Source organism: Psychrosphaera sp. B3R10, from assembly GCF_018861025.1.
GTDB lineage: Bacteria > Pseudomonadota > Gammaproteobacteria > Enterobacterales > Alteromonadaceae > Psychrosphaera > Psychrosphaera algicola.
Genome location: NZ_JAHKQH010000014.1, coordinates 1 through 57,671, shown reverse-complemented (window position 1 = coordinate 57,671; position 57,671 = coordinate 1). Strand labels below are relative to the sequence as shown.

The 57,671-nt window shown below is 39.4% G+C and carries 49 protein-coding genes and 2 tRNA genes (1 of these 51 running past the window's edge); 18 read left to right on the top strand and 33 right to left on the bottom strand.

The window, feature by feature from the left end; translation table 11 throughout:
- The 11 genes from lpxA to pyrH form a co-directional block, all read right to left on the bottom strand.
- Positions 1–673, bottom strand: partial view of an acyl-ACP--UDP-N-acetylglucosamine O-acyltransferase gene (gene lpxA, locus KO525_RS05150; RefSeq protein WP_215962724.1) — the 5' portion only. 89 nt of this gene lie to the left of the window's left edge; the window shows 673 of its 762 coding nt (coding positions 1–673); the start codon lies at positions 671–673; its stop codon lies off the left edge, out of view.
- Between the two features lie 220 nt (positions 674–893).
- Positions 894–1,358: a 3-hydroxyacyl-ACP dehydratase FabZ gene (fabZ, locus tag KO525_RS05145; RefSeq protein ID WP_215962723.1), complete on the bottom strand. Its 465-nt coding sequence runs from the start codon at positions 1,356–1,358 to the stop codon at positions 894–896.
- A 24-nt stretch (positions 1,359–1,382) separates the two neighbouring features.
- Positions 1,383–2,435, bottom strand: coding sequence for a UDP-3-O-(3-hydroxymyristoyl)glucosamine N-acyltransferase (lpxD, locus tag KO525_RS05140; protein WP_215962722.1), 1,053 nt, complete (start codon positions 2,433–2,435; stop codon positions 1,383–1,385).
- Between the two features lie 66 nt (positions 2,436–2,501).
- Positions 2,502–3,005, bottom strand: a complete 504-nt coding sequence (locus KO525_RS05135; protein WP_215962721.1) for an OmpH family outer membrane protein — start codon at positions 3,003–3,005, stop codon at positions 2,502–2,504.
- 33 nt (positions 3,006–3,038) lie between these two features.
- Positions 3,039–5,510, bottom strand: coding sequence for an outer membrane protein assembly factor BamA (bamA, locus tag KO525_RS05130; RefSeq protein ID WP_215962720.1), 2,472 nt, complete (start codon positions 5,508–5,510; stop codon positions 3,039–3,041).
- A 49-nt stretch (positions 5,511–5,559) separates the two neighbouring features.
- Positions 5,560–6,903 carry a sigma E protease regulator RseP gene (gene rseP, locus KO525_RS05125; RefSeq protein ID WP_215962719.1) on the bottom strand — a complete coding sequence of 448 codons (1,344 nt, stop codon included), beginning with the start codon at positions 6,901–6,903 and terminating at the stop codon, positions 5,560–5,562.
- Complete coding sequence (gene ispC / locus KO525_RS05120; RefSeq protein WP_215962718.1) at positions 6,900–8,078, bottom strand: 1-deoxy-D-xylulose-5-phosphate reductoisomerase; 1,179 nt, start codon at positions 8,076–8,078, stop codon at positions 6,900–6,902. The genes rseP and ispC overlap by 4 nt, the downstream gene beginning before the upstream one ends.
- Positions 8,079–8,087: 9 nt before the next feature.
- Entirely contained in the window at positions 8,088–8,957 is an 870-nt protein-coding gene (locus KO525_RS05115; RefSeq protein WP_215962717.1) for a phosphatidate cytidylyltransferase, read from the bottom strand.
- A 35-nt stretch (positions 8,958–8,992) separates the two neighbouring features.
- A complete protein-coding gene (gene uppS / locus KO525_RS05110) occupies positions 8,993–9,754 on the bottom strand; it encodes a polyprenyl diphosphate synthase (protein WP_215962716.1) in 762 nt (253 codons plus the stop codon).
- Between the two features lie 77 nt (positions 9,755–9,831).
- Entirely contained in the window at positions 9,832–10,389 is a 558-nt protein-coding gene (gene frr, locus KO525_RS05105) for a ribosome recycling factor (RefSeq protein ID WP_215962715.1), read from the bottom strand.
- 20 nt (positions 10,390–10,409) lie between these two features.
- Positions 10,410–11,141 carry a UMP kinase gene (gene pyrH / locus KO525_RS05100; protein WP_215962714.1) on the bottom strand — a complete coding sequence of 244 codons (732 nt, stop codon included), beginning with the start codon at positions 11,139–11,141 and terminating at the stop codon, positions 10,410–10,412.
- 195 nt (positions 11,142–11,336) lie between these two features.
- Here pyrH and KO525_RS05095 point away from each other — a divergent pair, with 195 nt between their 5' ends.
- The 6 genes from KO525_RS05095 (at position 11,337) to KO525_RS05070 (ending at position 16,488) form a co-directional block, all read left to right on the top strand.
- Positions 11,337–11,840: a DUF3015 family protein gene (locus KO525_RS05095; RefSeq protein ID WP_215962713.1), complete on the top strand. Its 504-nt coding sequence runs from the start codon at positions 11,337–11,339 to the stop codon at positions 11,838–11,840.
- A 49-nt stretch (positions 11,841–11,889) separates the two neighbouring features.
- Positions 11,890–13,788 carry a DUF4105 domain-containing protein gene (locus KO525_RS05090; RefSeq protein ID WP_215962712.1) on the top strand — a complete coding sequence of 633 codons (1,899 nt, stop codon included), beginning with the start codon at positions 11,890–11,892 and terminating at the stop codon, positions 13,786–13,788.
- A gap of 147 nt (positions 13,789–13,935) precedes the next feature.
- On the top strand, positions 13,936–14,874 hold the full coding sequence (locus tag KO525_RS05085; protein WP_215962711.1) for a CsgG/HfaB family protein: 939 nt from the start codon (positions 13,936–13,938) through the stop codon (positions 14,872–14,874).
- A 128-nt stretch (positions 14,875–15,002) separates the two neighbouring features.
- Positions 15,003–15,317 (top strand): hypothetical protein, encoded by a 315-nt coding sequence (locus tag KO525_RS05080; protein ID WP_215962710.1) that lies wholly within the window; start codon positions 15,003–15,005, stop codon positions 15,315–15,317.
- Positions 15,314–15,661, top strand: a complete 348-nt coding sequence (locus KO525_RS05075; protein ID WP_215962709.1) for a DUF4810 domain-containing protein — start codon at positions 15,314–15,316, stop codon at positions 15,659–15,661. The genes KO525_RS05080 and KO525_RS05075 overlap by 4 nt, the downstream gene beginning before the upstream one ends.
- A complete protein-coding gene (locus tag KO525_RS05070; protein WP_215962708.1) occupies positions 15,661–16,488 on the top strand; it encodes a GNA1162 family protein in 828 nt (275 codons plus the stop codon). The genes KO525_RS05075 and KO525_RS05070 overlap by 1 nt, the downstream gene beginning before the upstream one ends.
- A 62-nt stretch (positions 16,489–16,550) precedes the next feature.
- On the opposite strand, the gene tsf is transcribed toward KO525_RS05070, so the two are convergent.
- The gene (tsf, locus tag KO525_RS05065; protein ID WP_215962707.1) at positions 16,551–17,402 is read right to left on the bottom strand and encodes a translation elongation factor Ts; all 852 of its coding nucleotides are present in this window, start codon (positions 17,400–17,402) and stop codon (positions 16,551–16,553) included.
- A 129-nt stretch (positions 17,403–17,531) separates the two neighbouring features.
- Complete coding sequence (gene rpsB / locus KO525_RS05060; RefSeq protein ID WP_215962706.1) at positions 17,532–18,254, bottom strand: 30S ribosomal protein S2; 723 nt, start codon at positions 18,252–18,254, stop codon at positions 17,532–17,534.
- Between the two features lie 287 nt (positions 18,255–18,541).
- Between rpsB and map (KO525_RS05055) the strand changes: the two genes are divergently transcribed.
- From map (KO525_RS05055) to dapD, 3 genes are all read left to right on the top strand, one after another.
- A complete protein-coding gene (gene map / locus KO525_RS05055) occupies positions 18,542–19,333 on the top strand; it encodes a type I methionyl aminopeptidase (protein ID WP_215962705.1) in 792 nt (263 codons plus the stop codon).
- Positions 19,334–19,407: 74 nt separating this feature from the next.
- The gene (gene glnD, locus KO525_RS05050) at positions 19,408–22,014 is read left to right on the top strand and encodes a [protein-PII] uridylyltransferase (RefSeq protein WP_371744375.1); all 2,607 of its coding nucleotides are present in this window, start codon (positions 19,408–19,410) and stop codon (positions 22,012–22,014) included.
- Positions 22,015–22,045: 31 nt separating this feature from the next.
- Positions 22,046–22,891 (top strand): 2,3,4,5-tetrahydropyridine-2,6-dicarboxylate N-succinyltransferase, encoded by an 846-nt coding sequence (gene dapD / locus KO525_RS05045; RefSeq protein ID WP_252736882.1) that lies wholly within the window; start codon positions 22,046–22,048, stop codon positions 22,889–22,891.
- A 211-nt stretch (positions 22,892–23,102) separates the two neighbouring features.
- On the opposite strand, the gene KO525_RS05040 is transcribed toward dapD, so the two are convergent.
- The 3 genes from KO525_RS05040 to KO525_RS05030 all read right to left on the bottom strand — a co-directional run bounded on the left by KO525_RS05040 (position 23,103) and on the right by KO525_RS05030 (position 28,714).
- Positions 23,103–24,488: an alkaline phosphatase gene (locus KO525_RS05040; RefSeq protein WP_215962704.1), complete on the bottom strand. Its 1,386-nt coding sequence runs from the start codon at positions 24,486–24,488 to the stop codon at positions 23,103–23,105.
- Between the two features lie 113 nt (positions 24,489–24,601).
- Positions 24,602–27,775, bottom strand: coding sequence for a TonB-dependent receptor (locus KO525_RS05035; protein ID WP_215962703.1), 3,174 nt, complete (start codon positions 27,773–27,775; stop codon positions 24,602–24,604).
- A 42-nt stretch (positions 27,776–27,817) separates the two neighbouring features.
- Entirely contained in the window at positions 27,818–28,714 is an 897-nt protein-coding gene (locus KO525_RS05030; protein ID WP_303521389.1) for a S1/P1 nuclease, read from the bottom strand.
- 255 nt (positions 28,715–28,969) lie between these two features.
- On the opposite strand from KO525_RS05030, the gene KO525_RS05025 reads away from it, so the two are divergent.
- Entirely contained in the window at positions 28,970–29,863 is an 894-nt protein-coding gene (locus tag KO525_RS05025; protein ID WP_215962702.1) for a PhnD/SsuA/transferrin family substrate-binding protein, read from the top strand.
- A gap of 1 nt (position 29,864) precedes the next feature.
- Positions 29,865–30,833, top strand: coding sequence for a hypothetical protein (locus tag KO525_RS05020; protein WP_215962701.1), 969 nt, complete (start codon positions 29,865–29,867; stop codon positions 30,831–30,833).
- A 1,248-nt stretch (positions 30,834–32,081) separates the two neighbouring features.
- Here the strand turns inward: KO525_RS05020 and map (KO525_RS05015) are convergent.
- Together map (KO525_RS05015) and KO525_RS05010 are read right to left on the bottom strand one after the other, a co-directional pair.
- Complete coding sequence (gene map / locus KO525_RS05015) at positions 32,082–32,858, bottom strand: type I methionyl aminopeptidase (protein ID WP_215962700.1); 777 nt, start codon at positions 32,856–32,858, stop codon at positions 32,082–32,084.
- A complete protein-coding gene (locus KO525_RS05010) occupies positions 32,851–33,057 on the bottom strand; it encodes a ParD-like family protein (RefSeq protein WP_215962699.1) in 207 nt (68 codons plus the stop codon). The genes map (KO525_RS05015) and KO525_RS05010 overlap by 8 nt, the downstream gene beginning before the upstream one ends.
- A 404-nt stretch (positions 33,058–33,461) precedes the next feature.
- Between KO525_RS05010 and KO525_RS05005 the strand changes: the two genes are divergently transcribed.
- The 6 genes from KO525_RS05005 to KO525_RS04980 all read left to right on the top strand — a co-directional run bounded on the left by KO525_RS05005 (position 33,462) and on the right by KO525_RS04980 (position 40,675).
- A complete protein-coding gene (locus KO525_RS05005; protein ID WP_215962698.1) occupies positions 33,462–34,325 on the top strand; it encodes a GyrI-like domain-containing protein in 864 nt (287 codons plus the stop codon).
- A gap of 53 nt (positions 34,326–34,378) precedes the next feature.
- The gene (locus tag KO525_RS05000; protein WP_215962697.1) at positions 34,379–35,752 is read left to right on the top strand and encodes an MATE family efflux transporter; all 1,374 of its coding nucleotides are present in this window, start codon (positions 34,379–34,381) and stop codon (positions 35,750–35,752) included.
- Positions 35,753–37,440: 1,688 nt separating this feature from the next.
- The gene (locus tag KO525_RS04995) at positions 37,441–38,313 is read left to right on the top strand and encodes a LysR family transcriptional regulator (protein ID WP_215962732.1); all 873 of its coding nucleotides are present in this window, start codon (positions 37,441–37,443) and stop codon (positions 38,311–38,313) included.
- A 299-nt stretch (positions 38,314–38,612) separates the two neighbouring features.
- Complete coding sequence (locus tag KO525_RS04990; protein ID WP_215962696.1) at positions 38,613–39,530, top strand: sensor domain-containing diguanylate cyclase; 918 nt, start codon at positions 38,613–38,615, stop codon at positions 39,528–39,530.
- 12 nt (positions 39,531–39,542) lie between these two features.
- Complete coding sequence (locus tag KO525_RS04985; RefSeq protein WP_215962695.1) at positions 39,543–39,758, top strand: DUF3820 family protein; 216 nt, start codon at positions 39,543–39,545, stop codon at positions 39,756–39,758.
- A gap of 314 nt (positions 39,759–40,072) precedes the next feature.
- On the top strand, positions 40,073–40,675 hold the full coding sequence (locus KO525_RS04980) for a PEP-CTERM sorting domain-containing protein (RefSeq protein ID WP_215962694.1): 603 nt from the start codon (positions 40,073–40,075) through the stop codon (positions 40,673–40,675).
- Between the two features lie 231 nt (positions 40,676–40,906).
- Here the strand turns inward: KO525_RS04980 and KO525_RS04975 are convergent, their stop codons facing one another.
- From KO525_RS04975 to pnp, 4 genes are all read right to left on the bottom strand, one after another.
- Positions 40,907–41,137, bottom strand: coding sequence for a hypothetical protein (locus KO525_RS04975; RefSeq protein WP_215962693.1), 231 nt, complete (start codon positions 41,135–41,137; stop codon positions 40,907–40,909).
- A 151-nt stretch (positions 41,138–41,288) separates the two neighbouring features.
- Positions 41,289–42,983 (bottom strand): tetratricopeptide repeat protein, encoded by a 1,695-nt coding sequence (locus tag KO525_RS04970; protein ID WP_215962692.1) that lies wholly within the window; start codon positions 42,981–42,983, stop codon positions 41,289–41,291.
- Between the two features lie 17 nt (positions 42,984–43,000).
- Complete coding sequence (gene nlpI, locus KO525_RS04965; protein ID WP_215962691.1) at positions 43,001–43,921, bottom strand: lipoprotein NlpI; 921 nt, start codon at positions 43,919–43,921, stop codon at positions 43,001–43,003.
- Positions 43,922–44,058: 137 nt separating this feature from the next.
- The gene (gene pnp, locus KO525_RS04960) at positions 44,059–46,164 is read right to left on the bottom strand and encodes a polyribonucleotide nucleotidyltransferase (protein ID WP_215962690.1); all 2,106 of its coding nucleotides are present in this window, start codon (positions 46,162–46,164) and stop codon (positions 44,059–44,061) included.
- A 277-nt stretch (positions 46,165–46,441) separates the two neighbouring features.
- On the opposite strand from pnp, the gene KO525_RS04955 reads away from it, so the two are divergent.
- Positions 46,442–47,020: a DUF3365 domain-containing protein gene (locus KO525_RS04955; RefSeq protein WP_215962689.1), complete on the top strand. Its 579-nt coding sequence runs from the start codon at positions 46,442–46,444 to the stop codon at positions 47,018–47,020.
- 65 nt (positions 47,021–47,085) lie between these two features.
- Here the strand turns inward: KO525_RS04955 and KO525_RS04950 are convergent, their stop codons facing one another.
- From KO525_RS04950 to KO525_RS04900, 11 genes are all read right to left on the bottom strand, one after another.
- The gene (locus tag KO525_RS04950; protein ID WP_215962688.1) at positions 47,086–48,090 is read right to left on the bottom strand and encodes a phospholipase A; all 1,005 of its coding nucleotides are present in this window, start codon (positions 48,088–48,090) and stop codon (positions 47,086–47,088) included.
- A 190-nt stretch (positions 48,091–48,280) separates the two neighbouring features.
- Positions 48,281–48,550, bottom strand: coding sequence for a 30S ribosomal protein S15 (gene rpsO, locus KO525_RS04945; RefSeq protein WP_215962687.1), 270 nt, complete (start codon positions 48,548–48,550; stop codon positions 48,281–48,283).
- 150 nt (positions 48,551–48,700) lie between these two features.
- Positions 48,701–49,675, bottom strand: coding sequence for a DUF6635 family protein (locus tag KO525_RS04940; protein WP_215962686.1), 975 nt, complete (start codon positions 49,673–49,675; stop codon positions 48,701–48,703).
- Positions 49,676–49,775: 100 nt separating this feature from the next.
- Positions 49,776–50,699 carry an alpha/beta hydrolase gene (locus tag KO525_RS04935; protein ID WP_215962685.1) on the bottom strand — a complete coding sequence of 308 codons (924 nt, stop codon included), beginning with the start codon at positions 50,697–50,699 and terminating at the stop codon, positions 49,776–49,778.
- Positions 50,700–50,983: 284 nt separating this feature from the next.
- The gene (gene truB / locus KO525_RS04930; protein WP_215962684.1) at positions 50,984–51,919 is read right to left on the bottom strand and encodes a tRNA pseudouridine(55) synthase TruB; all 936 of its coding nucleotides are present in this window, start codon (positions 51,917–51,919) and stop codon (positions 50,984–50,986) included.
- Positions 51,920–52,336 (bottom strand): 30S ribosome-binding factor RbfA, encoded by a 417-nt coding sequence (gene rbfA / locus KO525_RS04925; RefSeq protein ID WP_215962683.1) that lies wholly within the window; start codon positions 52,334–52,336, stop codon positions 51,920–51,922. It abuts the gene before it with no gap.
- A gap of 85 nt (positions 52,337–52,421) precedes the next feature.
- Positions 52,422–55,046 carry a translation initiation factor IF-2 gene (infB, locus tag KO525_RS04920; RefSeq protein WP_215962682.1) on the bottom strand — a complete coding sequence of 875 codons (2,625 nt, stop codon included), beginning with the start codon at positions 55,044–55,046 and terminating at the stop codon, positions 52,422–52,424.
- A 24-nt stretch (positions 55,047–55,070) separates the two neighbouring features.
- The gene (gene nusA / locus KO525_RS04915) at positions 55,071–56,567 is read right to left on the bottom strand and encodes a transcription termination factor NusA (RefSeq protein ID WP_215962681.1); all 1,497 of its coding nucleotides are present in this window, start codon (positions 56,565–56,567) and stop codon (positions 55,071–55,073) included.
- Between the two features lie 22 nt (positions 56,568–56,589).
- Complete coding sequence (rimP, locus tag KO525_RS04910; RefSeq protein WP_215962680.1) at positions 56,590–57,048, bottom strand: ribosome maturation factor RimP; 459 nt, start codon at positions 57,046–57,048, stop codon at positions 56,590–56,592.
- 265 nt (positions 57,049–57,313) lie between these two features.
- A tRNA-Met gene (locus tag KO525_RS04905) sits at positions 57,314–57,390 on the bottom strand.
- A 76-nt stretch (positions 57,391–57,466) separates the two neighbouring features.
- A tRNA-OTHER gene (locus tag KO525_RS04900) sits at positions 57,467–57,567 on the bottom strand.
- Positions 57,568–57,671 lie beyond the last annotated feature (104 nt).

The window sequence follows — 57,671 nt, the reverse complement described above, 5'->3', positions numbered from 1 at the left end:
CAGCAATAGAATTGCCTTTTCGGTAAACTTCCTTATAAGCACGTTTTATCGACGATATTTGTTCCGCGGTGAAACCACGACGTTTTAACCCTTCAGAATTAATGCCTTTCGGTTCAGCGGTATTGCCCGACGCCAACACATAAGGTGGCACGTCTTTTACTACGATTGAATCTAGTCCAATAAAACTATGGGCACCTATATGCACAAATTGATGAACACCAACCATGCCACCTAAAATGGCCCAATCTCCGACATGCACATGACCTGCAACACTTGCATTATTAGCGAAGATGACATTCGAGCCGATAACACAGTCATGGGCGACGTGTGTATAAGCCATAAACAAATTATTACTGCCAATTTTCGTTAAACTTTGATCTTGAATAGTGCCACGGTGAATCGTCACATTTTCACGAATAATATTGTTGTCGCCGATTTCTAAATAGGTCTTTTCTCCCGCAAATTTTTTATCTTGGCAATCTTCTCCAACCGACGAAAATTGAAAGATCACATTGTTCTGACCAATCTTGCTTGGCCCTTTGATCACTACATGTGAGTGGATGACAGTTCCGTCACCAATTTCAACATTGTCTCCAATGTAAGTCCAAGGACCTACTGAAACATTGTTACCGAGCTTAGCTGTCGGCGAAATAATTGCAGTTTCATGTATCAAAATAAATTCTCTTTCTCAGCTTATACATAGTTTAATAGTGCAAACTAGACAAAATTCAAGCCCTTGTGACCGTGCTAGTCGTATAAGTCCATTTCTTATATGTAAAATTTAACAGGTATTCGAGCAGGTGAAAACGTTCTGAGTGGTAAATGTTGCTTATTTAGGCATAAATACAAAAAAAGCCGGATATACCGACTTTCTACGTAAGATTTTGGTCATTCTATAATACGCGACGAGCACACATTATTTCTGCGCATGCCACCATTTTACCGTCAACATGAGCTTCACCTGTGAATTTCCAAATACCACGACGTTCTTTAACAAACGTTACGTGGAAGTGAATTTGATCACCCGGTACAACTGGATTTTTAAAACGAGCGTTATCTATTGCTGCAAACAAATACAATTCGTCAGGGTCAACAGCGCCTTTTTCAGCTTCGATAGTTTTAAAACCAAGTAGGCCAGTTGCTTGTGCCATAGCTTCTAAAATAAGAACTCCAGGGAACACAGGACGACCAGGAAAATGGCCAGTGAAAATTGGCTCGTTGATCGTTACATTTTTTATCGCGTGTAGCGTTTCACCAACTTTGTAATCAATAACTCGATCTATCAGCAACATAGGATATCTATGTGGTAAATACGACATGATTTTTTCGATTTCAAATGAGTTTAATTGCTCAGACAAAGTGTGTCTCCTTTCAATACAAAATTATTTATCCTGGTCACTCGATTTCTCAAGCTTTTTAACCCGGTCAAATAGCTCCGTTAGTTTTCTATAACGTGCCGTATTATTACGCCACTCTTTATTTGTTGTTGCTGGCATTCCAGACGAATACACGCCAGGTTCATTTATGTCCTTCATTATGAAGGCCCTGCCAGTAATAAATGTTCTATCACATATTGTTAAGTGGCCACTAATAGCGCAAACCCCACCAATGGTGACATTTTTACCAATTTTAGTACTGCCCGCTATCATAGTGCCGGCAGCAATAGCCGTAAAATCACCAATCTCAACGTTATGTCCAATCTGTATTTGATTATCAATAATGACATGACAACCAATTATTGTATCTTCTATTGCACCGCGATCGATGGTTGTAGATGCGCCAATTTCGGTATGATCACCGATGACAACACGACCGACCTGAGGAATTTTCAACCAGTGTTGATTACCTTCAACATTTAGTGGTGCATAGCCAAACCCATCCGCACCGAGCACGGTTCCTGCGTGTACAGTGCAATCTGAGCCTATCTTCACCGTATGGTAAACCGTAACATTTGGCATCAGTTGAGTTCGACAGCCGAGCATTGTACCCTGCCCGACATAACAACCTGCTCCGATCACTACATCATCGCCTAAAACAACGTGTGCTGCGATCACGGCATTTGCACCGATCTTAACATTTAGGCCAAACTTAGCGGTTGGGTCGACGGTTGCCGTTTGATGAATTCCGTCGCTTTGCAGTGGCGTAGAATCTAAAACTTGTGCGGTTATCGCAAAACCTGCATAGGGGTTATCCATCACAATGCGGTTACCAGCAAAATCATCTCGCTGTGCTTTGGATAATATCACTGCACCCGCTTGCGTTTCCGCTAAATATTTTTTGTATTTGGCATTGGCAAGAAATGAAATTTGCAGTTTTGTCGCATTCTGTAACGTTGCGATACTAGTAACTGCATAGTTTGAGTCACCGATCACTTCTGTTTCTAAGCCAGTTTGATTGGTTATCTCGGCCGCTAATTGCTTTAACGTAATTGCCATTTTAAATCCTCCCAATAAAAAACCCACATAGAGTGGGCTTTTTCAATTATAACGCGTAAACCTAAATTAGTTTAATTTGCTGATCCGCGCTGTAACTTTGTCTGAAATGTCTTTTTCAGGAGTCACGAATACAATTGATTGTGCTTGCAACACGATATCGATTTTCTCTTCTGCTGCAACAGCATCAACGGCTTCTTTAACAAGCGCTAAGATCTTGTTGCGCTCTTCAGTTTGACGTTGTTTAAGTTGTTGGTCTAGCGGCTGTGCACGACTTTGAAACTCTTTTTGCATTCCTTCGATTTTAACTTTAAGTGCTTCTTGCTCTTCTTGACTCATTGTCATTGATTCGCGTTGAAACTTTTCAATACTAAATTTTATGTCACTTTGTAATTTAGTCAGTTCTTCTCTCGGGCCAGCAAATTCTTCATTTAGGGTTTGCATCATTGCTTGAGTCTGAGGCAATTGAGCGACAATTTTTTGTACGTCAATTACAGCAATTGATTCTGCAAAAACCGATACTGAAAATAAAATACCAGCTGTTGCACCTAAAATCTTTTTCACTAAAGTCATTGTTTTACTCCAAAATTATTATAAATCTTTCAATTAGAATGTTGTACCGACATTGAAGCTAAATACTTCATGCTCGTCTTCTTCGTATTCTTTTAACGGCTTAGACCAGGTAAATACCATAGGTCCCATAGGTGAAAGCCACTGAATTGACACACCGGTAGACGCACGATAGCGACCAGGGTCTGAATAATCAACTAACTTTGCACGTTCAGTTGCCGATAAATCGTCATAGTAACCAAGATCAAACTCGGTATCCCATACATTACCAACATCAACAAATATTGATGTACGAACCGAATTTACGTATTCATCAGATAAAAATGGTGTTGGTGTAATTAGCTCAATTCCACCAAATACAGATGCGTTACCACCAGTTGCACGGTACGTTGTCGACAAGACATCTTTTTCCGAACCTGCAATTACACTTGTTGTGCCACCAAGTTGATTTGGTATTCCACCAGAAATTGTTTGAGGGCTTCTAACAATTCCTTTTGGTCCAATCGTATTACTTTCAAAACCACGTAAGTCGTTTGAACGTTGTTGCATATTTTCCCAAAATGGCAATGTCTGTTGATTACCATCAAGCGTTCCGTAACCATTACCGTAGTTCATTTCTAATCGAGTTAAGAACGTCCACTTATGATCACGTGACAATGGGAAATAGAATTTCGAGTCAAAGTTAAACTTAAAGTACTCTACGTCAGAACCCGGAACCGTCACCTTAAAGCCGTAATATTGACTTGAACCATTACTTGGGAATACGCCGCGGTTTAGTGTGCTACGACTCCAGCCAATTGACGCTTCGACCGATTCAAATTTGAACTTGGCATCTGGGTTGTCAGGGTCAATGAACGAGCTCGCAAATCGACGGATCTGATCGTATGGCTGCAACGCTGATATCTCAATATCTTTATACGCCATACCGACACTAACACGGTTATTTTCCATAACCGGCCAACTTAATGTTGGACCGACGGTGATTGTTTTACGCGAATACGTTACTAGATTAACTTTTGACGCATCATAATTACTGTAGGAGATTTGGCCACCAAGACTTACGCCATCATCCGTAAAGTAATTATCGGTATAGTTTAGAGCAATTGTTTGCTGCGCTTTCCAAGTGTTAAGTGAAATACCAACCGAGTTACCTGTACCTAAAAAGTTTTCTTGCTGTACCGACGCATTAAATGCAAGCCCAGTATAATCACCATAAGAAACACCTGCTTGGAATGAACCTGACGGTTGTTCTTTAATGGTAAATTGAACGTTTACCGCATCGTCACGGCCTGGGATTTCTTTGACTTCGAACTCAACCGTTTCAATGTATTTTAAACGTTGAATAAGGTTTTTAGATAATTCCAATAACTCATTAGATAATGTTGCACCTTCAAACTGGCGTATCTCACGGCGCAATACTTCATCTGACGTATTAAAGTTACCTATGAACGAAACACGTTGAACATAAACACGTTTACCTGGGTCAACCGAGATAGTTAAAGCAACTTCGTTTTTCTCTTCATCAAGCTGAGGAATCGTCTTAACCTGTGCATTTGCATAACCAAAGCGAGCGAGGTATTTAGTGATCATTTCTTCAGTGTAAGTAACTACTTCACCGTTATAATGTTCATTGATTCTAATTGGTACGAGTCTCTTAAGAAACTCTTCTTGTCCCAACAAGTCGCCGATAAATTCAAAACCAGTCACCGTAAACGGTTCACCTTCAGTCACGTTAAGTGTGATGTAAACCGATTCTTTATCTGGTGCGACTGAAACTTGAGTCGATTCAATATTAAACTTTAAATAACCAAATTCTAAATAGTAGTCACGTATTGTTTCAATATCGCCCTGTAGTGCTTGCTTTTGATAACGGTCATTATCTAAAAACTGCCACCAAGCCAGGTTTTGCTTTGATTCAATCTTAAGTAACAATTCTTCGTCTTCAAAAACTTCATTACCAACAATGTTAATTTGACGAATTTCAGCTGCGTCGCCTTCTTCGAACTCAAACTTTAGCTTTACGCGATTTCGAGGTAAGTAAGTGACACTCGCATTTACCGTAGCATTGTATTTACCAACACTATGATAGAAGTCGGTAAGTGCCGACTCAATGTTCGTTAAGATAGTTTTATCGAGGGATTCGCCAACTCGTATATTAGAGTCGTCTAAACTGCCTTGTAACTGCTCGTCTTTAATATCACTGTTACCATCAAATTCAATAACGCTGATGGTAGGTCTTTCCGTCACCTTATAAATTATTGTGTTGCCATCACGGTACACTTCAATATTTGCAAAATGGCCAGACGCGTATAAGCGTTTAATCGATTGCGCTACATAAAACTCAGTTATTTCGTCACCTGCGGAAAACGGCACATGCGTCAGTGCGGCACCAAGTGCGACACGTTGCAAACCATTAACTTGAATGTCTTCAATAACAAATCGTTGTTCGTCTGCAATAGAAAAGCAACTAAGAGAAATTAAGAGAATACTAACTACGATATGTTTCATTATTATTTTTGTTCCAATACAACTACTACAGGCAAGATATAATCAGCCACTACAATCTGCCGAAATCATTCATAATGGCGATACCCATTATCATTAATAATGCAAAAGCACCGATCCTAAAACCGATTTCTTGCACCCTTTCAGAGACAGGTTTACCTCTAATTAGTTCAATTAAAAAATACATTAAGTGCCCGCCATCCAATATTGGCAGTGGTAATAGATTGACTACACCAAGATTGACACTTATCAAAGCTAAAAAACTGACAAAGTAAACAATTCCGCTCTGAGCACTGATACCAGCGCCCTGTGCGATTGAAATAGGACCACTTAGGTTATCTAATCCAATAACGCCTGTTATTAACTTGCCGATTGTCTGGAAACTCATGGTGATTAATTCATAAGTTTTAACAACTGCTTTTTGTACGGCGGGCAAAATACCATATTGATGATTAAATACATAGTCTTTTGGCCAATTCTCAAACTTAGGTGCGATGCCAAGGTAGCCATTGCTGAAACCCTCTGCGGTCGGTTTGTTAGTTGGCCGGATAGTCAAGGTTATACGTTCTTCACCTCGTTGCACTAAAAGCACTAATTCCTTTTCTGCGGATTCACTTATGATCCCGGTGGCCTGTTTCCAAGTGGTTAATGGAACATTATCCAAAACCAACATAGTATCGCCAACTTTAAGCCCGCCTAAGTCGGCCGCAGATTCAGCAACAACATGACCTAACTCAAGCGTTGGTTCTGGCCGAAATGGCTCGATACCAAGCCCACTGAGCAACTGCCCGTCCGAAACGGTCCAGCCTATCGTATTTAGTGTTGCTGTTGTTTCAAAGTTGCCACGACTTACTGTGAGGTTCACTCTGTCGTTACCGATATGATTGATTAATGCATAGCTCGCCGCTTCCCAATCTCCAACTGACTGATCTTCAACTTTGATGATTAAATCATTGGCATATAAACCCGCATGTTGCGCGGGTGAGTCCGCGATAACGTTACCTATGACAGGTTTTACCGCCGGTACCCCCATTAAAAACATGACAAATAACGCAAATATCGCGAATATAAAATTCATCATTGGGCCTGCAGCAACGATTGCAATTCTTTGTTTGACGGATTTTTGATCAAAGCTAAATGGTTTGTCTGCCTCTGCAACGTCGTCAACACGACCGTCTAACATTCTTACATAGCCACCTAATGGGATTAGACCGATAACATATTCAGTACCGGTTTTCCCGTGCCAACTGTAAATTGGTTTACCAAAACCCACCGCAAAACGAATAACTTTTACCTTGTTTTTTCTGGCAACCCAAAAGTGGCCATATTCATGTACAAATACTAAAATACCTAGGGCGACTACAAAGCTCAGTAGGTTCCAAATAAAATCAATCATAACAATGGCTCCAACACTGCTGTGGCAGCATATTTTCGACTCATTGTATCTAGCGCTAATATATCGTCTAAACTCGCTACAGACTCACCAGCAAGCTTATTTAGTACACCTTCATTTATTGTTGCGATTTGATTAAATCCTATTTGACGAGATAAAAACGCGGCGACAGAAACTTCATTGGCAGCATTCAGTATCGTTGTTGCTGCTTGTCCACATTTAGATGCTTCTAATGCTAATGCTAAATTTGGAAAACGGTTTAAGTCAGGCGCTTGGAACGAAAAATCTGCAAGTTGGGTAAAGTCGAGTGGTGTTACCCCGGAGTCAATTCGATTTGGAAAAGCCAACGTATGAGCAATCGGTGTGCGCATATCAGGTTGTCCCATTTGCGCAATTACCGAGCCGTCATTGTAACTCACCATCGAATGAATAATAGATTGAGGATGGATAATGACATCAATTTGTTCAAAACTAGCATTAAACAGCAAACGTGCCTCGATAAACTCAAGACCTTTGTTCATCATTGTGGCGGAGTCCACAGAGATTTTAGCGCCCATATCCCAATTAGGATGGGCCACTGCCATTTCTGGGGTAATCGCTTCAAATTCATTTAGTGGTTTAGTTAAAAAAGGTCCACCAGACCCCGTCAATAAAATTTTGTGAACACCCGAGTCTGTTAACTTCCCGCCTTTTTGAACTGCGGCAGGTAACGCTTGAAAAATGGCATTATGTTCACTGTCGACCGGCAATAAAGTTGCGCCACTTTTACGAACTTCATCTAAGAATAATTCGCCGCTCATGACTAAGGCTTCTTTATTTGCCAACAATATTCGTTTGCCCGACTTAGCGGCGGCCATTGTAGGCTCTAAACCTGCGCCACCAACAATAGCGGCCATAACAGTATCAACGTCAGTACAAGCTGCAATTTCTACTAAGGCTTCTTTACCACTGAGCACTTTTACCGAGCTTGGTACTAATGCTTTAAGCGCGCAAGCCGCGGCTTCTTCTACCATTACTGCAATTTGAGGTTTGTGTTCTAAACAAATCTTAGCCATTGCTTTAACATTGGTATTGCCGCTAACAGCATATAGGTTAAATTTATCTGGATGACGACATATAACATCGAGTGTCGAAAGCCCTATTGAGCCGGTTGCTCCAAGGATTGTTAGATTCTGCATTGTCGCCAATTAATTAAGATAAAAATGACTGAAAAATACCAAAAACACAGGCATTGCAGCGGTTAACGAATCGATACGGTCCAATAATCCACCGTGACCGGGAAGAATATTGCCACTGTCTTTCATGCCAGCGTCACGCTTCAACATGCTTTCACTCAAGTCGCCAAATGCAGAAATGACACCAATGGCTACGCAGGATAAGATCAGTACAAACCAGCTATCCATCGAAGTTTCTGAATTCCACAATACGTAAACGGTTAGTAAAACAACAGCAGCCATTCCACCCAAAAAGCCTTCAATCGTTTTTCCAGGACTTACCCGTGGCATAAGTTTGTGACTGCCAAAACGACGTCCCGCAAAATAAGCGCCTATATCTGCGGCCCATACAATACCAAAAACAAATAAAGCGAGCCAAGCGCCTTTATCGACATCTAACTCATAATGCCATTGACGTATGGTTAATAATGCAAGCCAAGCCGGTATAACGGTTAAATAACCAAATACGGCCTTAACAATAGGTTGATGTTGCCAAACGCGATTCCCACGTGGGTAAATCAAAACTAATACTGAGCTGACAAACCACCAGCAACAGGCGCATAACATAAGTAAGTAGTTTTGTTCGGTCAGTTGACCTGTAATGGTCCACAGGTCTTGCTCTAGGTAACCTAAATAGAGTGCCAGTCCAAGAGCGACTGATCCGCCAGCATAAAGCAATTGATTAACAGCGGATTTTATCTCGGCTAATTTACTCCATTCGTAGGCTGCATAACCAAATACCCCTAAAGATAACCAAGTAAACCAGTCTGAAGGCAGATTAAATAACGCTAACAGTAATAACGCACCCAGTATCAAGGCTGTAATAATTCGTTGTTTTAACAAACTTAAATCCTATTTTTATTATAATTTTAAGTGCACTAGCGTTTAACTTGCTCGCCGGTCAACCCAAATCGTCGTTCTGTTCCGGCAAAAGCTTCAACAGCTTGAGCAAATGCTAATGCGTTAAATGCTGGCCAATAAAGTGGTGTAAAATGCAATTCTGCGTAGGCTACTTGCCATAGTAAAAAGTTACTGATCCGAGTCTCTCCCCCCGTTCTGATCAATAAATCTAAATCAGGTTGTTCAGCAAATTGCGTATGTGAGTCAAATAATGCTTCATCAATGTCAGCACTTTCCAACTCGCCACGTTTAACTTTATCCGCAAGTGACTTTGCTGCTTCAACAATGTCCCAACGGCCGCCGTAATTCGCAGCAACATTTAAGGTTAACCCTGTATTGTTACCCGTTAGTTCGTGAGCCGAGGCCACTTTCTTTTGAATTCCTGCACTAAATGCCGTGATATCGCCTACTATTTTTAACTTCACGTTATTTTTGTGTAAATTCTTTATTTCTTTTGTGAGTACCAACATAAATAGGTCCATTAACCCAGAAACTTCTTCCTCTGGTCGTTTCCAGTTCTCACTTGAAAACGCAAATAATGTAAGTGACTTGATCCCAACCTGACGCGCAAACTTCACCGCAGCACGAACCGAGTCAACACCTTTCTTATGGCCGTATACTCTTGGCATTCCTTTTTGTTGCGCCCATCGACCATTGCCGTCCATTATAATCCCAACATGCTGTGGAATTGAATCGGCGTAATGCTCTAATACGTCAGCGACAACGTCTACTTTTGCCATTATTTTCACCTAAAAATAATAAAACGCCGAGTGGTAAAACTACACGGCGTTTATAACTAATCACCACCAATGAGCGATTAAATTTCCATCAATTCTTTTTCTTTTTTGTCAAACATCGCATCGATAATTTTCATCTTAGCGTCTGTTAACTTTTGAATTTCGTCTTCAGCTTGGCGAGCTTCGTCTTCAGATATTTCTTTATCTTTTAACAACGATTTAAAATCACCATTTGCATCACGGCGAATATTTCGCACTGCTATTCGACCACTTTCAACTTCGCCTTTTACCACTTTAACTAAGTCACGACGACGCTCTTCGGTTAATGCTGGTAATGGAATACGGATAACCGTACCTGCTGACATTGGATTTAAACCAAGGTCTGACATCATAATTGCTTTTTCAACAGCTTGTGTCAGTGACTTATCAAATACAGTCAATGCTAACGTACGTGAATCTTCAATCGAAACGTTGGCTAATTGGTTAAGTGGGGTATCCGCACCGTAATAAGACACTTGAATGCCATCTAAAAGGCTCGGATGAGCTCGTCCAGTACGAATTTTATTTAATTGAGTTTGAAGAGCATCGATGCTCTTGTCCATACGCACAGCTGCGTCTTTTTGAATTTCATTTAACACGTTAAAATTCCTTTAAAAATTTATAAACTTTCAATCTTGTTATTAGATACGATTGTACCTTCTTGCTCACCTGTCACAACACGTTTTAAAGCGCCAGGCTTATTCATATTAAATACACAGATAGGCATATTATGGTCACGGGCCAACGTAAATGCAGCTAGATCCATAACTTTTAATTCTTTTTCAATAACTTCTTGATAATCCAATGCAGGGTACAATACCGCATCTGGGTTTTTCATTGGGTCGTCAGAGTATACACCATCAACTTTAGTTGCTTTTAACACAACGTCGGCTTCTATTTCAATTCCGCGTAAACATGCGGCTGAGTCGGTTGTAAAAAATGGATTGCCAGTACCTGCAGAGAATATAACAACGCGACCGCTTTTTAATAAGCTAATGCCCTCAGCCCAAGAATAATCGTCACAAACACCTTTAAGTGGAATCGCCGACATTAAACGTGCGTTTACATGTGCTCTATGCAAGGCATCACGCATTGCTAAACCATTCATCACAGTAGCAAGCATCCCCATGTGATCACCGACAACGCGATTCATTCCAGCTTCTGCAAGTGGTGCACCACGGAAAATATTACCTCCGCCTAAAACCACACCAACTTGGACATCCTTTTCTACTAACTCTTTTATTTCCTGCGCCATACGGTCCAAGACTTTAGGGTCAATTCCAAACCCTTCTTCGCCCATAAGGGCCTCACCGCTTAATTTTAAAAGAATGCGTCGATAAACTGGCTTCATGTTTTGAAGGCTCCCGTAGATTGAAATTATGAGGTGCAAATTGCCGCGTATTCTAGGGGATTTTTACGGTTATAGCAAAGCAAAAGTGATTGTTAGAAACAAAGTTTTAGTCACAAAAATGGCGAAAAATATATTTGCCGTCAAAAAAAATAATGCTAATGTGAATTTGAATATTTATATAAAGGAAGACTATCAATGAAGTTAAAACAATACGTGCTTGCTATTTCTACAACCGTGGCTTTGTCTTTTTCTGCTTCTACACTAGCTGATGATACTGTTGATCAGGCTGCCAAAGCAGTAAAAAATGCATGGACAGACTGTGGGATCGGAGCCTTAATTTTTAAAGACATGCCTGTAGCGGCCGCTGTTTCTAACATTATTTGGGATTTAGGTACGACTGCCCTTATCTCTATGGCTGCGTCACCAGAGCAATGTAAAGGCATTAATGTTGCGTCTGCTGTATTCATTAATGAGTCGATTGAGCAAATCGAAACAGACATCAGTAAAGGTGAAGGCCGTCATGCAACAGCCATGTTGTCACTTATGGGTTGCGATGTTGCAAACCATGCTAAAGTAACCGCGGCTATTCGCAACGATATTGCGACTGATGAATCATTTGCTGAATTAGCGTCTACAGCTAAAGCTCAAGCAATGTATTTAAAAACAAGTCAACATGTAGCAGCGTGTACTGTTAGCTAATTTTTTCTTTTATGCGAGATAAAGCCTGCCTGTGCAGGCTTTTTAATTTATGAGATTTATTCTATTTTTATTCTTTTTTCTTTGTATTCAAGCTTTTGCTTCCCCTATCCCCAAATCAAATACGGAAATAAGTGCTAGGCCAAGCGAGGAAATACAATCGCTTGCTAATGATCCGTTTTGGATCGGTTTACTACGATACAAAAATAACGATGGCCTATTTCAAAGTGAAGTGACTTCTGATTCCTATTTTTTGAGTGACAATGGGAAAACTGACAGCAGTGCTGAATTACTCGCTAACATTAAACTGCTATTTTCCACTCCTACAGACAACAATCATCCCAGTTGTCGCTTTCCGGCTCGCTTTAGTTGGCTCTCCAAGCAACTTAATTTAAACACTTCTCAATATAACTTAAACCACTGTGAAGACTTTAATCAATGGGCTAAATTGCCTAGTCTTAAATCCGCAAGCCTAGTATATGCTTCTGGGTACTTGGGCAACCCGGCATCTTTTTTTGGGCACTTATTACTAAAATTCAACTATCAATCAAACTCAACGGGCAGTAACTTATTACTTGACCACAGTGTTAATTTTGGTGCTGCAATCCCCCCTGAAGACGGTGCACTGACGTACGTATTTAAAGGTTTTTTCGGTGGTTATTTTGCCGCATTTAAAGAAGATAGCTTTTTCCGTCATCATAAAATGTATGCCGAACAAGAATCCAGAGACCTCTGGGACTATCAGTTGGCGCTTTCTAATACTCAACTTCAAATGTTGATCATGCACGTATGGGAACTTCGTAGACAAAAATTTGATTATTACTATTTGAACGACAATTGCGCGTCTCGTATTGCAGAATTAATTAGCATAATTACCGATAGAAAATTAATCGATGACGAGTTTTATTGGGCCCAACCAATAAATGTTTTTAAAGCGATTGCAACACCAAGTAACAACTTAATTGCTTCAATCGATAAACATCAATCCAAATTCTCTAGTTTTCTGTCGAACTATCAACACCTAACTGCCACTGAAAAGGAAGTGGTTGTTAAATTAAATAGCCAATGGCGTACCAACTCACTTTTAAATAACACAGACAATAGTCATAACGCTTACACAAGTTTGAGCCTTGCTGAAAAGGTTAATGTTATTAATACATTAATTGAGTTTTTAAATTATCAACATCAGCTCGGGAAAACCGATAATTCCTTTAGAAAGAAATTGTTAAAAGAGCGGCTCTTATTGCCTACCGGTGGCAACTTCAAGCCTACAAAAATTGAAACCGCTCCGCATTTAGGCCAACAACCTAGCATGACGCAAATCACCGTTCGTCATTCATCTAGCGGCCAATTAGCAACTAAAATTAGGATGCGAGCGACCTATTATGACTTACTCTCTAATGATATTGGACGTCTAGCCAACTCCTCATTGCAAATGGGTGACTTAGAATTTTTGGTGTCTGATGAAGGGGTTCGACTAGAGCGTTTTGACATAACCAATATACTCACGTTACAACCGGCACAAACAGATCTAAACGAGACATCTAATTTAGCGTGGAAAATTCGGCTTGGGTTTGAATCCAATCAACAAAAATGCTTTGAATGTATTAATGCGACGACAGAGCTTGGGCTAGGTAAAGCCTATGCTTTTGGAGGTGGGACGGTCTATGGGATGCCTGAGTTAAAACTGCAAACGTCAACTTCTTACCTTCGCCCTATTTCTGCAAGTTTAACGCTAGGTTACCTTTGGGACTTTAATTCGTATTGGAAAAGTCATATTGAATTAAATCAGCCCATAATTGGACTTGCTGATACCTCTTATGACAACGTCCCTACACTTAAGTGGCAAAACAGATTTGGTTTAGGGATTGATTATGACGTGCGATTCAGCATTGAACGCCGCCCCTTCGAAAATTCAATAGACTTAAGCTATTCATATTATTGGCAATAATATTAAGAAATTTATTTTATTCGGTAGAAAACAAATTAATGAACCTTTTAATTTTACGTCTGTCATAAAGTAAGAAATCACACGGACTGGTACTTCTTAACATTTTTTACTGACCATTTCGTGCCACAATGTCAAAGGATTACATTTATGCAAAGACACTTATTACCCTCATTATTTATGGTTTTGACAATTTCTGCCTGCACCAGTGCGACCAAGGAGCAAATTAACAAACCCATTTCGGTTCCCGACCAAATTGCTAAAACCAAGTTAAGTTCAGAGCAAGGCCTCAAACGAATTGTTGCTATAGGTCGATTTTCTGACGAATCAAAACGCCAGTCTGGTTTTTTAGTTGATGGTAATAACAACCGTTTAGGTAAACAAGCCAGTGATATTCTAAATGCTAGGCTGACTCAAAGCGGAAAGTTTATCTTGTTAGAACGAAGTGATTTACAGCTATTGAAGAATGAAACTAACAATAAATTTGATGCCAGTTTAATTGGAGCTGAATATTTATTGCTAGGTTCTGTTTCCGAATTTGGCAGGGAAACGGTCAGCGAAGTGGGTATTTTTTCAAGAAATAAAATCCAAAAAGCCCGTGCAACTGTCAATGTTCGGCTAGTGAATGTCGCTACATCTGAAATTATCTATTCCGAAGAAGCAACAGGCGAAGCCACGTCGGAGGCAAATCAAGTATTTGGCGTTGGTGAAGTTGCTGCATTTAATACCTCACTAGACGACAAAGCCGTTTCCGCGGCGATATCTAAACTTGTTGCAAACATAATGAACAACCTACTAGACAAACCTTGGAAGAGTTACGTGTTGGGCGTTCAGGACCAACAACTGATCATTGCAGGTGGCTTAAATCAAGGTCTAACACCAGGAACAATGTTATCAATCTACCAACCTGGAAAGTCGGTAACTAATCCTCAGACAGGTCAATCAATCGAATTACCTGGACGTATTATCGCGACAGTTAAAGTCGCAACTAATGCGGGAGAAGGTGAAAGTCAGATCAGCTTTGTGGATTTGGTCGATGGCAAAATTGACGAGGCGCTTCTAACTCAATACCAAGTTAGAGAACGTTAATTTAACAAGACTATTTTTGGTTAACCCAGGTGATTACAGGCTTAAACGCCACTGGGTTAGTCACCAAAAAAACGTTTTCAAAACAAAGCCATTACATATCGACTCATTTGGTTATAAGGATAGTTTTTATGAAGAAATTAATACTCGTTACTTTTATGTTTATCATTTCAGCCTGCACCAGCGTGCAATACACAAATCAGCCTGTTGACCAAGCTTATGTTCAGCTTGAAGGTAACTTTATTGGTGCCACTATTATTTTAGGGCAAACCATTACCAACATTGATGCAAAAACTAAAACGTTTGAACTCAATGGAAAGACTGTCGCTAAGTTTCCAATAGCCATAGGCAGTCACGAGCTTAAAGTTCTGCGTAATGGCAAACTCGTTATAAACAAGAATATTTTTGTCACACAAGGTCAAACAGTGGATGTAATTATACCGTGAAATTAGCCTATTTATGCTTGTTGGTCTGTGTAACAACCCTAACCGGTTGCGCCGCCAAAACGATGTATTACTGGGGAAACTACCAAAATACCCTTTATGACTACCGCAAAAATGATGACAGTCATGCGTTTAATCGCCACAAAACAGAGCTAGAAGGTATAATCAACAATGCACCTAGCAAAAATAAGCCGGTGCCGCCGGGTGTGCGATTTGAGTTGGCCATAATGGAGCAATCACTTGGTAATAAAAGTCGAGCCATCGAATTGTTGACTCTAGAAAAACAATATTTTCCAGAGGCTCAATATTATGTTGATAAGATTTTATTAACTATCGAGGTTGAATAATGGCGAACAAAATAACTATTAACAATGTGAAAAGTTCAATATGTCATCAGGCCATTAACCAAACCGTATATCTGCAAATGGCAAAAAAGTTTATATCAGCCGCTTCCATAATTGCATGTTTACTTGTATTGCAAGCTTGCCAAACTACTTCGGGTTATAGCAAATTGCAGGCGTACCCAAATATGTATCAGGAAAAAATAAAGTCCATATTGGTGTTGCCTGCTCGCAATACAACAACCGCCGCAGACGCAGCACAACTCTACTCAGCAACTTTAGCGTTGCCACTCGCCGAAGCGGGTTACTATGTATTGTCAGTGCCGTACGTCGAATCTGTGTTCGCTAATGAAGGTATTATTGACGGCGCACAGCTTTCAGCAATTCCACTTTATAAATATCAGCAGCTGTTTGGCGCCGATGCGGTATTGTTTGTGGATATTAGTCATTGGAATACGTCTTATTATATTGCTGGAGGAAATGTCGCTGTTGGTGCCAAATTCCAACTTGTTTCAACTAACTCAGGTGAAACACTCTGGCAGCAAAATGATGTTGTTGTTGAAAATACCAGTGGGGATTCTGACAGCTTTTTATTCAATCTAATTATTACTGCGATAAATACAAGTACAACAGACTATCTGCCATTAGCCAATAAGGTCAATTCAAGGGTATTTAATACCATACCCAAAGGCAGTTACCATCCGTTATATGGACAAGATCAGGAACAGTCTGCCCTTATCCCAGCGCAAACCAATGAACACGAGCATAACTCGACTTCAAGTGGTAGTGAGAAACGAGCGAGTAAAGTAACCTCGCATATTGAAATTAATTAATCTCAAATTTCAGACATAAAAAAACCGCGGACAACCGCGGTTTTTTCTAAGATAAAGTAGAATTAAGCTTTTTTAGCAGCTTCAATTTGCGCAGCAACTTCTGATGCGAAATCTTCTTCTTTCTTCTCAATGCCTTCACCAACTTCTAAACGAACGAATGAAGAAACAGTAGCGCCTTTCTCTTTAAGAATATCGCCAACAGTTTTCTTAGGTTCCATGATGAATGCTTGGCCAGTAAGAGAAACCTCACCAGTAAACTTCTTCATGCGGCCTAAAACCATCTTTTCAGCGATTTCAGCAGGCTTGCCTTCATTCATTGCGATTTCAATTTGGATCGCTTTTTCTTTCTCAACAACTTCAGCAGGTACGTCAGATGGATTAACAAACTCAGGCTTGCTTGCAGCGACGTGCATAGCAATGTGCTTAAGAGTTTCTGCGTCTGCTTCACCAGCGACAACAACACCAATCTTCTCACCGTGACGGTATTCTGCTAATGCAGCACCTTGGATGTATTGAAGACGACGTACATTGATGTTTTCACCAATTTTAGTCACTAGCGTTACACGAGCTTCTTCAAATTTAGCTTTTAACTCGTCGATAGTCATTGTAGAAGCGATTGCAGCTTCAGCAACTTCGTTAGCAAATGCTAAGAAGCCAGTGTCTTTTGCAACGAAATCTGTTTGACAGTTAACTTCAACAAGAACAGCTGTGCCGTTTGCTTGTTTAATGACAATTGTACCTTCAGCAGCAATGTTACCCGCTTTTTTAGCCGCTTTCGCTTGGCCATTTTTGCGCATATTTTCAATTGCTAGTTCAATATCACCGTTAGTTTCAGTTAACGCTTTTTTACAATCCATCATGCCCGCTGCTGTGCGGTCACGAAGTTCTTTAACTAATGCAGCAGTTACTGCCATGATTCTGTCCTCATGTATTAGTCATCGCTTTTGCGAGCAATGACATCATTTAATCTGGTATCGGGGCCATAGAAACTATGACCCCTTACTATTGTCGTAAATTAAATCGTTAAAAACGATTTATGACAATTATTCAGCTTCTACGAAATCTTCAGCTTGAACTTCTAAGTTGTTTGAGCGACCTTCTTTGATGGCGCCAGCAACTGCTGAAGTGTATAACTGAATTGCACGGATAGCGTCGTCGTTACCTGGAACAACAAAATCGATGTTGTCTGGGTTAGAGTTAGTATCAACTACTGCAACAACAGGAATACCTAGGTTATTTGCTTCAGCGATAGCAATGTGCTCGTTGTCTGCGTCGATGATGAAGATCACATCTGGCAAACCGCCCATGTTTTTAATTCCGCCTAAGCTTTTTTCTAGCTTTTCCATTTCGCGTGTACGCATCAAAGCTTCTTTTTTAGTAAGCTTTTCAAACGTTCCGTCTTCAGATTGCGCTTCCAAGTCTTTTAAACGCTTGATAGATTGACGAACTGTTTTCCAGTTAGTCAACATACCACCTAACCAACGGTGGTTAACGTAGTATTGGTCGCTAAGAGTAGCCGCTTCCTTGATAGCTTCGCTCGCTGCACGCTTTGTACCAACAAACAAGATCTTACCTTTACGAGCAGAAACAGACTTGATGAAGTCTAATGCATCGTTGAACATAGGAACTGTGTTTTCTAAGTTGATGATATGAACTTTGTTACGAGCGCCAAAAATGAAAGGTTTCATTTTAGGGTTCCAGTAACGAGTTTGGTGACCGAAGTGTACGCCAGCTTGTAGCATGTCACGCATTGATACGTTTGCCATTTTAATTTTCCTCTGTATGGGGTTAGGCCTCCATATATCCCATTCCAATCCGACCTCACCGTTTTTCAACGTTTTGGCACCCCGGAGAATGTGTCGATATATGTGTGTTATTTAAAATTAATGTTAGTTTTACTTACTTATCCAAAAATGATTTAAGTAAATACTCAAAAAACCTTTGTAAAAATAAGGCGCGCTTTATACCATACCCGAGTAATCAAACACAACAATTACCGTTAAATATTGTATATTTTTTAACATCTAGGTTGTGAAAATAATAAGAGGATTTTATGGCTGCAATAATTAAAACACCTGAACTAATAGAGAAAATGCGAGTTGCAGGCCGTTTAGCTGCCGAAGTATTGGAAATGATCGGTGAACATGTAAAAGTTGGCGTTACAACGGATGAGCTCAATACCATTTGCCACAATTATATTGTTGACGTGCAAGGTTGTATCCCTGCACCATTAAATTATGGTCACCCTCCGTTCCCTAAAAGTATCTGTACATCAATAAACCATGTTATTTGTCATGGCATACCGGATGACAAGCCACTAAAAGATGGCGACAGTGTCAATATTGACGTAACTGTAATTAAGGATGGTGTGCATGGCGATACGTCAAAAATGTTTTTTGTCGGAAAAGAAAACATCATGGCGAAACGATTAGCGATTGTTACCCAAGAATGCCTTTATAAAGCCATTGAGTTAGTTAAACCAGGTTGTCGTTTAGGCGATATCGGTGAGGTCATTCAAAACCATGCAGAGAAACATTCATATTCGGTAGTCCGCGATTTTTGTGGTCACGGCATTGGCGAAGGATTCCATGAAGAGCCTCAAGTAGTGCACTACGGCCGGGCTGGAACAGGCGAAGAACTTAAGGCTGGCATGTGTTTTACTATAGAGCCAATGATTAATGCCGGAACACACAAGTTAAAAGTGCTTAAAGATCAATGGACGGCAGTCACAAAAGATAGAAAATTATCGGCACAATGGGAACATACATTACTTGTGACTGAAAATGGCGTTGAAGTTCTCACATTGAGAAATGATGAAGACTTCCCTCGGATCATTACACACTAAGTAGTTTTACCATGACTAGACTATAACCCCGGCGGCGCAAGCCGCTTTCGATCCTAAAAGGCGAAAACGTGAATATACAGATCCCGAATGAATTACTGTCACCACTACCAGTGCCGTTTCAACTGCTTGAGTATAAAACTCGCCTGAAGGAGTTCGGTGATTGGAGTCGTGAGAATTTTGGGTTAATGACGGTTCGTAGATTAGTTAACGCACGTTCTGACTTTGTTGATTTTATCCTACTTAATGTGTGGCAACTTAGTGACCTTCATGTCGAGGAAGACATCAGTTTACTTGCTGTTGGTGGTTATGGTCGTGGTGAGTTACACCCAGAGTCAGATATAGATTTATTATTATTAAGCAAAAAAACAATCAAGCCCGCTGTACAAGAAAAAATAAGTTTATTTTTAACGACACTTTGGGACCTAAAATTTGATGTTGGTCATGCGGTAAGAACCATAAAAGAAGCAATAGATATTGGCAAAGACGATATAACAATTGCAACCAACTTAATGGAACGTCGTTTAATTTGCGGCAACAACCATAACTTCGAGGAACTTGAAGTTGAATTAAATAAATCAAAATTTCTATCTAGCCAAGACTTTTATATTAAAAAACGTGATGAACAAGAAGAGCGTCATGCACGCTATCACTCAACGTCGTACAACCTTGAACCGAATCTAAAAGCCAATCCTGGTTGTTTGCGAGACCTGCAAACTATCTCTTGGGTTGCAAAAAAGCACTACAATACTCAAAGTGTCGCCGAACTTGTCGGTCATGACTATTTGTTACAAGACGAATATCAAGAAATGCAGGAGTGCCAAGACTACTTGTGGCAAATGCGCTTTGCTCTGCACATCGTTGCTAAACGCAGTGAAAATCGACTCTTGTTTGATTATCAACCGCAAGTTGCTGAGTTAATGGGTTTTGGTGACGATGGCAAACCATCCGTCGAACGCATGATGAAACGCTTCTTTCGTGTTGCGCGCCGCGTAACTGAGTTAAATTCAATGTTGTTACAACGATTCAACTCTTCAATTTTAGGTGTTACTAGAGATGTCATTGTCCTTGATGATGACTTTGCGATTCATGGACGTTCCTTGTTAGTGCGCCACGAAGACGTATTTTTCTATCGAGCTAACATTTTTAAGATGTTTATTCACATCGCAGAAAACCCACAGGTAGAAAAACTGCACTCAGCCACAATTCGCTTGTTCCGACGCGTTCGCCGGCGTTTGATGGGGGATTTGCAAGACTTAGAAAAATGCCGAAATGCGTTTATGGAGTTTTTACGACACCCTAACTCTATGGGTCATGCATTTACGTTAATGCTCAAACACAGCGTATTAGCTTACTATATGCCTAATTGGCGACATATTGTTGGCCAAATGCAATTCGATTTATTCCACGCTTATACCGTTGATGAACATACACATAGGTTAGTCAAAAACCTGTATCGTTTTTCACAGCCGCAATACAACAATGAGTTTCCGTTGTGTAGTGCAATCTTCAAACGGTTAGATAAGCCAGAATTACTATATATCGCCGGTATTTTCCACGACATTGGTAAAGGCCGCGGCGGTGATCATAGTGAACTAGGAGCAATCGACGCGACCCACTTTGGTGACCTACACAAATTGCCAAAATCAGACACAAGACTAGTTTCCTGGTTAGTGGACAATCACTTACTGATGTCGGTAACCGCCCAAAAAAATGACATCTATGACCCTGACGTCATTTCCGATTTTGCAAAAAAAGTAAAAGACGAAACCCGTTTAAATCACCTATATTGTTTAACTGTAGCCGACGTACGCGCTACGAATACAAACTTGTGGAATGACTGGAAAAACTCACTGTTATCCGATCTTTATTTGTCAACTCAACGGGCGCTACGTCAAGGTTTAGAAAACGCTAAAGACATGCGTGAAACAGCCAAAGATCATAAAGAACAAGCGTTAACCCTATTGGCCGACAAAGGCATTATCGAAGAGCAAGTCCATCATATTTGGAAGCAATTTCGAACTTTGTATTTCTCTCGACATGCCCCTAGAAATATAGCCTGGCATACCGAGCATCTTTTAAATCATAAAAATCGCAGTAAACAGCCTTTAGTGCTGGTTAGCGAAGGGCCCATAAGAGGCGGAACTCAGGTTTTTGTCTATGCTAAAGACCGTGCCGGTGTTTTCAGTAATATCGTAAGTGCGTTTGATACTAAAAACGTCAACATCGCCGATGCGCACGTTATGAATACAAAAGATGGGTATTTGCTAGATACGTTTATCGTTTTAGATCAAGACGATGCAGTTATTGATTCTGAATTTCGTCGCGATGAAATAAAACACTTATTGATTAAAATCATCAGTGGCGAAGTTTGTGCAACAACAATCAATAAGCGTGTCCCACGACAAATTAAGCAATTTCAGATTAAAGTCGGTGTTCGTTTTATGGATGCTAAAAGTAACTATCGCGATATGTTGGAAATTACGGCTTTGGATACGCCGGGATTACTTGCAAAAATTGCAACTGTATTTAAAGACAATCAAATTATGGTGTATTCAGCAAAGATCAGCACAATCGGTGAACGCGCTGAAGACATCTTTAAAATTTCAACTGCAGACAATAAGAAGTTGAATGAAGAACAACAATTAGCGCTATCAGAAGCGTTAAAAGACGCATTATCTTAATAAATTAACGTTCTAGAAAAGTAGGAATAACATGACTGAACAAACCAACATTGCCCAATTACAAACGTTGATCGAAGAGGCATTCGAAAATCGCGACAATATCACGCCAACTTCTGTTACAGCAGAAGTTAAGTCGGCAGTGGAAGAAGCGATTGAATTATTGGACAAAGGTGCAGCCCGAGTTGCAGAAAAAATCTCCGGTGAATGGGTTGTACATCAGTGGCTTAAAAAAGCCGTTTTGTTGTCATTCCGCATTTGCGATAATGAAGTTATGGATGGTGGCGAGACGCTATTTTACGATAAAGTTGACAGTAAATTTGCCTCTTATACAGAAGAGCAATTTAAACAAGGTGGTATGCGTGTCGTTCCTCCTGCAGCAGCCCGTAAAGGTGCCTTTATTGGTAAAAATGTTGTATTGATGCCTTCATTCACAAATATTGGTGCGTTTGTCGATGATGGTACTATGGTCGATACATGGGCAACTGTGGGGTCTTGTGCTCAAATTGGTAAGAACGTTCATCTTTCAGGTGGCGTTGGCATTGGTGGCGTTTTAGAACCACTTCAAGCTAATCCTACAATTATCGAAGACAATTGTTTTATCGGTGCACGTTCAGAAGTCGTTGAAGGCGTTGTAATTGAAGAAGGCGCAGTGCTATCAATGGGTGTTTATATTAGCCAATCAACTCGTATATATGACCGCGAAACAGGCGAAATTACATACGGCAGAGTCCCTGCTGGTTCTGTTGTGGTCCCAGGCTCATTACCATCAAAAGACGGCACACACTCTTTATACGCAGCTATCATAGTTAAAAAGGTAGATGCTCAAACACGTGCAAAAGTCGGCGTTAACGCCCTTTTACGCAGTATTGACGAATAATCCAAGGGCCTAGTTGCATTGCTGAAATGAGGATCGACTCAATAATCTCGATAGGTTCAATGCTTTAGGAACATGGTGAAAATATAGAAACACATCGTTTCTTTATTGTCTTACAAATAAAAATCCAGCGCAGTGCGCTGGATTTTTTATTGCCTATTAAGGCTCAATAAAAGCCAAGCAAACAAACTACGAATAAGTTAGATGCGAGCTATTATTTTTTCGGTAATAGACTAAAGAGCTTTTTGGCGATGTCGGTGTTGTCTTGAAATCCGACAAACATGTCTTTATGAGGTCCAAACGCAAAAACCTGAACATCTTCTCCAGTATGGCCGCCGGTTGTCCAACCTGTGCCAGTCTTTTTAGCTGTCAGTTTAGAAATAGCATTTGAAAGTGCGTATTGTTTTTCAGACTCAGACGCTTTAACAAGTTTCGCCAACTCGTCTTTTTCTAACGGTAAATCGATGTATTTTTCCCAAACATCTTTAATACTTTGCCCTTCTTTTACCAAACTAGAAAAGTGACCCGATGAAATTTTAATTTTGTGAACAAGCTCGGCTTGCCAAACATACTTTCCGTCTCGACCCAATGTAAGTCCACCTGTTGAGTGATCTGCAGTTACAACGACCGTGGTATTTCCGTTTTGTTTAGCAAAATCCACCGCAAGTTTTAACGTGGCTTCAAAGTCGGTCATCTCTGCCATCGCACAGGCAATGTCATTCCCATGAGAACACCAGTCGACCTGACTACCTTCTAACATTAAGAAAAAGCCCTTAGGCGCATTCTCTACTAATCTAAGTGCCGCTTTTGACATTGCAGTTAGGCGATTTGGCTGCTCTGAATCAATCGCGAATGGCATACCTTCTTCAGAAAAAAGACCAAGTACCGGTAATTTTTTCAAAGAATCTAAATCCGACATCGAATCAATATACTGAAAGCCTTGTTGCGTAAACTCTTTTACAAGTTTACGACTTTCACGGTCAAAATATTTAGTACCGCCGCCTAACATGACGTCGGTAACTATCGTGTCATTTAGTACGCTGTTTGAAGTTGAACTAATGTATTGATCAGCGATTTCATCGTATTTTTTTCTGTGATCGATATGAGCGATAAAGCTGGCTGGCGTCGCGTGGTTTATCTGTGCAGTGGCGACAACACCGGTTGCCATTCCCAATTGCTTGGCGCGCTCTAATAACGTTAATTGTGACTGCTGATCTGGAGTGACTCCTATCGCACCGTTATAAGATTTAAAACCCGTTGCAAGAGCTGTAGCACCTGCTGCCGAGTCTGTAACAAGTGTATCATCAGCTGGGTATGTGCTCGCCATACCAACTAAGTGCTTGTCAAATTCTGTGCTTGGTATTTTACTCTTATCACCGCGAACTTTGCCCTGCGCATTTGCTTTGTAATATCGATACGCCGTTGTATGCGGGCTACCCATACCGTCACCTATTAAATAAATAATATTGTGCGGTTTATCCGCCGACGTTACTGGCGTATTTGCTGCGTTAACGCTTGTTGAATTCGCTAATAATATACATAAAAAACCTCCAATCCGTGCGTAAACATTTTTATTATTACGTAAACCAAAATACAACATGGTAAAAATTCCTTTAAGATTAATACAGAAAAGCGGCTCTACTATGAGCCGCTTTAATTACTAAGTTTCTAATTTATGAATTGCTGATGCAAATCATATTGTCACTAAACTAATTAGAAACGATATTTAATACCGACTTTAACTAACCATGCAGAATCTTCAACAACGATTTGGTCAAAATTGTCAGTTTCTCTACCATAGAAAGGTTCATCGTAAACATAACGACCTTGGTCATCCAAATCATAATCAACGATGCCCTGATTTTGGTATTGTTTATTCAATACTAAACCACTGTCTTCGTCGAATAAGTTAAGTAAGTTCTTAACATCGAAGTAGATTGAACCTTTATGACCTTTCATGAAGCCAGGAACTTCCTGTTCAACATGTAAGTCCATTCGAGTTCTCCAAGGTGTACGGCCAACGTTCTTAGGAACGTAACCGCCGGCGTAGCCTGAAAGTCCACTTTTTTCAACAAGTTCAGCAAAGTCTTCGTAGCTTATACCGTCAAAAATAACGTTAGGATCATCAGCACCTGTTGGAATATAAGGTAAGTAATAACCATCACTGTAGAATGAGCTTTGGTCACCTAAGTCACCATCTCTAAATGCACCCATTGTGTACGAGTATGGTGAGCCTGATTTACGTTCAAAGAACAAGTTGAACTTAGTATCGTAGCCTGCAAAAAACTCAGTTGTATAACCTAAGTTTAAGACAAAACGATGTTCAATTTCATAATCAGAAGTTGCAATATGCGGTACGTTTCTGCTCACAGCTGGAACATAACGGAAGTTAGATTTAGCAGTAGAGCTTGCGCCTGCATTACCTTCAGTGATGTCTTGAATAGTGTAAGACATGTTTAATGTTACACCGTTATCCCATGCTTTAAATAGGCTAGTAGTGAAAATGTCACTAGTACCATTTTTATCTGCATTGGTTAACATTAAGTCATAACGGTTAGTACGTTCGCCAGTCAAATAATCAATTGGTTCATAAATGATACGGCCGCCATCAGCAGTTGTGCCAATTTCTTTACGAGTTAAATCTACCCAATGAACGTCATTTTCTTTTTCAACATGGATAAACTCAGCACTTGCAACAAAACCTTCGCCAACAGCAGGTATATCAAACGTGTGTTCAATTGAGATGCTAGTACGCAAATCAGAAGGCATTTCAAAGTCTGGGTCAGTTACGTTCACGTTACCGTCACCAGCAACTAAACTGTTTTGGACATCTGTAGGTACTTGTTTAATATCTACATTAGATAAGAAAAGTGAATCATCGATGCTACCGTCGTTGAACGTAGTGTATGTTACACCGTCATTACTATAGGCATTTGAAATCCAAACATTTGGACGACCACCCGAGAAACGACCGATACCACCACGTACAACAGTATCGAAATCAACATCCCAAACAAATGAGATACGAGGTAATATGATACTTAAACCGTCTAGACTTACGTCATTACGGATACCCATTGAGCTATAACGGTTATCAAAGTTTTCATTATAAGCAGGCTTATCGTCGTTATGAATAGTTTCATAACGTAGACCAGCTGTAACTTCAAAGTCTGACGTAATCGCCCAAGCATCTTCTATAAATAAAGAGGTGCTACCGAAATTGAATTTTGCAGCAGCGTCTTCAGAGTCGTTACTGTACGCATTTGAATAGAAAAATTCAGCGGCTTCTTTGTTACGGAAATCCTCAATACTGTCGAATTCCCAACGACCTAATGAATCTGGAGCAAACAAGTTGCGAACGTCAATTGATTCATGTTCGATACCGAAACCAATAACGTGATCACCCATTAAATATTCACCAGCAAAACGCAAACTTAACGTTTGGTTATCTAGTTCATTACCGTGTCTATATTGGTCTGAACCAAAGGCAATATTCCCTGCTGGACGGCCGCGACTATCTAGTCCCGTAGCAACAGTGATATCACCAAATGCCTTACTTGATGAAGCTTGAATTGTTTCTACGTTCTTGAACGCAATTTTAAATTCAGTTGATAGGTCCATTGTCCAGTCTGAATATAAATGTACGCTTAAGTTATCCAGTGTTTCTTCTTTATTGTACCAATGTGAGCTTAAACGTAACTCACTGCCACTTGAAGATTGGTTACGAATACTGTTACCCGTAGTGTGTTGGTAAGTTGCAGAAACACGATGATCTTCGTTGATATTCCAATCTAATTTTAAAAGGAACTTTTCATCTTCTTCTGTAGGAGCAACTTCCCAGTTTCCGGCATCTACGCCATATACATCTTTTGCAATTTGCACAACTTCGTTATAACTCGCAACAGTTGCATCTGTTGAATTAGGCGCTGAAGAACCGTCTGGTCCGTATTCGATAGGTGCCGTTGCGTCGTACTTCTCATACGAGGTAAAGAAGAACAATTTGTCTTTGATGATTGGTCCACCAACAGTGAAACCCCAAACGTCTTCGCTAAATTCAGGCGTGATATCACGTTCTTCATCAGAAAACGGGTCTTTAACATCACCTGCTAACGCATCACTTTTCTTTTCAATAAAAATTGAACCATGAAATTCATTTGTACCAGACTTAGTTACTGCATTGACCTGACCACCAGAGAAACCAGAGTTTGTCACTGAGAAAGGCGTAACATTTACAGAAACTTGCTCAACCGCATCGATAGAGATCGGTGAACGTTGAGTTGGGTAACCGTTACCATTAAGGCCAAAGTCATCATTTTGACGAACGCCATCAACACTAAAGCTATTATACTTAGGGTTTGAACCAGCAATTGACATTTGCGACTCAGAACCAGCACCAATATTAACTAATGGGTTCAAACGTAAAACTTCTTTTAAATCACGGTCAACAGAAGGTGTTGATTCAATTTCACGCAACCCAAAACTTGCACCACCACCGCGGTTATCACTCACAATACGAGCGCCTGTAACCGTAATAGTTTCCATTTCTTCTAGATTCAAAACAGGGCTTAAACGTAACGTTTTGCCAACTTGCAAATAAACATCGCTAATTTCAGAATCTTTGTATTCATCAGAATCAATAACGATTTTGTATGGACCACCAACGCGTAAACCTTTGGCATTAAAGTTACCTGCTTCGTTTACTTTTAACGTAGTAACACGACCGGTAGGTTCATGTAGGATCGTAATAACTGCGTCAGTTACGAGACTACCATTGTTACCTGTTACCACACCACGTATAGCAGACGACGTTTCGTCAGCCATAACTGGTGCAACATTTAGGGCCGCTGCGACGGCCAGTCCAAGAGCACTGCGTTTAATCAGCTTCATTTTTCAGTTCCTAGTAAGTGTTGTTTAACTTCAAAGTTGTGATTATTGGATTTTTGTTACTGCATTTTTGCCAGGCTCTGAGGCCGGGTCAAAAATTAGGTTCAGCATGCCAGCCAAACGAATACCCGCTTTTAACAATTGCGTTTTAACAATTGGCATATTTTGATATTGGTATTCATAACCAAAGTCGCCATCGCCAATGTTGTAAACAATTTGACTAAATTCATATGATTCCGTGATCCAGTCTTGTACACCAGAGTTTAAATACTTGCTGATGACTGCTTGATCATTTGTTTCTATAAAGTCCGCAAACTCTCTATAAGAGAGATTTTGTGATTCAACTAATGCCGTATCCCACAAAGAGTGTAAATTAGTTTCCTTACCAAAATATTTCACTTTTATACGATTGCCACCGCGGTCTTCGCTACGACCAACATGCAAAGGCATATGCAGATCACCGATTAAGTGCGTCAAAAAGCGAAGGTTAAATTCTTTGTCGGCTTGAGAAGAGGATTTGTCTTTTAATACTGTGATATTTTTAAGGATTGCGGAGTAGATATCTTTTGGTGTTTCTTGGAATGGGAAGTTGTATTTTTCAGGTTTAAAGTCGGTAAGCTTGTTAATACTGATATAGTGCCATTTTGAAGATTGATACTTCCAAAACTCGTCTGGGTTCGATCGCATCTCATCTGCCCAAGTTGTGACTTCTGGTAATCGGTCACCTGACAATAAGGCGAGAACCTTCTCTAGTGCAACCGGTGTCAAATGATTCAAAGCAATTTGACCAACGATACGATGACCATTTTGCCCCCATGCATTCACCTTTGGTATATAAGTCGTCATAACTAATACCAATGCAATAAAGACTGCAGTGCCTAAACTTACTTTCGTTTTATTCAAAAGCTGTATTGGCAAAGTTGATTTTAAATTAGCAAACACAATAATTCCTTAATTGGCCTAAATTTTTAAACATTTTGGCAACATTAGTAAATACAACAACTTACCAACACCAAAAATTCATGCCGTCACTTTACCGTTACAGGATTAAGTAAAAAGGCGTTAACACAATTCATAATCCCCTTGTAATAAAACTTTAAAATCATAATGTTACAGTGCTAAAATAAACTTACTTATTACTAAAAGTAATTTTACCGGTCGATAAATAAACATGTATTTACCAATGAAAAAATTATTATGAACAAATCACAGCATAGAGCTCAAACCAGTTGGTATGTGACAGTTTTGTGTCTATTTTCGATGTTCACTTGGTGGATATCTGGCAAAACTAATGGCAATTTACCCACGTCAATACCTAATTTAATTGTTGAAACAAAAAAATGTCTGACGTCAAGCACACATAATAAAGAACAGTTTTTTATTTTTAGTGGCGGCAAAGAAGCTGCGAGCATGCTAAATGATGTTGCATGCAACAACAAAGTCATCAACAAACAGTTTGGCAGCGTTAAATCTTTTTGGCATATCAATGATAGCCATACGTTGCAAATCATTGGGAAAGGGATTGCCGATCTTGCCTTAGTAAAAGAAAACATCATGAGTGCCCTCAAGTCTGAAGAAACTCATGGGTATACAAAAATTGCAAGTTACCCTAAATATCAAGCCTATCTAATCGCCCGAAAAGAACGTCCAGTTTTGACCAAAAACTACTTCTTAGACAAACGAATTGCCCTTCTGAATTACCCAACCAGCCGCAGTGGCCACATCATTCCAGTTCAAATATTTACCGAACTTGGTTTATCACTCGAAAAGTTAGACATCGTATATGCACGCAGCCATAAAGAAATGCGAACTTTGTTATATTCTGGTGATGTAGATATTATTTCGTCGTATTGGCAAGCTGAAGATGAAGCTTTATTTTCAACAAATTACCGAATACCAATATCCAGCCCAGTTAGTGGTTCTTCTTGGTACATCAAACTGACAAATCGAAATGATGACTTATTATGTGCTAGTCAATCTATGCTATTGCAATTATCCACTGGCCAGTCTCAAAACTATTATAAAAGTCTCAATCTAATCCCTTTTGCCCACTGTAATATGGCAAAAACGATTCCGGAGTTAAATCAATAACATGGCGAATATTTCCAGGTTCACCTTAGATTTTGGTGCGATAAAACACATATTTTTAACTCGACGCTTTTATTTATGGTTCATACCAACGCTATTTGTGCTTCAAGGTGCTTACACAATAGGTTACGTTCAATCTGAGCAAGTCGATGTTATAAATGCTGAAAACCAAATAAAGCAACGTATCGCAATGGATTTAACTCATAACTTTGATGTATTGCCTATATATATAGAAGATGGCACTGAAGGGGGCCGATACTTAGCCAAATTAAATAAGATCCTAATCGACAAACACTATCCTATTAGAGTTGTTGGTGTTGAGGTTTCAGCCACGGCTGCGGATCCCGAACTAAGACAATACAATCTTGTTTTAACTGGCATTAATAACGACACCTATATAATAGTAGTGCATCCTCCGATAAGTTTATTTTCTTTTATCAGTTTATGGCCATTTTTTATTGCCATATTTATTGCCTCTATCTACATATTTTATAGTGAAAAAACACTTAAAAATGTTGCCGAAGAACGTTTCATAGACATCGATCCCTGCAGGTTAAAAATAGACTTACATCAAAAAGTGTTAGTAAATCCGGTAACAGGTGTACAAGTTGCCTTAGCTAATAAGCCACTCTGTTTTTACGCGTCGCTTGTCGAATACTGTTTAAAGTATCCGGAGAAATCACTAAACCCAAACAAAGATCTCCCGGATGAATTTAGCCAGCTGTGTCGTAAATATTTTTCTCGTCTTATCGAGCTAGGCCACACAATTCGAAAACGCCCAAATTTTGCCTCAAATCTTGAAAAAACACTGAGTGAAATACGCGCAGCACTCGACGAGTTATATGGCGATGACATTAAAACAAAGGACTATGTTTACCCTAAAAAAGCCGTCGGTGAGGGTTCTCGTTCGAAAGCACATAACTTTGCATTAACTGAAATTAATCAAGAAGTCGTTAAAGTACTTGGTAGTTAGTCATACCAAAAGTAGAAACCGAATAACAGCACGTTATATAAAGATAACAATATAATGTGTAACCACTAATCTACATTTAACTACTATGACAATTTCTGTCCTAAATCTTATCTGTAACTTATAAACAGGGGTATGAGATTTTCTATTGTTCCCCCTTTTAAATGAATCAATGAGACAAGAAGAAGATAACAATAATTAGATTGCTAGACACACCAAATTAAATAACCCATTAGATGAAATAAATACGCCGGCTATCCCCTTTTCCCTAATACGGTGTTTATTCTGACAAAAATAATTAAAATCGAGATTTTTCGCGCAAACTTGTTTTATGGTTAATTAGCTGATTTGACAAACACATGGGTCGTGTGGAAATGAACAAGAAGTCATTAAATGCAGATATCACTATGCCGCTAGAATGACTACACAATAATGTTATATTTGAGATTTAGCGCTGACTAACGTATTCACATTACTTTTTATTAGAGCAAATACCATATATTCGTAACTGAATAGTTAGTAAACCGATGGATTGCTTTAATTACTAATAATGTATTCAAATATGATTGTCTGGCTTAGATTGCGATAGGGACCTGTTATTTTTAGTCAACAAGTGAAATAAATTAACTTAATGCGTTAGTTTATAACGCTAGTGAATAGAGCAAAGAGTCTATACTCTATTTATAAGTTCTTAACCCTCCTCAGGTTTAGTTCTTACCCTGTTGATTGTAGTTCGCCAAATTTGGTAACTAATTTTAAGGCCACTTTATTTGAAGTGGCCTCTTTTTTACCCAAATAAATGAATATAATTCACCTATCGAATTAAATTAACGCGTTCGACGATAGAGTTTAGACTCTATATTCTAATCACAAGTTCTTAACCCTCCTCAGGTTTAGATCTTACCCTGTTGATTGTAGTTCGCCGAATTTGGTAACTAATTTTAAGGCCACTTTATTTGAAGTGGCCTCTTTTTTTATCCCTTCATTCTAATAATTAACTAAACACTTCATAGCTAAGCATCCAATTAGTAGTATCTAAGCACGAAACAAATTTGCTATTGATATAAGTCTACACATTAACAATGTTTATCAAATTGGACTGTGACAAGCATAGCTGTTTGTGATTTGTGATTTGTGATTTGTGATTTGTGATTTGTGATTTGAACAAAGATATTGAGTCAACCACCGAAGTTCATACCTTTAAGCAATAAGCAGCATTAGATTTGAGCAGCTAACGGCATAGGTTATCCATTATAATAGTATTTCATCTTCACGAAGGGTTAGCACTTCATAACCAGTTTGCGTAACTAAAATCGTATGCTCCCACTGAGCAGAAAGTTTTTTATCACGCGTGACTACTGTCCAACCGTCTTTTTTAGTTTTTATTTTCTTTGAACCTTGATTGATCATTGGCTCTATAGTGAAAGTCATTCCTGCTTCTAAAACAAAACCTGAATGAGGTTTGCCATAATGGAGAACTTGCGGCTCTTCGTGCATCTCTTTACCAATGCCATGGCCGCAATATTCTCTTACAATACTGTAACCCGCAGATTCTGCATGCTTTTGAATAGCATGACCAATATCACCCAGCGTAGCTTTAGGTTTTACGACCTTAATACCTTCCCACATTGCTTCGTAAGTGGTTTTAACTAATCGTTTCGCTTCAGCGCTTGTTGCACTGAAAGTATACATTTTGCTTGAATCGCTGATATAACCATTTTTTTCTAAGGTGATATCAATATTTAAAATATCTTTGGCTTTTAAAATATGCCTATCATTAGGTACGCCATGGCATACCACATCATTTAACGAAGAGTTGAGTGAATACTGATAACCATATTGCCCTTTACTTGCAGGCCGGGACTTTAATTCATTAACAATGTAACTTTCAACTTTGGAGTCAATATCTAACGTTGTTATACCTTCACAAATAAAGTCGTCGAGCATTGCAAATACTTTAGATAGAAGCCTACCAGACTCTCTCATAAAGTTAATTTCAGTTTCCGTTTTTATCACTGTTTTATTCATGCAATAACCCTTCAATAGCAAGGTTTTCTTTAAGCAATTGACTTTTAATGATTTCATGAAAGGTAAGTGTTGGATTTAGCTCTGCAAGCATACCCATTTTTATCCAAAATTCAGCTTGTGAGTTGATTGATCTAGACATGACGTTGCTAGACTTTCTAATTTCATCATGTAACTGATCAGATATTTTAACTATTCCCATTATACGTTCCGTATACAAATTGTATTCGAATCATATACTCCATGAAAATAAGTGTCAATTTACTTGTTTCATATTTGATTCGTTAAGACAACTATTGAAAATAATGTCAATTTGGCTGATAGGTTCGGCATCTATAACAATCAGTTACTTACGCCTTCATCTGACTTAAAGACATGGTCATTTGGCTCACCTAGGTCACTGGGAAAACTATTAATTAGGGGAAAAACCAAAAACGGATTAACGGCTTACCCACTTTAGTTAATTATTTTGTTTTACTGATTAGCAATCTCAGTCAATATTTTTTTTACGGCAACATGTAAAATCTGCTTAAGATTAATAAAACTGTACAACGCATAAAATTCAATACTGAAAAATGAGTAAAACACTGGGATAAGTTTAGTCAAATGAATAACTATGAACAAAACCTCTTTAGAGTATGTGATTACATTAATCAGAATCTAGATGATGACTTAACATTAGACAGGTTAAGCACGGTTTCGGGGTTTTCTAAATTTCACTTTCATCGTGTTTTTTCGGCATATACCGGGCTTAGTGTAATTAAGTTTATTCAGATGTCACGATTAAAGCGAGCGTCTTTTAGGTTGGTATTTAAAGCTGACATTAAAATTATCGATATTGCTTTTGAGGCTGGATTTGAAAGTGCCGAAGCGTTTTCAAGAGCCTTTAAACGTGAGTTTGGACAAAGTCCGTCTGAGTTTAGAAAGTCCCCAAAGTGGCTTAACTGGCACGATAAAACGGATACATTGACCCTACAGTTAATTGATAAAACGGAACATAAAATGGATGTGAAAGTCGTTTATTTTGAAGAGCAAAAAATAGCTGCATTGGCGCATTATGGTGACCCTAAACTCCACTATCAAACATCAATGAAGTTTATTGCTTGGCGCAAAGCAAGCAAGTTATCACCAATTAAAACCAGTAATACTTACGGCATTCCTTACTCTGATCCTAATGTAGTAAAAGCAGAAGATTTTCATTTTGATCTCTGCGGCTCAGTAAAAGCAGACATTCCAGAAAACGAATACGGTGTAGTAAATAAAATTATTCCAGCAGGACGTTGCGCCGTTGTTCGTGATATTGGGCATCGCGATGACTTAAAAAAAGGGGTTTATTATTTATATCAACAATGGTTACCAACAAGTGGTGAACAATGCAGAGATTTTCCCGTGTTTTTCCATTATGTAAATTTTGTCCACGACGTGCCCGAACATGAAGTGATCACTGATATTTATCTACCAATTAAATAGTTTTTACTTACGAGCCTTTTTCTTACGAGACTTATACTATTAGGACTTAAATAATGCCCCATTCTAAAAACATGTTTCTTGTCGGTTCGTTACCGTCTGTATTTATGAAAACCGCCGCACCTATAATTTTAATGATGTTGGTCAATGGTTCGTTTTCATTAGTTGATGCTTACTTTCTAGGTGAATATGTTGGAGCACATGCACTTGCAGCCGTTACTTCAGTATTTCCTGCTTTTATGTTACTGGTGGCTTTATCAAGCTGGGTGTCTGCGGGCTTTTCAAGTGTGATGGCAAGGCTGTTGGGCGCCAATAAAACGGACCAAGCTATATCGGCCTATAGCCAAGCAATGACACTATCAATGTTTGTTAGCATGATGCTGATTTTACTGTTTTTAGGCGGCGGTGAACAATTGGTGTTGTTTGTTAATAATGGTTCAGCGAGCTTATCTAGCATGAGTTACAATTATTTATCTTTAATGATATTTTTCTCACCATTGCTATTTATTCTCACTATCAATAGCGACAGCTTACGTTGTGAAGGACAAATGTCTTTTATGGCAGTTGTGCCTTTGTTATCGGTATTCTTTAATATTATATTTAACTACATTTTTATTGCGATGCTTGGCTGGGGCGTAGTTGGTTCTGTTTACGGTACTTTGTTAGCGCAAACCTTATCACTGTTTGCTGTGTACTTATTTCGCCGTTACAGTAAAACCGCGTTAAAGGTGTCTATTGTGCGCTTTACTGCGAACCGTAAGTTATGGGCCGACTTTTTGGCGTTAGGCGCGCCAACGAGTTTGTCTTATGTTGGTGTCGCGCTTTCTTCTGCCTTTATTTTATATAACTTACAAATTTGGAGTAATGAAAACTACAGCATGGTTGTGGCAGCTTATGGCATTATCACCCGAATTATGACGTTTATTTTTCTGCCATTGTTAGGCTTGAGCATGGCGTTTCAAACCATTTTAGGCAATAACATAGGGGCAAAAGAATGGCTAAGATCAAACAGTGCAATTAAAATCGCCATCTTCATCGCTTTTATTTATTGTGCATTTTGCCAATTATTTGTATTGCTACTTAAAAACCAGTTAGGTGGCGTGTTTGTTAGCGATATAAGTGTAACTGCAGAAGTCGCACGTATTATGCCTATTATGTCATCAGCCTTGTTTTTATTAGGTCCGTTGATGATGATTGGTGTTGTGTTCCAAGCGATGGGAGATGCAAAAAGAGCAGCTATTTTACGCCTGGCAAAAGTATACGTTTTTACCCTGCCGTTGATTTTTATTCTGCCACTCTTGTTTGCCGAAAAAGGCATTTGGTTAGCTGGCCCAAGTGCGGAATTCTTGGCATTGTTGCTGACGGTAACCGTTTTATATCAACGTCGCCAAAAATCAGGTAATCCGTTTGGTTTGTTTTTTAAAGAATAATAAAAGTGCTATTCGATTGGCCCGTTGATTTTGAGTTAAAAATATAAACAGCTAATTTTCTGAGGTGCGATAGCGACGTAAAATGACTTATTTTAAAAGTACAATTTGCAAACGCTACCTCTGCAAGCACTATTAGGATAGATTGCTAGGGCATCGTGAATACAATTATTAGTTGTTGCTAAGCATAAGAGTGGTTCTGCTTATCGTTATTTTAAACGCTTTGACAAACACTAATTGACTCCCAATGGTATTGCCTGATGGGCACTCAAACTAATGTTAACCATTTGGTAAATGTTGCTAGTTCAATTTTAACCAAACAAAATGACGTTTGCTTTGGTACAAAAACACCTTAATTTCAAGAGTTAGATTCTAAACCTCATAGATAATAATTATTTAAGTATCGAGTTAAATTAACGCGTTCGACACTAAAGTTAAGACTCTATAGTCTAACCACAAGTTCTTAACCCTCCTCAGGTTCTGATCTTACTCTGTTGATTGTAGTTCGCCATATTTGGTAACTAATTTTAAGGCCACTCTTATGAAGTGGCCTCTTTTTTAATATCACACATGAAAAAACATTAACCATCTGGTTAAATTAACGCGTTCGACACTAGAGTTAAGACTCTATATTCTAATCACAAGTTCTTAACCCTCCTCAGGTTTAGATCTTACCCTGTTGATTGTAGTTCGCCATATTTGGTAACTAATTTTAAGGCCGCTCTTTTGAAGTGGCCTCTTTTTTAATATCACACATGAAAAAACATTAACCATCAGGTTAAATTAACGCGTTCGACACTAGAGTTAAGACTCTATACTCTAATCATAAGTTCTTAACCCTCCTCAGGTTTAGATCTTACCCTGTTGATTGTAGTTCGCCATATTTGGTAACTAATTTTAAGGCTACTCTTTTGAAGTGGCCTCTTTTTTAATTTTACACATGAAAAAATATAAACCATTAGATTAAATTAATGCGTTCGACACTAGAGTTAAGACTCTATACTCTAATCACAAGTTCTTAACCCTCCTCAGGTTTAGATCTTACCCTGTTGATTGTAGTTCGCCATATTTCGTAACTAATTTTAAGGCCACTCTTTTGAAGTGGCCTCTTTTTTTGCCTTCCCTGCTTACTTATTCCCTTATTTCATGTTGCCCGCGGGCGCTATTCGTTAATTCCAAAGCATCTACCAATTAAAATAAAGATAAAATTGTCGAAAATATCGTTGTTTTGTTATTTATTTACACTTTTGTAGAAATATTTCAAAATACCGCTTTACAATTAGAGTAAAGAGTCTATACTCTAATACATAAGTTCATGCCTCCTCGGGTTTGTTCTTACCCTGTTGATTGTAGTTAACCTTATTTGGTAACTAATTTTAAGGCTCCTTTTTTAGGGAGCCTATTTTTTTGCCTAAAATTCACAAAATCAAAGATCCTATATCCTCACTCTCAGCAATTCCCTTTGCTACTAATCACAACTCTCTCATTAAGATTGTCTGGCAGTGCATCCCTCTTTTGGACATATACATAACTTAAATTAATTTAACACTCACCAAACTGGTGCAAATATCACGTCCGATGATTACCTATAATATATTTTCCTTTAAATTCAAACACCTAAAGTTTGGCCTAGGCCTTGCTATCTTATAACTAAAGTATACTTGAAAATTATTTAAGGACGTCCTATGTCTATTCAAACCCCAATTCGTGGTTTGCGCTCGTTCTGTATTGCAGCCCGATGTTTAAGTTTTAAACATGCAGCAAAGCAATTGCACATAACACCTTCAGCGGTCAGTCATCAAATCCGATTGTTAGAAGAGCAGTTGTCTAAACAGCTTTTTAAACGACAAACTCGAGCAATTGAATTGACTCGTGATGGTATAAATTTTTATCAAGCTATTGCACCTGTTATAGAGCAGCTTGAAAGTACAATTGAAAAATTTAGTGAAGAAACAGAAAACTCGGTAATTAGTATTTCATTACCCGAATTTTTTGCGAACGAACTATTTGTTCCAAAATTAAGTCATTGGTCAGATCAAAATCCAAATATTAATTTGCAACTTGAAACGGTAAAGTCTCGTTCTGAAAACAAAAAAGAAACGGACCTATCCATAGTACTTGCGGCATCAAAACCAACAGACGCACTTACATATGAGCTATTTCCCGTAAGTTATATGCCTGCATGTAGCCCAGCGCTTTACCAAAAATTAAAACCATTAGGCAAACAAGCGTTATACGAAGCGCCACTAATATTACATCAATCTCGCCCTTGGTCGTGGCATCAATGGGCCAGTGAAAACGACGTTGATGATTTCGATCCTAAACGAATTGTCCAAGTTGACAGTATGTTTTCAGTAGCACGCGCAGCTCAACAGGGTCTAGGCATAGCATTAGTACCGTTACCGATTAGCCAAAGTTGGTTTGATGAAGGGGTCATTATGCCTCTTTTTGAAAAGCAACTTCATACTCGAGACCGCTATTACTTAATCCAACATGATTGGCATGCGTCAAGAGATGAGCTCGATGTATTTGTTCAATGGATGCTAACGTCTTTTGCAAAATAAGTAGAAAAGACAACAAACATAATCATTGCCAACCGAATATGCGGCCTGGCAATGATTATATGTTATTCCTCCCACCTCCCACTTAAACTAGACTCAAAACTGATCCAAAGCTCATTTCAAAGACGCATATCAACACCTTCCTCAAACAGTAAATTCAAATAGACCAACCGCTTTATCGCTGGAAAAAGGCTCAAATGTCTTTATGTTTGATAAACACGACTTTGGAACTGTATTTTTAATATAGACATATCGCTATACGCCCACTAGACTATAGTTTACGTCCACCAACCTGTTTTATAATGGATAAAAAGAACTCAACCGTTTCCGAATTAATGTCACAAGCGCTGCATAACAGTAAAGACATTGTTGCGCTATCGGATAGTAAAAATAGATACATCTATTGCAACGCAGCTTTTGCTGGCTTTGTTGATGCGCCAATTGAAGATATAATCGGACAAACTTTTTCTACTATAGTACGTAGTTGTTTTACTAGAGAAAGAGGGATACTAATCGAAACCGACAATATCGATGAATGGTTAGCGGCGGCAGAATCCAAGCAAAGGTCAGATAACTTTAGAACGTTTGAAGTTGATTTGTATGATGGCCGATGGATTAAGGTGTCTGAATTTATTGTTGAGGACTGTCTTTTTTTACATGGGACCGACATAACTTCGAACAAATCGCTGCAATTTGAGTTAGAACATACCCAGGAACAGCTCCGTATGGCTGCTTCGACAGATTTTCTAACCGGTATTTACAATCGTCGGCAATTCAGCGAATTGGCTGAGACTGAAATAGACAGAAGTACAAGGTACGGTACACCACTGACACTGTTAATTTTTGACCTAGATTTGTTCAAAGAAATAAACGACAAGTACGGCCATGCAGCTGGTGATGAAGTACTAAAAGAATTTGTTGAAAGGATCAAAACGTGTTTACGCCCCTATGATGTATTTGCCAGAATAGGCGGGGAAGAGTTTGCCTTGTTGTTACCAAACACCGACGCTACCAACGCAAAAGGGGTTGCCAATCGTTGTTTGAAAGTAATCAACGGGCAAGTTCTGAGCTGTAACGGGCACAATATAAATTTAACGACCTCTATCGGGGTTTCTAAAACAATTCATGAAACGAGTACTTTAGATTCATTGTTGGTGAGTGCTGACCAAAACCTATATAAGGCAAAAAAAATGGGCCGAAATCAAGTAGTGGCGCCTTAACAAGTGGACAATATGTTAGACAAAAAAGCCCTCATAGAGGCGATTAATACAGAAATGCCTTTTGGTAAATATGCGGGTCGAAAGCTGATCCATCTACCTGAACCCTATTTAGTTTGGTTTCATAAACAAGGCTTCCCAAACTCTAATTTAGGGAAACAACTTGCCCTATTGTATGAAATTAAACTGAATGGACTAGAAGGCATGTTAAAACCCCTAATTAGAGGATAATTGTTGAAGTACATTAAAATATGACTGATTTTTCCGTTGCATCAGGGGCCCTTTAATCATATTAAAATGAATGATAAAAAGCGGAAACTGTATTGCCGAGTAAAATAAACTCAGTCAAATATCCCGTAATCTTTAAAGTAATCACGCCATGTTCACCTGTCCATATCTTTTACAACATTGATATTATACCCATTTGAAAAAAATCTATGACATTGATGCATATACAGTTTCCATCTATGGAACATTCTTTGCTCTGTTAACTTAAATTGATAAAACTAGCCAAATGGTTCGTTTTTATAAAGGTGGATCTAAAGATGAAAATTAATAAAATTGGTCACTTGTTTAGAATTTTTGCACTTGTATCTGGACTGGGTTTTATGCACAACGCCTATGCTGGCTTAATAATACCGGATAGTGCAACTGTCGAATCTGGTACTGCTTGGAATACCGGTGGTGGTGTTGGGCAGCTTGTTGATGGCTATACAACGGCAGGTTCACGCTGGTTTGGCTTTCGTCCCCTATCTGGAAATCAAGATGACAGAGTACGCTTAACACTAGATGACAACTACGACCTTAGCTCAGTAAGTATCTGGAATAATGGTGGTGGTATTGATGGTGATAGTGAAGGTCTTAAAGATTTTCAACTCACCTTCTTGGATGAAAACCTATTTAGTCTCAATAGCTATTCTGGCAGTTTGTTAGACTTACAAAGCATTCAAACGCAGGCAATAAGTGCGACAAATGTTTCCTTTATAGACCTTACGTTTAAAACGAGTCATGGTGCAAACTACGCTATAATAGCAGAAATTCAATTTGAAGGCGTTACCACAGCCGACGTACCAGAACCTTCCACACTGGCGATTTTTGCATTAGGCTTGATAGGATTAACGTCACGTAAACTAAGAAAGTCACAATAAAAACTTACTTGCACTGGAAAGCATCAATATGAAAGATTGATGTTTTCCAGTTTAAATTTATAAATTAGTTAAGCAAAATTTAGGTATTTTGTTGCGTTAACCAAACCGACAAAATTTTATCGAACACAAAAACTGCGGTTAGTTAAGAACTCTTTCACTTCCATTCATGCAGCAAACGAAGCGCTCTGTATCTACAAATTCTACAAACAAAAATTTAACAACCTATAATTTTCAGACTAAATTTAGCGATTCCAACTCTTTATTGAGTTTTTCCATTCGGCGCTTGATCCCACTTTGTTTAAGCGCTTTGGTACGTTTATCAATACGCTCCGCCGTTTTTAGCCAGTCGAATATCTGTTTTCTTGAGACACCAAATTCGTCTGATACATCGCCAATTAATCTGTTCTCATAACGAACTGCGCTCATTATCTTAATTCGGATCTCTTCATTAAATAGACTCATTTCATCCACCTATTCCTATTGGACACAGTGAAATAATGGAATAAACGTACCAAAAATTAACCCATTGAATTCAATACAAAAACAACTTCAACATTGTCAAATACTAAGTTACATTCACCAATATTGAACACGCCCTGCACTGAAACTGACTTTACTCCAACAGATGTCCTAGCCTTTTTAGTGCGAGTGCGCTGCCGAGCTTGGCAGCTCGTTCGTAATATTCAAATGCTTTATCAATGTCTTGTATACAACCCCAGCCATTTTCCAAACACTTGCCGTAAAAGTACAACCCGTACGTATCATCCTGAATCGCCGCTTGTTTATACCAATGTGCAGAGCTTGTAAGATCCTGAGGTAGCCAAGTGGATTCGATATAATAATGACCTAATAGAACCTGTGACGTTGGATCGCCCCCGTGAGCAGCATCGCTTAGCAAATCTAGGCCTGAAGGGAAGTCACCGTTTTTAAAATAATACTGGGCCAGCATTCTTTTTGCCGGGAGAAAGTTTAAATTCGATGCCTGCGTTAGCCAATAGACTTGTTCATTAAGTCGCAACTGCTTTGTTTTCTTATCAAGTAGCGCCGTATCGTCGGTTCTGTAGGCTAAAGCAAAATTCATCGCGGCGGGCGTCAAAGCCAGATCAGAATTGGTCGTCATCAACTCCCAATATTGACTCGAAATAGGTAAATCTAAATATTCCATAAACGACGGCGCTGAATAAAACTTATACGCTTTATAACTGGTATTTTTACAGGTGTTCGCTGGGAACAACTCTCTGTGATAGATCGCTTCAAGCTCTGTGATGCTAAATTCTTCAGTCGCTACGACTAAGTTTTTCCCTAACGTTTTGTGATTATACGTTTGGCATAATAAAACTTGCTGAGACGGGTGGATTTGATATTCGTCATATAGTTGTAGCCAATGGGCAATTTCATGTCTTAATACTGCTACGTTATCTTGACTGTCGATAAACATGAGACCACCACGTGTATTAGCGTCCCCTTTATCAACAACGACTAATAAGTGGCTGGAGAAGCGCTTAGCGTTATCCTTAGTGGACAACGTCTTATACACTAATGACAATTTTGGTAAATCACAATCAATTCGCCCAACTTCATCTTCTTCACAAAAGCTCGATATTGAATGAGCGACATACACATTTGGAAAACAAACAGATTGGCGCGCCCTATTCTCTTGCTGATATTCCGCGAGCAATTCTTGGGTCGAAGCCAACAGTGACTTATTTGCAACTAGCACGTCAGCGGAAATCTCACATTGAGAAACCGTATTGTATCTACGCCCATTATCAATATTGCTCAATATTGGTACTGATACATCAACTTTAGAATTAAGTAAGTCATTGTCGGTAGAAAGGGCAAATTCGGTTTGAACCTGCATTTGATTAACCTGTTTCAATTTAACTGCTGTTAGTTTTGGCCAGTCAGCGAGATGTTGTTTGTAATATTTGTCAGCTTGTTGCCAATTTTTTTCCAATATATGCAATTTCAGCAGTTCGAATCGAGCATCTATGCTGCCCAATACACTTGCATGATTTAGCCAAAGTAGTGACTCAGAGATATTATTTTGTTTGTGGGCGAGTTCGAACAACTGAAATGCAGCGCGAGCTACGCCAAAATTTGCAGCTCGTTTTAAATACTGAATGTCACGATTGTTTTGAAATACCGTGTAGTTTGCCTGAGGGTGTCCAAATTCAGCGGCAACATACGGATACGATTGAGATTCATCAAAATGGGACCAGACTATAACTGGAGTAAAAATGATCCCATCACTTTTTGATAAAAAAAGGTAAGTAACAAACACCAAACATTTTAATAACGGTTGCATGATTGTTACTTAATTCACTAATTTTTTACAGGTAACTGATTTGCTGGATTGTATCGTTGCTTAGCTTTTTCATACAGTTTAGCCAATTCAAGTTTTGCGTATTTGTGCTCAACAAATTCAAATACGTTGGTAGATAACGCAAGTCGAAAATAGTTTTTTGCGGTTTCTTCATCACCTTGCTGTAATTTGAGTTTCGCCAAATAGAAATAGCCTTCGCATAGGCGATCAACCAGTTCTCGAGGGCTTTGCAGTGATCTGCTCATATTTTCAATAAATTGCTTTTCGTCGATGTCACCAAGGAAAAGGTCGATCAATTGATAAGACCACTTATTTTTATCAATCATTGAGGCGTTATAAATAAGTCTCAAACGTGCATCTTCAGGATTGATTTCATATTCTGCGAGATACAACCACATAGCTCGGTAAGGGTCATTTGGCTGACGCATTAAAAAGGTTTCTAGGTCATCAACTGCCAGTTCATTTTTACCAAAGTAATATAAAGCGATACCTCGGTTTAAATAGACATAACTATGTTCTGGTTCAATTTCGAGAACATTATCGAAAATCTCAAATGCTTGAGAGAACTGACCAATTAATGTCATGTGAATACCAATAAAATTATAGGCATCGGCAAACGCAGGTTTGTACTCAAGAGCACGACGGAAATCGAGTTGAGCTAATGTTCTAAGGCCCATACTGTCAAAAATAACCCCACGGTCATATAACAGCTGGGCCATCTTGTCGTTGTCTAACTTAACGTGGTTAATTAGCTGCGACAATTTTGCAACAGCAAGTTCGCTTTGATAGTCAATTTCGAGAGGTTCGGTAATGACCGCATTATTGACAAAATGAGGTCGAGAATTTTGTTCAACCGACTTGGTGGCACAACCACTTAATAAACTCGCTGAAATAACAACTAGCGAAAACAATAGCTTCATACTGACTCCTAGATTAGTAGGCGTATTAATAACATAAATTTGAACCGATGATAAACAGCGTTTTACATTGCAGTGCGCTAAATACAAAAAAGAGAGCCGAAGCTCTCTTTTTTCTAAGATAAAAGCGTTGCTATATATTATTCAGCTGCTTCAGTCTTTTCGCCCGCTTCTTTCATGCTCAAACGAACACGACCTTGACGGTCAATTTCGAGAACTTTAACGGCAACTTCTTGGCCTTCTGATAATACGTCAGATACATTTTCAACACGATCTTGAGAGATTTGTGAAATGTGGACCAATCCATCTTTACCAGGTAGAACGTTAACAAACGCACCGAAGTCTACGATACGTGCAACTTTACCTTGATAAACACGGCCAACTTCTAGGTCAGTCGTTAGTTGCTTAACACGGTCGATAGCGGCTTGAGCGCTTACGCCGTCTGTTGCAGCAATTCTAACGGTTCCATCGTCGTCGATTTCAATTGTTGTACCCGTTTCTTCAGTAAGCGCACGGATAGTTGCACCACCTTTACCGATAACATCAGCGATTTTCTTAACTGGAACTTTAACAGTGTAGATACGAGGCGCAAACTCAGACATCTCTTCACGGTGTCCGCCGATTGCTTCGTCCATAACACCTAGAATATGGATACGTGCTGCTTTAGCTTGAACTAACGCTTTATCCATGATCTCACGAGTAATCCCTTCGATCTTGATGTCCATTTGTAGTGCTGTAATACCTTCAGTAGTACCAGCAACTTTAAAGTCCATGTCACCTAAGTGATCTTCATCACCAAGGATGTCAGACAATACAACAAAGTTGTTATCGTCTTTAACTAGACCCATCGCGATACCAGCAACAGACGCCTTAATTGGAACACCAGCATCCATAAGTGCTAAAGAAGAACCACATACAGAAGCCATTGAAGACGAGCCGTTAGATTCTGTAATTTCCGACACTAGACGAACTGTGTATGGGAATTCTGCTTGTGAAGGCATTACCGCTAAAACACCACGTTTCGCAAGACGGCCATGGCCAATTTCGCGACGCTTAGGAGAACCGATGAAACCAGTCTCACCAACACAATATGGAGGGAAGTTATAATGAAGCATGAACGGGTCACGTTTTTCGCCAAGTAACGAATCAATGATTTGTGAATCACGTTCAGTACCTAAAGTACACGTAACGATAGCTTGAGTTTCACCACGAGTGAACAAAGAAGAACCGTGTGTACGCGGTAAGATGCCAGTTTTAACATCTAGTGCACGGATCATATCTGGTTCACGACCGTCGATACGTTTTTCACCAGCTAAAATACGTGAACGAACAACGTCTTTCTCTAAGTCATGTACAAGTTCAGACACTTCTTTTTCGTTAACGCCTTCTTCACCAGCTTCTTCAACTAGTGTCGCAATTGTTGCTTTTTTCACTTCGCCAACGGCAGCGTAACGCTCCATTTTGTCAGCGATAGCGTATGCAGCTGTAATACCTTCAGATGCTAGTGCAGCAACTTTTTCTTTTAATTCTGTGTTTTCTGCTGGAGCAGACCAATCCCACGCAGGATTGCCAACTTCTGCAGCAAATTCGTTGATTGCAGAAACAACCACTTGCATTTGTTCATGACCATAAACAACTGCACCAAGCATGACTTCTTCAGATAAAACAGCTGCTTCAGATTCAACCATAAGTACTGCATTTTCAGTACCAGCAACAACTAAATCTAAGTCACTTACTTTTAGTTCAGTTTGAGAAGGGTTTAAAACATACTGGCCATCAATTACACCAACACGTGCAGCACCGATAGGGCCATTAAATGGGATACCAGAAATTGAGATTGCTGCAGACGCACCGATTAATGCAACGATGTCCGGGGCAATTTCAGGATTAACAGACATTACAGTACAAATGACTTGTACTTCATTTTTGAATGAAGCTGGGAACAATGGACGTAATGGACGGTCAATTAGGCGAGCAATTAACGTTTCTTCTTCTGCAGGACGACCTTCACGTTTGAAGAACCCACCAGGGATTTTACCGCCAGCATAAGCTTTTTCTTGATAGTTAATTGTTAGTGGGAAAAAGTCTTGTCCAGGACTAGCTTCTTTTTTACCAACAACTGAAATAAGTACAGCCGTATCACCGATGCTTGCCATAACAGCAGCACTTGCTTGACGTGCAATAACGCCCGTCTCAAGAGTGACCTCGTGTTGACCATACTGGAATTTCTTAATAATTGGAGTCACGTTTTTTTCCTTTCATTTTCATTTTTATTCAGCGTTTATCTTAGGGCGTCTTTATGACCACGATGTTGCACTATTACAAAAAAGTGTATCCCCATACTGAATCATGTTTTCATTTAAATTCGCGCATATTATACGCCCGTATTTTAAGCTTGTCAGTAAATGAAATTAAATAATCTGTCTGAGCTTTTAACCCAAAATAACCGCAACAAAAATTGCTAATCAAACGAATTCATTATAGTTTTATAGTGCTGGGCGTTTTTCTAGATAGGGCATAAAAATGACTAAACGAATATTTATTTTGGGTGTTTCATCACTTGTTGCGATTTCGGCATATGCCGCGCAAGTTGAAACATCAAAATTAAAGCAATTGGCTGACATAAAAATCACCGCGTACAACCATCAATTGCGCACTACACTGCAGTCAACTATCGACTTAGGAACATTAAAACGCAGCGTCAAAGGGTGTGAGTCAATTGCTCAAAATATGCTAGTTCAAAATGGCACCGGTGGTTGGGACTTGGAACGAACCAGTTTAAAGTTCCGTAATCCAGACAATAAACCGGACGCTTGGGAAGCCAATCAATTAAAGCAATTTCAAAAAGCATATGACAACGGCAAACCTATATCTCAGCTAAGTGTTGAACGCCTAACCAGCGTTGGACCAAAAAAAGTTGTTTATAAATATATGAAAGCTATTGAAGCAGAACCCGTATGTCTAAATTGCCATGGCAGTAATATGTTAGATACGGTAAATGAAAATTTAGCACTCAATTATCCGAATGACAAAGCGATAGGCTATAAAGCCGGAGATTTAATGGGCGCCTTTGTACTTAAAAAAGTCGTCAGCTCTAGATAATTTTATTTAGAAAAATAACCAACCCGAAATTAAATTCGGGTTGAATACCTATCTATTTTCCTACATTAGAAGATTTCAGTTAGTGCGATACCAAAACCAATCTTTTGTTGCTTGTGATTGTAATCAATCAAGCTTTCACCATAGCCGCTAAAATATTGAACTAAACCGATCATCCGGCCAAAGATTGGTTTCGTGAAGTTTATTTCAATAGCGCCATTCCCTGTTCGCCAATTTTTACGGATCATTACAGCAATTTTACGCGTGTCAGAAAACGCATAAGCCGCGTCAATCGTATAGTGCCCCATGTAATCTTCAATATCAGGGTTATCATCACCAATGGGCGATAAAGGCTCTTCTTTGTCCCCTTCCGGCAACCTGTACCAAGGTCTAAATGCAACAAAATGGTCGCCACGTTCATATAAAATACCAAATTTTATTCGGTTCCAACTTCGAGACAACAGTTGAGACTGACCGTTAGACTGATGTTCAATACCTAATTCAAATCCCATATTCCCACCAAATGGCTTAAATGGCAGTGGCGCTTGATAAAATATTTCTGGTTGATAGTTCGTTTCTCTAAAAGGTCTTGAAAGTTTTTCTGAATACAATTGCCACCAAGCTTGAATTGTCATACCAAAATAAAGCGAATCCCCAGGGACAAAAATATCAGAGGTAAATAATGGAACTTTTAAGCTGATTTGGTATTTAGCTTCATAGTTTTTCATATGATCTATATTAGTTCCGACTTCACTATAGGCTTCGGAATTAAAATTGTCTGAATAACTGACTGGCATTATGTAGCTATGTCTATGAGGTGTAATTACAAACGGGTTAAACTCTGTCGCTTTTTCATTAATGATCCGCATTGCGTATCGGCCTGGGTTGTATACCTCTGCCCACGCTTTTGAACGGCAATAACGTTTCAATAATTTGGGCTCGATATAAGTCAAACCTGTATTTTCTATCGTGTCGATACACAATTTGGTTTTTGCCAAAACCTCTTTATCTCGTTCGGTGTATGCATCCGGTAATATATCAACCGCAACTTCAGCGACGATAGTCTGTGACATAAATATCAAAACTGAGTAAAAAAATATTCTAAACATTGAGACCTTTAATTTATGAGTAATGCCAGCAGTAAGATTAGTTTATTCCTACTGAAAAGTAGAAACTTATAGGCAATCAATAAACTTATACCTAAAAAACAGATACAAAAAAAGGAGCATATATGCTCCTTTTCTAATCCAATGACTACTTCGCTTAGCGACGTAGGCCTAAACGTTGGATTAAGTCGTTGTAACGATCAAGCTTGCTACCTTTAAGGTAATCAAGAAGCTTACGACGTTGACTTACTTTACGTAAAAGTCCACGGCGTGAGTGATTGTCTTTTTTGTGCGCTTTAAAGTGGTCTTGTAACTTGTTGATGTCAGCAGTTAACAATGCAACTTGAACTTCAACAGAACCAGAATCGTTTTCGCAAGTACCGAAATCCGCAAGGATTGCTGCTTTTTCTTCTACACTTAGTGACATAGTATTCTCCAAATTTTAATGATTGCCAGCCGATCACTAACTCAGCCAACAGGAACGCCCCCTATAAAGAGGAGGCGCGAATTCTACTTGTTTTAGATATAAGGTCAAGAAAAAGACCAACAAATAAGCATATTTATCGCCAACAAAACACTATTTAACTGTGACAGCTAACATTAAGTCCGCTAAATCGAGGAACCGTGCAACAAAACCGTCTTTAAATTGCATAGCGCTTTTATCCCCAGCAACAAATTGTTGCTCCAATTTATCTATCACCTTGTGTAGTTTTTTTTGGTGCATGCCAAAGTGTTTTTGCAAAGGATCTGTAACAAATCCTGTATATGAAGCGATAACCCCAAGTGCCACTGCAACTCCACCAGTACTCAACGCAATCATAGTTTTGGACGCACTTGCAGTGAATACCGAATAATAAAGTCCCCCTAGGGTATTACCTAAAACAAAACTAGAAACAGCCACATTATGAGCAATACCGGCTGCCAAAACACTGCCCAACCCCATCGCGCCAAAGTTAACCGATTTATTTGCTGCGTAACCAGCGGCTAGAGCAACAAAAGCCGATGACAACTCTGCCGCGGCTTTTCTACTGTCGACATAAACTAATAACTTTTCAGCTAAGGCTCTTTGCCCTGATTCGTTACCAACAAGATCAGCGAGTTGCATTAAACTTTGGTCAAAAAGAGCATTAAGCTTATCGTCCTCTAAGATCATTGCTAACATTCGGTTTTCAGTAAATTTACGAGGACCTTGTTCGTATGGTAATTCCAAAAGTTGAGTTTGAACGCGCCAAGCAACTTCTTGTTCTACATCCGTTTTAATACCCGCCGGCAATTTAACTAAACGGTCACCGAGCCTATTGTTAGAAACTCTTTTGAGAATGCGACCGGTGCCTGAAAGTAAAAAATGGGGTGGTGTCCATAAAATATTCAGTGGCGTTTTTAACATATCCAAACCAAAAGCCTTTTTATTGAGTTCAAAAGCCGGTTTGATCGAAAAATTATTTTCAACAAATTGGTCGACAAGTTCGTGGCGCGATGAAAAATAACGTGACAGTCCTCTTTCAACAACGTCACTAACTAATTTGTTATTTTCGGCAGTTCTTACGTCCAATCTTAAAACCTATTGTATTTTGAATGACCCCATAATAAGAACTTCAAATACACCAATGCAATACAAAGTTTGTAACAAAATGGTACTTTTAGACATCCACTTAGTGTCCAAACATAAACGCCAGAGGCACATGTAGTCGAGACTGCCAAGAACGTTCTGTGTGGTCATGGCCGTCAAACAACAAGCTTTGCCATTGTTCTTTAGGGTATTGACGGGTTGTGAAAAGAGCGTCTATTTGTTGTTGATACTTGGGATATTTTACATCCAAGGTTTGATTTCCGTAATCAAAATACAATTTGTGGTCTTTTAGCTTAGATAGGTTTGAAGCAATATAGTTATAGAACTGTTTAAACGCGACGCCATTATCACTTTTTAATCCAACCCAATGCGTCGACATACAAATAGCCCCTGCAAATTCGTCAGGGTATTGCATCAATCCGTACCAAGAGATCAAAGCTCCCATACTCGAACCAGCTAAATATCTATGTTTACCGCCGCGATTAACCGAAAATGTTGACTCAACATAAGGTATGACTTTGGTGACTAGAAATGCAAGGTACTCATCTGACGTAACGATAAAGGGCTTATTCTCAGGTAACGGTAGTCCCTTTATTAGCTCTGTTTTTTGCAGATTGTTCATCTGATTTAATGGTACTTTAGGAAAATATTCCACTGCTCGTTGCAGTCCACCATTAGGTATTCCAACAACAATAAATGGCCTAACACGATGTTCAGCAATCAACTTACTAACCACTTCGTCTACTTGCCACTCTTGGTTATTCCAAGTCGTAGTCGCATCAAATAACATATCGCCATCGTGCATATATAACACATCGTACGTTTTGTTAATGTCGTAGCCATCAGGGAGCCAAACATTGATAGTCCTTGGTGCGATTGCATCAAATGACATCACCTTATCTTGAATTAAAGTCCCACTACTGACGGTCATGGGTTTAGCGAATAAGCAACTGCTTAACAACAAAAGCATTAACGCTGAAAACCAAATAAATGAATTACGTTCCATAGTTTTTACTTATCCTTACTCAAACTTAAACGCGCCTGACAGCGGCATTAACAAACTTTACATTGTGAAGTTGCATAGTAATTTTTACGACACAACCACGTTTAAATCTACCGTAGATTAATATTTAAAACTATTGATTGGCCTACCGATATCATCAATAAAAGGCTGCTTTAACAGTGAATACGTATGTCTTGTATTAAATGCCGCGTATAAAAAAAGCCACCTAAGTGACTTTTTAACATTACATTTGAGTAAACCCAGAGGTAAAAACGAAATATTTGAATTTACTGAGGTGCAACAACTAGTCGTTTCACTTTAACGACACCAGACTTGATGCTAACTACGCCATGGAATACGTTTGTGTCTTTTTCAAATATTTTTGTTTCTGCAACATCAGGCATATCAACCGCAACAGTTTGACCATATCGCAAAACTTCGATCTGGCGAGCAGTTAACATTGTTTCTGGTAATCCAATTAAAGCAGTTTCAAGGGGTAATAAATGACTATCAAGCGCAGTTGTATCAACAACACCTTCCTCGTCCATATTGTCATCCTTTAGCGCTTGAATTTGATCAACCGTTAACATTTTATCAGCTGGATAATTTGCCACTTTAATCCGACGCAGAGCTTTAACGTGGGCGCCACAACCTAACAGCTGCCCTAAGTCGTCAATCAAGGTTCGAATATAAGTGCCTTTTGAACAATGAACTTCAAAATCAGCTTCATCGCCGTCAAAACGCAATAATTCGAACTTAAATATAGTAATTGGGCGAGCTTCGCGTTCAACCGTTATTCCCTGTCGAGCGAGCTTGTACAGAGGCTGACCATTGTGCTTAAGCGCAGAAAACATGGTTGGGACTTGCTTGATGTCACCAGTTAAGGTTGCTTTGTGCTCAAGAATTTGTGATTCAGTAATGTTCACGTCAAACGTTTCAACCACCTCGCCTTCCGCATCACTGGTATCAGTACGCTCGCCAAATTTTGCAGTAACGATGTAGGCTTTGTCTGATTCCAGAAGATACTGAGAATACTTAGTTGCTTCACCAAGACAAACAGGCAACATACCCGTTGCTAACGGATCTAACGCGCCTGTATGACCTGCTTTTTCCGCACCATAAATTGCACGAACTCTTTGTAAAATATGGTTAGAAGACGACCCTTGGCTTTTATCAACTAAAACGATGCCATTGACCGGCCGTCCTTTTTTACGTCTTGCCATTTAGTCCTCGACTTGACTATCAGCAGGATTATCGCCACTTTTTGCGCGAAGTGTTTGGTCTTTAGATATCGCTTCAGATACCTTTTTAGACATCTCAATACCCGTAACTAAGCTATCGTCATAGATAAACTTGATTTCAGGTACGATACGTAAACGCATACGCTTGCCGATTTCATTTCTGAAAAAGCCAGAAGCGTTATTTAAAACAACTTTGGTTTCTTCTATTTTTTCTTGGTTGTCGTCTTGACCTAACAAAGTAAAAAACACTTTTACATAAGCTAAGTCTCGAGTGACTTCAACAGATGAAACTGTTACCCAACCTACACGTGGATCTTTAAAATCACGTTGAAGGATCATTGCGATCTCTTGTTGCACTTGCTGTGCTACACGATCTGTTCTAGAAAAGTTTGTTTGCACTTTCCTCTCCAAATGGCTAAACCAAATAAATTAAAGACAAAAAAGGGGCATATAAGCCCCCTTTATAAACAACATTTGACGGGGATTACAGCGTACGCTGAATCTCTACAACTTCGAATACTTCGATTTGGTCGCCAACTTTAACGTCGTTATAGTTCTTAACACCGATACCACATTCCATGCCGTTGCGAACTTCAGCCACGTCGTCTTTAAAGCGACGTAATGATTCTAGCTCACCTTCGTAAATTACGACATTTTCACGTAATACGCGGATTGGGTTGTTACGTTTAACGTTACCTTCAGTAACCATACAACCAGCAATAGCGCCAATTTTTGGTGACTTAAATACGTCACGAACTTCAGCAAGACCAATTATCTCTTGTCTGAATTCCGGCGCCAACATGCCAGACATCGCTTGTTTAACTTCGTCAATCAAATCATAGATTACGCTGTAATAACGTAAGTCAATGTTCTCTTGTTCCATTAAGCGACGTGCAGTTGCATCAGCACGAACGTTAAAACCAACAACAATTGCGTTTGAAGCTTGTGCTAAAGATGCATCAGTTTCAGTAAGACCACCAACACCAGAACCAACAATGTTCACTTTAACTTCATCGGTAGACAATTTAGCAAGAGACTCGCTAATTGCTTGCAATGAACCTTGAACGTCGGTTTTAAGTACGATGTTAAGTTCAGAAACGTCGCCTTCTTCCATGTTAGCAAACATGTTTTCAAGCTTAGCTTTCTGTTGTCTAGCTAATTTCACTTCACGATGTTTACCGTGACGAGAGTTAGCAACTTCACGAGCTTTACGCTCATCTTTAACAACAGTCGCTTCATCACCGGCTTCAGGAACACCTGAAAGACCTAAAATTTCAACTGGGATAGACGGACCGGCAACATTAATTTCTTTACCGTTTTCATCTTTCATCGCTTTTACGCGGCCATATTCAAAGCCACATAATACAATGTCACCGCGTTTCAATTCACCTTCTTGAACAAGTACGGTAGCAACAGGGCCACGACCTTTATCAAGACGAGATTCGATTACAACACCGTGAGCAGCACCATGATCAACCGCAGTTAATTCTAATACTTCAGCGATTAAGCTAATTGCTTCAAGAAGCTCATCAACGCCTTCACCTGTTTTAGCCGAAACGTGGATAAACTGAGTATCACCGCCCCATGCTTCAGGGATAACGTCTAGTGCAGCAAGTTCGTTTTTAACACGATCTGGGTCCGCAGCTTCTTTATCGATTTTGTTTACCGCAATAATCAGTGGTACACCTGCCGCTTTAGCATGTTGTACCGCTTCTTTAGTTTGTGGCATAACACCATCATCTGCAGCTACTGCAATGATAACAATGTCCGTTGCCTTCGCACCACGAGCACGCATTGACGTAAATGCCGCGTGACCAGGAGTATCAAGGAACGTAATCATACCGTTTGGCGTATCAACGTGGTACGCACCAATGTGCTGAGTAATACCACCCGCTTCGCCGTCAGCAATATTTGCTTTACGGATATAATCTAGAAGAGACGTTTTACCGTGGTCAACGTGGCCCATTACAGTAACAACCGGAGCACGACTTGTTGCATCGCCTTCACCTGTATTACGGTCAGTTAATACGCTTTCTTCTAGTTCATTTTCTTTAACTAGAACGTATTTGTGGCCCATTTCTTCAACAACTAATGTTGCAGTTTCTTGGTCCAACACCTGGTTAATGGTAACCATTTCGCCCATTTTCATCATAGTCTTAACGACTTCAGCGCCTTTAGCCGACATACGTGAAGCAAGTTCTGCTACCGTAATGGTTTCACTAAGTTTAACAACTTGTTCAACCGGTGCTGCAGGTTTTTGGAAAGCATGCTGATTTTCAGACGCTTTCTTACGACGACGGCCAGTTAATTGCTGCGCGTCATCTTTACCACTGCGTTTAGATTTACGACGTGCTTTTTTCTCTTCGTTTTTATCTTGGTCATCTTCTGCAAGCTGAGCGTAAATAGATGAGTGAACGTGAAGATCTTCTTCAGATTCATGCTCTAACTTATATTTACGTTTCTCTTCTTCTTCTGCCCAAGTTTTTTCGTTCTTTTCAGCAAGTTTACGTGCTTCTTCAGTTAGCTTTTCAGCTTCTGCTTCTGCTTTTTTTATTGCTTCTTGTTCTAATGCTTCACGTATACGTTTCGCTTCTGCTGATTCGTTAGGATCAACTGGCTTAGCCGCTTTTGCCGCTTGAGCTTCCGCTTTACGTTTTGCTTCTAATTCACGCTTTGCTTTTGCTTCAGCATCTTTAAGCGCTTTATGTTCTGCGTCTTTAAGTGCTTTTTGTTCAGCTTCTACGCGTGCTTTTTCTGCTGCTTCAGCACGTGACTTCTCTTCCGCTTCTGCAATTGCCGCAAGTTCTGTTTCGCTGCGTTTAACAAACGTACGTTTCTTGCGAACTTCAACTGTTACGTCTTTAGCTTTTCCAGAGCCACTGTTTACACTCAACGTACTTTTTGTCTTACGTTGCAATGTCATTTTTTTAGGTTCAGCACCTTCGCCACCATGAGACTTGCTCAAGTGGTCAAGTAACCGTTTCTTTTCATCTTCGGTAATCATATCACCGGTATTTTTGCTGATGCCTGCATCTGCAAATTGCGTTACCAGCTTGTCAACCGGAGTTCCCACGTCTTGGGCTAGTTTTTCTAAACTAACATCTGTCATATTTAATTTAACCTCCGTTGAACCTTAAACTTCGTCACTGAACCATTGAATATTACGGGCAGCCATGATTAATTCACCGGCTTTTTCCTCGGTCAATTCTTCCACGTCTGCAAGGTCATCAACACCTTGTTCAGCAAGATCTTCAAGGTTACAAATACCTTTACTCGCTAATACATATGCTAAATGACGATCGACACCTTCAAGATTTAATAACTCTTCAGTGGGTTCTGCGTTTTCTAACGACTCTTCATTTGCTAAAGCCTGTGTCGTCAATGTTGCTTTAGCTCGACTTCGTAGTTCCTCTACAATGTCTTCATCTAATCCGTCAACTTCCAATAATTCAGAAACTGGCACATAAGCTACTTCTTCTAGTGAAGAAAATCCTTCTTCAACTAACATAGTGGCAAAATCTTCATCGATTTCTAACCCAGTCATAAATAACGTGACTGTTTTACTATTTTCAGCCTGATGTTTTTCAGCCATGTCGGCTTCTGACATCACGTTTAATTCCCAACCAGTTAATTGGCTAGCTAATCTAACGTTTTGACCGTTACGGCCAATAGCCATTGCTAAATTGTCAGCAGCAACTGCAATATCCATAGACTTGCTGTCTTCATCTACGATGATAGACGCTACTTCTGCTGGTGCCATCGCATTGATAACAAACTGCGCAGGATTGCCATCGTATAATACGATATCAACACGCTCACCATTTAATTCACCGGATACTGCTTGAACTCGAGCACCACGCATACCAACACACGCACCAACTGGGTCAATACGACGGTCATTTGACTTAACAGCGATTTTGGCTCTTGAACCAGGATCACGTGCTGCAGCGATAATGTCTAACATTTCTTCGCCGATTTCCGGAACTTCAATGCGGAATAATTCAATCAGCATTTCAGATTTAGTACGACTCACAAACAATTGTGGCCCACGAACTTCAGGTCTTACAGCATATAAATATGCTCTAACACGGTCGCCCGGACGGAATGTTTCACGTTGGATCATATCTTCGCGAAACAATACAGCTTCAGCATTGTTACCTAAATCAAGGATAACATTGTCACGATTCATTTTTTTAACGATACCAGTGATTAATTCACCAACTTGGCCAATATACGCTTCTGCGATTTGGCCACGTTCCGCTTCACGAACTTTTTGGACGATGACTTGCTTCGCCATTTGAGTCGTAATACGGTCAAATTTAATTGAATCGATTTGATCTTCTACGAAATCACCTAATTGTAACTCAGGTTCGTCGTATTGCGCAGCAGAAAGACTCATTTCTGCACTTGGGTTTTCCATTACATGGTCGTCAGGTACTACTAACCAACGACGATATGTGTCGTACTCACCAGTTTCTTGGTCGATATGTACTCGAACTTCGATATCTAACTCATATTTCTTTTTAGTTGCAGCCGCTAGAGCAAACTCCAGTGCCTCAAAGATTTTTTCACGAGGTACCGCTTTTTCGTTCGATACTGCTTCCGCTACTAGTAATAGTTCTTTTGCCATTATTACTTCGCTCCTTTAATTATCAGTCGAACTTCGCGACCAAGTTTGCTTTTGCGACATTATCAATAAATAGGGTAAATATTTGGTTATCGATTTCAATATTAAGCATATCTTCTTCAACGCTAACCAATTTGCCTTTAAAGTTACGACGCCCATCTTGTGGCACATTAAGTCGTACATTTACAGTTTCATCTACAACCAAAGCAAAATGCTCAATGGTAAATAAAGGTCTATCCATGCCCGGTGATGAAACTTCTAAGGCGTATTCAGTTGCAATAGGATCTTCAACATCCAAAATTGCGCCTACCTGATTTGATACATCTGCACAGTTATCAACTGTAATACCATTTTCATGGTCAATATAAATACGCAATGTTGAGTGATTACCCGCTCGAACGAATTCAACACCAAGTAAATCAAAACCCAGCGCAGTTACCGAAGATCTCATCATTTCAGTTAAACGTAATTCTAAACTAGTCAAATCTTTTTCCCATAACATAAGTACAAAAAAAGGGCCTAAAGCCCTGTTGCATATGCCCCAGTTACATAATGTGGGCATACAAAACATACTGTAAAAACTAAAATGCCTCGACATTGCGAGGCATCAGCTTCTGAACTCAATCATCTCGTAATAGTTTACTTAATGACCAAGTTACGAAATCAACCTAAGTTAATTTCAAAAACTTGCACTATCAGTGTTGAAAATTTTATTCAAAAATCCAAAACCCAGCGCTATGCATTCGAATTGGTTGCGGGAGCCGGATTTGAACCGACGACCTTCGGGTTATGAGCCCGACGAGCTACCAGGCTGCTCCATCCCGCGTCCGAATGCTTCTCAAAAGAGAAGGTGCCTACAATATTTTAATTCGACTGTAACGAATTTCCCAGAACCAATTAATTGGTTGCGGGAGCCACTCTCTATAAAAAAGAATGAACCGACGACCTTCGCGCTCTTCATATTAGCTGAGCCCGACGAGCTACCAGGCTGCTCCATCCCGCGTCCGAATGCTTCTCAAAAGAGAAGGTGCCTACAATATTTTAATTCGACTGTAACGAATTTCCCAGAACCAATTAATTGGTTGCGGGAGCCACTCTCTATAAATA

Bases quoted from the DNA above. Each gene is read 5' to 3' on its own strand.
- KO525_RS05070 (WP_215962708.1), top strand. From the start codon at position 15,661: ATGGCGAACAAAATAACTATTAACAATGTGAAAAGTTCAATATGTCAT.
- KO525_RS04985 (WP_215962695.1), top strand. From the start codon at position 39,543: ATGTTAGACAAAAAAGCCCTCATAGAGGCGATTAATACAGAAATGCCT.
- pyrH (WP_215962714.1), bottom strand. From the start codon at position 11,141: ATGAAGCCAGTTTATCGACGCATTCTTTTAAAATTAAGCGGTGAGGCC.
- nlpI (WP_215962691.1), bottom strand. From the start codon at position 43,921: ATGAAGCTATTGTTTTCGCTAGTTGTTATTTCAGCGAGTTTATTAAGT.
- KO525_RS05135 (WP_215962721.1), bottom strand. From the start codon at position 3,005: ATGACTTTAGTGAAAAAGATTTTAGGTGCAACAGCTGGTATTTTATTT.
- KO525_RS05095 (WP_215962713.1), top strand. From the start codon at position 11,337: ATGAAGTTAAAACAATACGTGCTTGCTATTTCTACAACCGTGGCTTTG.
- bamA (WP_215962720.1), bottom strand. From the start codon at position 5,510: ATGAAACATATCGTAGTTAGTATTCTCTTAATTTCTCTTAGTTGCTTT.
- KO525_RS05085 (WP_215962711.1), top strand. From the start codon at position 13,936: ATGCAAAGACACTTATTACCCTCATTATTTATGGTTTTGACAATTTCT.
- dapD (WP_252736882.1), top strand. From the start codon at position 22,046: ATGACTGAACAAACCAACATTGCCCAATTACAAACGTTGATCGAAGAG.
- KO525_RS05080 (WP_215962710.1), top strand. From the start codon at position 15,003: ATGAAGAAATTAATACTCGTTACTTTTATGTTTATCATTTCAGCCTGC.
- KO525_RS05035 (WP_215962703.1), bottom strand. From the start codon at position 27,775: ATGAAGCTGATTAAACGCAGTGCTCTTGGACTGGCCGTCGCAGCGGCC.
- ispC (WP_215962718.1), bottom strand. From the start codon at position 8,078: ATGCAGAATCTAACAATCCTTGGAGCAACCGGCTCAATAGGGCTTTCG.
- KO525_RS04970 (WP_215962692.1), bottom strand. From the start codon at position 42,983: ATGCAACCGTTATTAAAATGTTTGGTGTTTGTTACTTACCTTTTTTTA.
- KO525_RS05040 (WP_215962704.1), bottom strand. From the start codon at position 24,488: ATGTTGTATTTTGGTTTACGTAATAATAAAAATGTTTACGCACGGATT.
- map (WP_215962705.1), top strand. From the start codon at position 18,542: ATGGCTGCAATAATTAAAACACCTGAACTAATAGAGAAAATGCGAGTT.
- KO525_RS05005 (WP_215962698.1), top strand. From the start codon at position 33,462: ATGAATAACTATGAACAAAACCTCTTTAGAGTATGTGATTACATTAAT.
- uppS (WP_215962716.1), bottom strand. From the start codon at position 9,754: ATGGCAAAAGTAGACGTTGTCGCTGACGTATTAGAGCATTACGCCGAT.
- KO525_RS05020 (WP_215962701.1), top strand. From the start codon at position 29,865: ATGGCGAATATTTCCAGGTTCACCTTAGATTTTGGTGCGATAAAACAC.
- KO525_RS05090 (WP_215962712.1), top strand. From the start codon at position 11,890: ATGAGATTTATTCTATTTTTATTCTTTTTTCTTTGTATTCAAGCTTTT.
- KO525_RS04975 (WP_215962693.1), bottom strand. From the start codon at position 41,137: ATGAGTCTATTTAATGAAGAGATCCGAATTAAGATAATGAGCGCAGTT.
- KO525_RS05000 (WP_215962697.1), top strand. From the start codon at position 34,379: ATGCCCCATTCTAAAAACATGTTTCTTGTCGGTTCGTTACCGTCTGTA.
- KO525_RS04980 (WP_215962694.1), top strand. From the start codon at position 40,073: ATGAAAATTAATAAAATTGGTCACTTGTTTAGAATTTTTGCACTTGTA.
- KO525_RS04950 (WP_215962688.1), bottom strand. From the start codon at position 48,090: ATGTCACAGACTATCGTCGCTGAAGTTGCGGTTGATATATTACCGGAT.
- KO525_RS04990 (WP_215962696.1), top strand. From the start codon at position 38,613: ATGGATAAAAAGAACTCAACCGTTTCCGAATTAATGTCACAAGCGCTG.
- truB (WP_215962684.1), bottom strand. From the start codon at position 51,919: ATGGCAAGACGTAAAAAAGGACGGCCGGTCAATGGCATCGTTTTAGTT.
- rpsO (WP_215962687.1), bottom strand. From the start codon at position 48,550: ATGTCACTAAGTGTAGAAGAAAAAGCAGCAATCCTTGCGGATTTCGGT.
- KO525_RS05025 (WP_215962702.1), top strand. From the start codon at position 28,970: ATGAACAAATCACAGCATAGAGCTCAAACCAGTTGGTATGTGACAGTT.
- infB (WP_215962682.1), bottom strand. From the start codon at position 55,046: ATGACAGATGTTAGTTTAGAAAAACTAGCCCAAGACGTGGGAACTCCG.
- nusA (WP_215962681.1), bottom strand. From the start codon at position 56,567: ATGGCAAAAGAACTATTACTAGTAGCGGAAGCAGTATCGAACGAAAAA.
- map (WP_215962700.1), bottom strand. From the start codon at position 32,858: ATGAATAAAACAGTGATAAAAACGGAAACTGAAATTAACTTTATGAGA.
- KO525_RS04955 (WP_215962689.1), top strand. From the start codon at position 46,442: ATGACTAAACGAATATTTATTTTGGGTGTTTCATCACTTGTTGCGATT.
- rseP (WP_215962719.1), bottom strand. From the start codon at position 6,903: ATGATTGATTTTATTTGGAACCTACTGAGCTTTGTAGTCGCCCTAGGT.
- KO525_RS04935 (WP_215962685.1), bottom strand. From the start codon at position 50,699: ATGGAACGTAATTCATTTATTTGGTTTTCAGCGTTAATGCTTTTGTTG.
- KO525_RS05010 (WP_215962699.1), bottom strand. From the start codon at position 33,057: ATGGGAATAGTTAAAATATCTGATCAGTTACATGATGAAATTAGAAAG.
- tsf (WP_215962707.1), bottom strand. From the start codon at position 17,402: ATGGCAGTAACTGCTGCATTAGTTAAAGAACTTCGTGACCGCACAGCA.
- lpxD (WP_215962722.1), bottom strand. From the start codon at position 2,435: ATGGCAATTACGTTAAAGCAATTAGCGGCCGAGATAACCAATCAAACT.
- rpsB (WP_215962706.1), bottom strand. From the start codon at position 18,254: ATGGCAAACGTATCAATGCGTGACATGCTACAAGCTGGCGTACACTTC.